The organism is Roseomonas nitratireducens (genome assembly GCF_017813355.1).
Taxonomy (GTDB): Bacteria; Pseudomonadota; Alphaproteobacteria; order Acetobacterales; family Acetobacteraceae; genus Neoroseomonas; species Neoroseomonas nitratireducens.
In genome coordinates this window covers 53,806-108,575 of record NZ_JAGIYZ010000016.1, presented here as the reverse complement: position 1 = coordinate 108,575, position 54,770 = coordinate 53,806, and the positions used below count along the sequence as shown (strand labels likewise).

The following is a 54,770-nucleotide window of genomic DNA, read 5'->3' as shown; positions in this document are numbered from 1 at the left end:
GTGGGGCCGAGCTGACGCGCCGCGCCCGCGGGTCCTGACCGATGCAGGTATGGCGCTGGGACGGCTTCTTCGATTCGCTCTTCAACGCCTACCTGTTAGAAGGCGCGCTGATCTCGGTGGGGCTGACGGCGGGCTCGCTCGTCTTCGGCCTTGTCATCGGCATCATGATCGCGCTGGCGCGGCTGTCGGAACACCGCGCGCTGTCCGCCTTCGCGGCCTTCTACTGCTGGTTCTTCCGGGGCACGCCGCTGCTGGTGCAGCTGCTGATCATCTACACCGGCCTGCCGCTGATCGGGCTGCGCTTCGACGTTTGGGAAGCGGCCCTGATCGGCATCTCGCTGAACGAGGGCGCCTACCTGTCCGAGATCGTGCGCTCGGGCATCCTTTCGGTGCAGAAGGGGCAGCGGGAAGCCGCGCTCGCGCTCGGGCTGCATCGCGGCCAGGTGTTCCGCCTGGTGACCTGGCCGCAGGCCTTCCGCGTCATGATCCCGCCGCTGGGCAATTCGGTGAACGGGCTGCTCAAGACGACGTCCATCGCCTCGGTCATCAGCGTCGACGAATTGCTGCGCCGGACCCAGCTGCTGATCCAGGAACGCTTCCTGGTGCTGGAGCTGTTCGTCGTCGCCGCGCTCTACTACCTGCTGATGACGACGCTGTGGGACGTGGTGCAGCGGCGCCTGGAACGCCGCTACGGCCGCGGCTACGGGACGGAATCCGCCGACCGGCGGTGACAAGCCCCGCGGCGCGGGATACCATTATGGTATCGCAATGGATGCCAGCGCCGCCGACTTCGTCCCGCCGATGCCGCCGCCGGTCGGGCGCGCGCTCTCGGCCTTCGCCGGCCTGCTGCAGGCGCGGCGGGACGTCCTCTCGATCTTCCCCGAGGACGCCTATCGCCGGCAGGTCTTCTCCGCCCGCCTGCCCGGGCGGCTGATCCTCGTCGCCAATACCCCCGACGTGGTGCGGGCGGTCTTCGTCACCCGTCACGAGACCTACCAGCGCAAAAGCCGCTTCCTCGAGGATGCGCTGCGCCCGGTGATCGGCGGCAGCGCCTTCATCGCATCCGGAGAGGACTGGGCGGAAAAGCGCGGCGCCATCGTCCCGCCGCTGCACCCATCCGTCGTCTCGGGCTTCGAGCCCTGCTTCGAGCAGGCAGCCGCGGAACTGGCCGAGGACTTCGCCCGCGCCGAGGGGCCGGTCGACGTCGCCGTCGCCTATGCCGCGGCGATCACGCGGGTCATGCTGCTCGCCGTCTTCGGCCCCGGCGTGGCGCGGGAGGAAGCGGCCGAGATCGCGCGCACCTTCACCGCCTACCAGGACGCGGCCGAGGTGGTGGACCTGTTCGGCCTGATCGGCCTGCCGGACGTGGCGGGCTGGCTGACCCGCGCGCGCGCCAATCGCCTCGCCGCCGAGATCCGCGCGCGCGTCGCCGCCCTGCTCGCCGCCGCGGGGCCGGAGGGCGGGACGCCGCTGCTCGCTTCCCTGCGCGCCGCGCGGCGGGAGGACGGCTCGCCCATCCTCGCCGGCGAAAGGCTGCTGGACGAGGTGGTGATGCTGCTGCTGGCCGGCAGCGAGGGTGCCGCGATCACGCTGACCTGGACGACGATGCTCGCCGCGCTGCACCCGCCTTCGGCCGACCGCATCGCGATCGAGGTGCGGGCCTCGAAGTCCCACGACTACACCCGCGCCTTCATCCAGGAGGCGATGCGGCTCTATCCGCCCGTCGCCGTGCTCGCCCGCCAGGCGACGCAGCCGGATCGCATCCGGCGCTGGCGTGTCCGCAAGGGCGATGTGGTGCTGGCCGTGCCCTGGCTGCTGCACCGGCACGAGGAATTGTGGGAGGCGCCGCACCATTTCCGCCCCGAGCGTTTCCTCGGCCCCCAGGCGCGGCCGCGGCCGCGCTACGCCTACCTGCCCTTCGGCATCGGGCCGCGCATCTGCGCCGGGGCCGCCTTCGGCATGGCGGAGGTGCGGACCTTCGTCACCACCCTGTTCCAGCGCTTCCGCTTCGCGCTGGCCCCCGGCTTCACGCCGCGGCCCAATTGCCGGCTCGCGCTGCGCCCGCGCGGGGGGATGCACCTCGTCGTCACGCCGCGCTGAGGCTTGTCCGCGCCGCCGCCGCGCCGCACCATCGCGGCGCAGCAGACGGGGGCAGACCATGGCGGAATTCGACCTGGCGGTGCGGGGCGGGCAGGTGGCGACGGGCTTCGGCACGGTGCGCTGCGACATCGGCGTCAAGGACGGGCGCATCGTGGCCCTGGCCGAGCGCATCGCGGACGCCGCCCGCGTGGTGGAGGCGGACGGGCTGCTCGTGCTGCCCGGAGGCGTCGACAGCCATTGCCATATCGAGGAACCTTCCCGCGGCGGATACGCCAGCACCGGCGCGGCCGAACCGCCCGTGACGGTGAACGAGGAGACCTTCGCCACCGCCTCGGCGGCCGCCTTCGCGGGGGGGACGACCTCGGTCGTCTGCTTCATCCCGCAATGGAAGGGCTTCGGCGTCTGGGACCGCTACGTCGACTACCGGGCGCGGGCGGCGCGCGGGATGCTCGACCATTCCTTCCACCAGATCATCTCCGACCCGACCGACGCGGTGATGGACCAGGAGGTGCCCCGCGTGGTCGCGGAGGGCGTGCGCAGCCTGAAGGTGTTCCTGACCTATGAGCCGCTGCACCTTTCGGACGCGCAGTACCTGCGCGTGCTGACCAAGGCGCGGGAACTGGGCTGCCTCGTCACCGTGCATTGCGAGAACTACGAGGCGATCAACTGGCGCACGCATGAACTGCTGAAGCACGGCATGACCGCGCCGAAATACCACGCCTGGGCGCGCCCGCCGGTCGTCGAGCGCGAGGCGACGCACCGCGCCATCGCGCTCGCCGAGCTGGTGGACCAGCCGATCCAGGTCTTCCACGTTTCCTGCGCGGAAGCGGCCGAGGAGATCGCCCGCGCCCAGGCGCGCGGCGTGAAGGTGTGGGGGGAGACCTGCCCGCAATACGTCGCACTCACCGCCGCCGACATGGATCGCCCCGGCTTCGAGGGCGCGAAGTTCATGTGCAGCCCGGCGCCGCGCACGAAGGAGGAACATGCCCGGGTGTGGGAGATGATCCGCCGCGGCACGCTCGACGTCATCTCCTCCGACCATTGCGCGTTTTCCTTCGAGGGGGATCGCGGCAAGCGGCAGAACGGGTCGGATGCGGTGTTCCGCGACATCCCGAACGGCATCCCGGGCTTCGCCGCGCGGCTGCCGATCATCTTCAGCGAGGGCGTGTCCAAGGGCCGCATCACGCTGGACGAATTCGTGCGCCTGACCTGCACCAATCCCGCGCGGCTGATGGGGCTCGCGCCCCGCAAGGGCATGATCGCGGTGGGCAGCGACGCGGACCTCGCGCTGTGGGATCCGAAGAAGAAGGTCACGATCACCAACGCGCTGATGCAGCACGCGATCGACTACACGCCCTACGAAGGCATGGAGGTCACCGGCTGGCCGGTCGCGACCATCCGCCGCGGCGAGGTGGTGATGAAGGACGGCAAGGTGCAGGCCGAACCCGGCACCGGCCGCTTCCTGCCGCGCGCGCCCTACGAGATGATCCGCCCGCGCGGCATCACCCCGGACGGCTTCGACCCGGCGCCGTCCCGCGCCTTCAGCTGACCGGCTCGGCGTAGCCCACGGCCCAGAGCCCGGCCTCGTCGTAGTCGAGCGCCGTCGCATCGGTGACCGGCGCGGCGGCGAGAAGCGCGTGGATGCGCGCCCGCGCGGCATCCACGCGGCGCTGCATCCCTCCCGCGCGCGGCGGCGTCGCCGGCGCGGCCAGCAGCCCCGCGCCGGACCAAGCGAGGCGCGTCGTCCAGGTTTCCCGCAGGTCCGGCCCGCGGCCCCGGCGCAGCACCGTCTCGTGCCGCAGCAGCAGCGCGTCGCGGGCGGCCGTCGCCTCCAGCGTGCCGGTCATGCGGCGGGACGCTGCGCTGGTCTGGGCGTCGCGGAAGGACAGCGTCTCGATGCCGAGGATGCGCAGTCCCGCCGCATCGTCCCAGCCGATCGCCGCGACCAGCCGCTGCGCGACGCCGGTCCCGCGATTGCCCTGGAATTCGGCGAGCAGCACCTCCCGCCCCGCGAGCGGCAGGGCGCGCAGCACGCGGCCATCGCCGTACCAGGTGGGCAGGCGGACCTCGCCCTGCGCCCCGAAGGCGATGGCGAAGGCCTCGCCGCGCTCGCCCCGCAGGGTGCGCGTCGCGATGCGCGTGCGCGGCGCGCCGGGGCGGAGCGCGATGGCAGTCGTGGCGGCGCGGGCCTGCCGCGAAAGAAAGGGCGCGGCAAGGGCGGCGAGGAGCAGCGGGCGGCGGGGGATGGTCATTCTGGCGCAGGATTACACCGGCACGTGCGGCGCGCGGCACCGAAGCGCTTCATGCCCGCCATGCGGCGTCCTTGCCCATCCGCGACCACACCGCGCCGATCCGGCCGGCCTCCGCGCATCGATGATGGAGGGCACAGGACACCCGATCATCCGCGTCCGGCCGGGCGTGCCCTGGCATGACGCCGTCGGCATCAGCAGGTGAGCGCCCAGAGGCGGCGAAGGTCACGCTCGACCGGCGCCGCTTCCGTGAAGCCCGCCACCCGCCGCAGCCGCGCGACATCGGCCACCATGACGGGAACCTCCCCCGGCCGGTCGGGCAGGGCGCCCAGGCGCGGCAGGTCCGGCCGGCCGGCGATGGCGGCGATGCCCCCGACCAGCGCGCGGATCGCGCGCCCCTCGCCCGAGGCGACGTTCACCGGCCCTTCCAGGCGGGAGGCCGCGACCGCGGCCAGCGCACGGCCGGCGAACCAGGTGCTGGAGAAGTCCCGCACCGGCGTGCCGGAGGCGACATCCGCCGGCCGTCCCTGTCGCAGCGCGCGCATGACGGAGGGCACGAGCCGGTCCGGATGCTCCCCGGGCCCGAACAGGTGGAACAGCCGCGCCCAGGCGACGGACACGCCGGTCCGCGCCGCCAGGCCCATCAGCCGTTCGGCGAGCGCCGCCTTGGCCTGGCCATAGGGCGTATCCGGCGCGACGGCGCGGGTCTCCGGCCAGGGCAGCGCGTCGTCCCGGTCGGCGGCGGCGTATTCCGCGCAACTCCCGATGCCGAGGATGCGCCGCCCGCCGGCGGCGGCGAAGGCCCGCGCGAGGTCGGTCGAGGCCTCGAGCCAATCGGCGTTCTCCGGCGCGGTCCAGAAGCGCCCATGGGCCACGACCCAGGCGGCATGGACCAGCACGGTGGGGCGGATGTCGCGGAGCAGGGCGGCGGCGGTGCCAGGGGCGAGCAGGTCGGCGCGATGGCCGAAGGCCGCGCCGGCCGGGGCTTCCGTCGTTATATGCAGAATTGCATGCACCTCGAACCCCGCGGCGGCGAGCGGTCCGACCACCTGCCGCCCCACGAAGCCCGCCGCGCCCGTGACGAGCGCCCGTTCAGCCATGGTCCGGCCAGGACCGGTCGCGCTCCGACATCACTGCCGGCGTCGCGGGCCAGGCGATGCCGAAGGCCGGGTCGTCCCAGCGCACCCCGCGCGCGAGCTCCGGCGCATGGGGCGCGTCGATCAGGTAGTCGAGCGCGGCATCCTCGGTCAGCGTCATGAAGCCATGCGCGCAGCCAGGGGGGATGAACAGCGCGTTGCCCTCCCGGGCGGACAGCGTGACCGCGATCCAGCGCCGATGCGCCGGGCTGTCGGGCCGCAGGTCCAGCACCACGTCATGCACCCGGCCCGAGATGCAGCGGACGAGCTTCGCCTCGGCCCGCGGCGCCGCCTGGTAGTGCATCCCGCGCAGCGTGTGCCGCCGCGCATTGTCCGACCGGCTGGCCTGGACCGGGCGGAAGCCGATGCCGGCGGCGGCGAAATCCTCGGCGCACCAGAGCCGCGTGAAGGCGCCGCGCGCATCCCGGGATGGGGCGGGCAGCACCTCCATCACGCCCGGCAGCGGGGTCGGGCGGAACATCATCGCGGAGCGACCTCCCGCATCTCCGGCACCGCGACCAGCAGCCGTCCGGCGAAGCCCGCCCCGCGCAGCTGGCCGGCGACCTCCCGCGCGATGTTCCAGGGCAGGATCAGGATGTCGTCGAGGCCGAGGGCGAGCAGCGCCTCGGGCGTCACCACCGGCACATGGCTGCCGGGCAGCAGCCGCCCCTGCTTGGCCGGGCTGCGGTCGGCGACCGCCAGGATGTCCCCCGCGCGGACGCCGGCGGCGTTCAGTAGCGTGTTGCCCTTGGCCGCCGCGCCATAGGCGCCGATGCGCCGGCCTTCCGCCCGCGCCGCCGCGAGCCAGGCGCGGAAGCCCGCCACCACGCGCTGCGCGCGCGCATCGAAGCCACGGTAGAATTCATCGCGCGCGACGCCGCGCGCGGCTTCCTCGGCGCGCACATCGGCCAGCCGCGCGCTGCCCCGGCGCGGCGCGGCGGAGGAGAAGACGCGCAGCGACCCGCCATGCGTCGGCAGGCGCTCCACGTCGAACACGACCAGCCCGTGCCGCGCGAGCAGCCCTTCCATCGCGTGCAGCGACCAGTAGGCGTAGTGCTCGTGGTAGATCGTGTCGAACTGCACGCCATCGACCATGGCGATCAGGTGCGGCGCCTCGATCGAGACGATCCCGGCTTCGCCCGCCAGCACCGCGAGGCCGGCGGCGAAGTCGTTCACGTCCGGCACGTGGGCGAGCACGTTGTTGGCGACGACGAGATCGGCCGCGCGGCCGCGCGCTGCGACGATCTCGGCGGCCGTCGCGCGGCCGAGGAAGCGGGCTTCCGTCGGCACGCCGGCGGCGCGCGCGACCTCCGCCACGTTGCGCGCCGGCTCGATGCCGAGGCAGGGGATGCCGGCCGCGAGGAAGTGACGCAGCAGGTAGCCGTCGTTGCTCGCCGCCTCGATCACGAGGCTGCCGGGTCCGAGGCCGAGCCGCAGCGCCATCTCCGCCGCGAAGCGCCCGGCATGGGCGACCCAGCCATCGGACATGGAGGAGAAATAGGCGTAGTCCTCGAAGATCCCGACCTCGTCCACCACCGTGTCCAACTGCACCAGCCGGCAGCCGGTGCAGACCAGGGCGCGCAGCGGGAAGGCGGGCTCGCGCCGCGCCGCTTCGGCGTTCGGCACGTAGGAATTGGCGACCGGCATGCGGCCGAGGTCGCAGAAGACCGGCCCGAGCGGCGCGCCACAGGCGCGGCATTCCGTGACTTCCAGCGCGCCGAGGACGGTCATGCGCGCACCACCTCCTCGACCTTCGCGTAGAAATGCCTGGTGAAGCGGCCGGGCTGGCCGAGCGGCCGGGCGCGGATCAGGTCGCGCAGCGAATGGCGCAGCCGCAGCCGCAGCGCCCGGTCGCAGGCGAGGTCGGCGGCGCGCGCGACATAGTCCGCGACACTGTTCGTCGAGAGATCCGGCAGCCCGGTATTGATGAGGTTGGAATGCGACAGCCGCTCGGGGAAGCCGGGGCCGGCCAGCGTGACCACGGGCACGCCCATCCACAGCGTCTCGCAGGTGGTGGTGCCGCCGACATGGGGCAGGCTGTCGAGCGCGATGTCGATCTCGTTGTAGTGCTGCAGGTGCCGCCCGCGCACGCCGACGAAGGCGATGCGGTCGGGGTCCACGTCGCGCGCGGCGAAGGCGGCGCGCGCATTGGCCTGGAAGGGCGCGGCATTGCCCTCGGGGCGGACGAAGAGGAAGCGCGAGGACGACACCTCCCGCAGCACCGCGGCCCAGGCGTCGAGGCAGGCCGCCGTGACCTTGTAGGGGTTGTTCATGGTGCCGAAGGTGACGCGCCCCGCGCGGTCCTCCGGCAGGCCGGGCAGGATGGGTTCCGGCCCGAAGCCGAGCGGGCCGAGCGCCACCCAGGATTCCGGCATCTCGAAGGGGCGCTCGATCAGCAGCCGCGGATCGGTCGGCGCGAGATGCGGGTCGACGAGGATGTAGTCGATCGCCTCCAGCCCCGCCGAATGCGGGTAGCCGAGCCAGGAGGCGCCGATCCGCGCCGGGCGGCGGGCCATCACCTCCAGCTTGTTCATCGCGGTGCTGCCGCCGAGTTCGAACAGGATGTCGAGCCCGTCCGCGGCGATGCCTTCCGCCACCTGCTGGTCCGGCCGGCGCGGCCACCAGCGGAAGGCGTGGACCGATGGCTCGATGCGCGCCTGCACCGCGTCGCGCTCGCCCTCGTAGAAGGAATAGCAGAAGACCTCGAAGCGATCCCGGTCGTGCTCCATCAGCAGCGGCAGCGCGAAGTAGGAGACGGGGTGGTTGCGCAGGTCGCTCGACATGAAGCCGATGCGGATTTTCCGCCCTGTCGCCAGCGCGGGCATCGCAAGCGGTGCGACCGGCACCACGCCGCGTGCGGCGCGCACGCCCCAGGCGCGGTGCCATTCGAGGATGCGGATGCGGTCCTCGATCGTCGCGACCTGGCCGAGCTCGTAGTGCAGCGGGGCGATGCGCCCATCGGCGAGCCAGCGGCGCGCGAGGTCCGGCAGCGCGCCGGTCGCGGCGAGCCGCGCCTCGTCCAGGCAGCGCTGGAAGATGGTGCGCAGCGGGCGGGCATCCTCGGCGATGCGGTCGCGATGCCGGTCCATATGCGCGACGGCCAGCGCGTAGGCTTCCTCGATATGCGCGGTCTCGGAGCCGTATCGGCTGCGCGCGAGGCTGTCGATGAGTTCGGCCGAGAGCTCGGCATCCGCCGGCCGGTGCGCCAGCGCGTCCCGCAGCACCTGGTTCGCCGCCGCGCGCTCGCCGTCGCCATGCAGGCGGGAGAGCAGGATGGCGGCCTGCGCATGGCCCGGCGCCGCGGCGAGCACCGCGGCGAAGCCCGATCTTGCGGCCTCGATCTCGCCCGCCCGCCAGGCGAGGCGCGCGCGCATCACGCCGATGCCGGGATGGCCGGGATGCATCGATGCGAGCCGGTCGAGCAACGCGCGCGCCTGGTCGTTGTCCCCCGCCTGGAGCAGCAGGCCGGAGAGCTGCAAGCCGGCCTCGAGGTTGCGCGGGTCGACCAGCAATGCGCGGTCGAGGCAGCGCCGCGCGGCATCGGCCTCCCCCGCCGCGGCCAGCGACCTTCCCTGCAGCCGCCAGAATTCCGCGTTGCGCGGTTCGATGCGCGCCGCCCCGGCATAGGCGGCCGCAGCACCCGCGAAGTCGCCCGCGAGGTGCAGCGTGTTGCCGAGGTTGTTCCAGGGGGAGGCGTTGCGCGGTTCGAGCCGCTTCGCCGCCTCGAACGCCGTGGCCGCTTCCGCCAGCCGCCCGGCGCGCTTGAGCAGCACGCCGAGCAGGTTGGTGAGCGGAAAATCCTTGGGACGCCTGTCGAGCGTGGCGCGGGCGGTGGCGATCGCGTCCTCCCGCCGCCCGGCCGCTTCCAGGGCGAGCGCATGGGGCAGCGCGATGGCGGCGGCGGAAGCGCCCAGGCGCACGGCCTCGGCGAAGGCGTCCGCCGCCTCGGCCGGGCGGCCGGTTTCGGCCAGCAGCAGGGCGAGCTGCTGCCAGGGCTGCGGCTGCGTCGGCGCTTGCCCGATCCGGGCGCGCAGCGCGGCTTCCGCGGCGGCGCGGGCGGCCGGGTCAGGCGGGGCGGGGCGGGGGAGTTGGCGGCGATGAGGCGCGGGCATGGCGGGTCAGCGCCTGCCGGGCAGCGCCGGGGGGATGATCATATCGAAAATGTATCGTTTGGCATCGCGCGCAGGCAAGCGTGACCGATCGCCTCCGCCGTGCGGCGTGGCGGAGGCGCCTATCGGGCGCGCTGGCGTCGGGGCGCGTGCCGCCGCGCCGTGCGGCGGTGGATCAGAGCCGCGCGGGGACCTCGGCGATCACCGCTTCCTCGGCATTGGCGAAGGCGAGGCGCAGGTGCCTCTCCTGCCCCGGGCCGAAGAAGGGGCCTGGCAGGCCGAGCAGGCCGCGCTCGACGGCCAGAGTCTCGGCCATCGCGACGGCGTCCGGCGCGTCCTCGGGCAGGCGGAGATAGGCGAAGTACGCGCCGAGCGCGTCGAGGCGCCAGCCAGGCAATTGCCCCGCGGCGCGGCGGAAGGTTTCGGCGCGCGCGGCCATGATGGCGCGGTTGCCGTCGCGCCATGCGGCCAGAGCCGGCACCGCCCAGGACAGCGCCGCCTGCGCGGCGCGCGGCGCGCAGATCTGCATGGTGTCGAGCGCCTTCATCAGCGCCGCGCGGAAGGCCGGCCCGGCCGCGATCGCGGCGACGCGGTGCCCGGGCACGCAATAGGCCTTCGAGAAGGAGTAGAGGTGGATGACGTTGTCCCGCCAGGCCGGGTCGGCGAACAGCGCGTGCGGCGGGGATTGCGCGGGGTCGAGGAAGTCGCGGTAGGTCTCGTCCAGCACCAGCCAGGCGCCGTGGCGGCGGGCGAGCTCGGCGAAGGCGGCGATGACCGCGGGCGGATAGACCGCGCCGGTGGGGTTGTTCGGGCTGACGAGGACGATGGCGCGCACGCCCTGCATCATCCGCGCCGCGCGGTCCGGGTCGGGGACGAAGCCGTCCTCCGCGCGGCATTCGAGCGGCACGCAGGGGATGCCCAGGGCCGAGAGCGCCATGCGGTGGTTGAAGTACCAGGGTGCGGGCAGCATCACCGCTTCCCCCGCGCCGGCGAGCACCGTCATCGCCATGGTGAAGGCGAGGTTGCCGCCGGAGGTGATGGCGATGTCGTCGGTGGCGATGCGCGCGCCGTAGACGCGCGACATGTCCTCCGCCAGGGCGGATCGCAGTGCCGGTTCGCCGTCGATCGGCCCGTAGGAGGATGTGGCCGTGCTGCCTGCGCAGGCGGCGAGTTTCGCCAGCAGGTCGTCATGCGGCGGGTATCCCGGCACGGCCTGGGTGAGGTCGAGCACGCGCCCCGCGCGGCCGTCGTAGCGGGAGGCCCAGGCGCGGACGGAGGGGATGGGTGGTTCTGACGTGGCGCCGATGCGCGGCGAGAGCGGGAAGTGCATGTGCTTCAGGGAACCATCCCTGCCAGGCGCCGTCCATCTGCGAGGGCGGGTGAGGGGTACCGAGGGCCTTTCGGCCCTCGGCGGGGAGGTTCGGAGGGGCGGCGCCCCTCCGGTCACGCATGTTCGGGCCTTTCGGCCCTCGGCGGGGAGGTACGGAGGGGCGGCGCCCCTCCGGTCGCTTACCTTCGGGCCTTTCGCCCCTCGGCGGGGAGGTTCGGAGGGGCGGCGCCCCTCCGATGTTCCTACGCCGCCTCGCCCGCCGGTCGGCCCGTCGCGTGCCGCCAATGGTGCCAGAGCAGCCGTGCGGCCAGCGATCGCCAGGGCGACCAGGCGGTCGCGATCTCCACCAGCGCCTTCGGCTTCGGCCGTTCAGGAAGGTTCTTCAGGTGCGCCAGCCCCGCCGCGAGCGCGACGTCGCCGGGCGGAAAGACGTCGGGCCGTTCGAAGCCGAACAGCAGGTGGACCTGCGCCGTCCAGGGCCCGAGGCCGGGGATGGCGGCGATGGCGGCGATGGCCTGTGCATCGGGCGCGGCGCGCAGTGCGGGCAGGTCGAGCCGCCCTTCCACCACGGCCGAGGCGAGCGCGCGCACATGCGACACCTTGGGGCGGGACAGGCCCGCCCCGCGCAGCGCGTCGTCATCGAGCGCGAGCAGCCCCGCCGGGTCGAGCGCGCCCGGCAGGGCGGAGAGCCGCCCCCAGATCGCGGCCGCGGCCTGGTTGCTGATCATCTGCCCGCAGATCGTCCGCAGCAGGCCGGGGAAGCCGGGGTCGCGCCGCCGCCAGGGAAGGGGGCCGGCGCGGGGCTCGATGCCGGCGAAGTCGGGGTCCATGCGGCCGAGTTCGGCGATGCCCTCGCGCGCCCAGTCGGGAGCGGGGGGTGAGGCGGCGGGCGCCGTGGGAAGCGCGCCCGCCGCCTCGGGGAAGCCGTGCCCGCGGGGGAGGCGGCGGGCATCGGTCCGTGATCGGGAAGGTAGGGTGCGCATGCGGCGAACGAAGCCCGCAAAGGGCCGGGATTGCAACGCTCGGCAACAGCGGCGGCGGCGGTTACGGAAAGATACGCGTTGCCCCCGATGAACGGCGGCGGAACGGGCCCATTGTAACAGGCATGGAGCCAGCCCCGCACATCCTGGTCGTGGACGACGACCGCGAGATCCGCGACCTTCTCTCCCGCTTCCTGGAAAAGCAGGGCATGCGCGTGACCGCCGCGCGCGACGCGCGCGAAGCGCGCAAGGCCTGGCCGCTCGGGCGGTACCACCTCGTGGTGCTGGACCTGATGATGCCGGGGGAACCGGGGCTCGACTTCGCGCGCTGGCTGCGGTCGCAATCGGACGTGCCCATCGTGATCCTGACCGCGATGGGGGAGGAGACGGACCGCATCGTGGGGCTCGAACTGGGCGCGGACGACTATGTCGCGAAGCCGTTCAACCCGCGCGAGCTGCTCGCCCGCATCCGCGCCGTGCTGCGCCGCGCGAGCGGGGAGGGCCCGGCCAAGGAACCGCCGGCCAAGATCATCCGCTTCGCCGGCTGGACGCTGGAACCGGCGCGGCGGCGCCTGCTGAACCCGGACGGGGCCGAGGTGTCGCTGACGGGGGGCGAGTACGAATTGCTGCTGGTGCTGGTCGAACGCCCGAACCGCGTGCTGACGCGCGACATGCTGATGGACCTGCTGCGCGGCCGGCAGGCGGGGCCCTTCGACCGGGCGATCGATGTCGCCGTCTCCCGCCTGCGGCGCAAGCTGGAGGATGACGGGCGCAACCCCAGCCTGATCAAGACGGTGCGCGGCGGCGGCTACGTGCTTGCGGCGACCGTCGAGCGTGGCTGAGCCCCGCCGCCGGATCCGGCTGCCCGCGAGCCTGGGCGGGCGAACCGCCTTCTGGCTGATCCTCGCGCTGATGCTGGTGCAGGCTGCGGGGCTGACGATCCATGCGCTGGACCGCGTGGACCTGCAGCGCTTCATCCATGCGCGGGAGATCGCCGGGCGTGCCTTCGGCGCCTGGCGCACGGCGCTGCTCTCCCCGCCCGACCGGCGGGCGCAGATGCTGGGCGATCTCGACCTGCCGGACGGGCTGACGGTGGATCTCGACCGGGACCCGGCGGTGCGGCTGGGCGCGCCGCTGCCGCCGCCGGAGGTGATGCGGCTGTTCCGGCTCGATTTGGTGAACAGCGGCCCGCCGCGGCTACGGCCGCGGGAAGCGCGGATCGGCGCGCTGCCGCCGGGCGGCTTCGCGGCGGCGCTGCGCCTGCCCGATGGGGAATGGGTCAATATCCGCGTCAGCATGCCGCCGCCGCGGCCATGGCATTCGGGGACCTTCCTCGCCGCCTTCGCGGTGATGACGATCGCGGCCGTGCTGCTGATCATCTGGGCGGTGACGCGGCTGATGCGCCCGGTACGCCTGCTGGCCGAAGCCGCCGACCGGCTGGGGCGCGACGTGAACGCGACGCCTCTGCCCGAAAGCGGGCCGTCGGAGGTCGCGACCGCCGCGCGCGCCTTCAACCTGATGGCCGAGCGCATCCGCCGCTTCGTCGCCGACCGGACGCAGATGCTGGCCGCGATCGGGCACGACCTGCGCACGCCGATCACGCGGCTGCGGCTGCGCGCCGAGTTCATGGACGACGACGAGCAGCGGCGGAAGATGCTGGCCGACCTCGACGAGATGGAGCGGATGATCGCGGCGACGCTCGCCTTCGCGCGCGACGACGCGGCGGCGGAACCGGCCTCGCCGATCGACCTCGCCGCGCTGTGCCGCACGGTGGCGGACGAGGCGACGGATGCCGAGCCCGACAAGGCGGACAGCATCTCCTATGCCGGGCCGGACCGGCTGGTGGTCCGCGCGCGGCCGGTCGCGCTGAAGCGCGCGCTGGCGAACCTGGTGGGCAATGCGCTGGCCTATGGTGGTGCGGCGCGGCTGGTGCTGGCGCCGCCCGAGGCCGGGATCGTGCGCCTGACGGTGGAGGATGACGGGCCGGGCATCCCCGAGGGCGAGCTGGAGGCGGTCTTCGCGCCCTTCCGGCGGCTGGAAGGCAGCCGCAACCGGGAGACGGGCGGCACGGGGCTCGGCCTGACCATCACGCGCAACATCCTGCGCGCGCATGGCGGGGACGTGGTGCTGCGCAACCGGCCGGGCGGCGGGCTCGCGGCGATGGCGAGCCTGCCGGTCTAGAGCGATCTCCGATCGGCCGGGAATGGGCCGGCCGGATGTCCTGCGCCAGTCCGCGGCGCGACATCCGATCACGCTGATCCGGCGTGATCGGATGGTCGCGCGGGGCTACTGCACCAGCCGCAGGCTCGCGAGCTGTCCCGCGATGGTGCGGAAGGCAAGGTTGAGAGCGTCGCGGGTGGGGCTGCGGAAGTAGCCGAAGTTCTCGCGCGGGTCGGTCGCGCAGTTGCGATACAGGTCCTGCGTCGCCGTCGGGAGGTTGTTGTTCGGGTCGAAGACGATCGTATAGATCGTGATCCCCCGGGCGCGGATCGCCGTGCACAAGCGCGCCATGCGCGCGTTGATCTCGGCAGTTCCCTGGGCGTTGTTGTTGATGTTCGTGCCGAGCCGCTCCTCGGACAGGCGCCCGTAGGCTGTGCGGTCGGCATCGTCGTTCGTGATGTGCGCGCCGCCGCCGCCGACGGTGCGCCAGGGCCAGTCCGCGGGGGTGGGCAGGGTGGCGACGGCAGGGTTGTTGGTCACGCAGCGCGGCGTGCCGCCCGTCGTGTTGCAGCGGCCGGGCGCGCCGTCCGGGAAGTCGAACCAGTTGTTCTCGCCATCCGTCATCAGCACGATCGCCTTGGTCATGGCGCGCGTGCCGTAGTCGAGCGGCAGCTGCTGGCCCTCGCGCTGCTCGGTCAGCGCCCAGTCGGCGCGCCAGAGCGGGGAGAGCGTCCCCCAGCCGAGCTGCAGGCCGAGATTGGCCATGGTGCCGCCGCGATGGGTGTGCCGCAGCGCGTCGATCTGGGCGAGGATCGGCGTGCGGTCGCGCGTCAGCGGCAGGACCGCGCGCGGGCAGCCGAGGTTGGGGCCGCGCGCCTCGTTGCCGCGCGCGGCGTCCTCGTTGTCCGTCCCCGGGGCCTCGGGGTTCGGTTCCCACACCGCGTCGTTCCAGGCCGCGGTCGCGTTCGAGACGACGTTGCCGCCGGGACCGGGGATCCAGGGGTTGTCGCCGCGGTTGACCGGCACGTCGGTGGCGAGCGGCGTCGCGGTCCTGATGATGTTGTTGCCGCGCCGGACCCAGAAACTGCCCGTCGGGTTTCCGTTCACGACCTCCCGGCTGTACTCGTAGCGGTTGGACGCCCAGAAATGCGGCCGGAAGCGCACCGTGCTCGGCGACGTCTCGGTCTCGTCGAAGGCGCCGCCGTAGTTGTTGCCGACGCGCGCCTCGACGCAGCCGCGCCAGACGGTGGGCTGGTAGTCGGTGGTGTTGAGGCTGCCGGGCTGGAGCCAGGAGTCGCGTCCGCGGCCGATGTTCACCACCGCCGTATAGGGCACGACCGACACCCACAGGTTCGGCTGGCGCTCCTCCCCGGCGTAGAGGATGTCGATCAGGTCGCGCGCGGCGGTGCGCAGCGCCTGGATGTTGGCCACGCCCATCGAGCCCGTGACGTCGAGCACGAGCGAGAGCTCGAGCCCGGTGCCCTGGCGCTCGGCCACGGCGCTGTCGACGATCGGCGTGTTGCCGCGGTTGATGATGCTGAAAAGCGTGGTCGGCACGGTCGCGCTGCCGGTGACCTGGACGCGGTTGGTGCCGACCAGCGCGACCACCGGGTCGCCGATGGTCGCGCCCATGTAGTTGAAGTTGCGCCCGTTCTGCGAAATGTTGGCCCAGTAGATGGCCTGGACCTGGGCGTTGCGCTCGGCCTCGGGCAAGGCGAGCTGCCGGGCGGCGACGAGGCTCGCGGCGTCGATCGCGGTCTTGAGCCGCGCATTCACCATCCAGATGCGCGTGAGGTCGACGGCCAGGCCGGCGAAGCCGATCACCGCGACAGCGACCACGGCGCTGATCGCGGCGATGGCGCCACGGCGGTTCGGCAGGCGCATCATGTGCAGTCCCTCGCGTTCGAATTGGTCGGGCGCTGCTGCAGGCGCCCCGGCTCCGGGGAGCGGGAGAGGAACATCGTCACGCCGGTAAGCGTGTTCGGCAGGGCGGTGCCGATCAGCCCGGCGCTGATCCGCCAGGGCACGACGATCGCGTAGACCTCGGTCGTGAACAGGGTCTGGTTCTCGGGGATGGTGAAGGCCTGGTTGTTGCGGCCGCGGATGGTGGGGGTGGGCGCGGCCTCGGTGCCGAACAGGCTGTTCGTGCTGCTGTTGCCGGTGCGGATCTGCCAGTTCAGGCGGTTGCTGGTGGCGTTGTTGCGGCTCATCGCCGTGATGATCATGGCGCCGCCGGTCGCCGAATTGACGTCGACGACGCCGCCCGCGATCCGCTCGGCATGGCCCCAGAACTGCGAGGTGTCGCCGGGCGCGTTGATACGGGAGCATTGCGACACGATCTGGCCGATCTGGACCGCGATCATCTCCATGCGGATCTGCGCGCGGAAGACGCGCACGAGGTCCGCCGTCGCCAGCAGGATGAGGAAGAAGACGGGCGCCATGAGCACGAGCTCCGACCCCGCGACGCCGCGGCGGCCGGCGATCGCCCGGGCAAGGCTGCGCCTAGCAGGTGGTGTTTTCGAAGGGCTCATTCTTGATCACGATCGTTGTCTGGTGCGTGAAGCCGTTCGTTCCCCAGAAGCTCGCGGCGACCGGACCGGTGATGAAGGGCTGCCGGTAGCGGATGTTGTAGGAGGTGATCTGCCCGCCGGTGCCCGCCCCCGCCGTGCCGTTGCCCGTCACGCTGCCGACATTGCCCCAGGTCGCGGTGGTGACGGTGAGGTTCGCCCCGGCGCGGATCAGGCCGCCGGTTGAGGAGGAGACGAGCCAGGCGATGCCGGTCGAGCGGCAGCTCGGCAGTTCGGCCGGGGCGGTGCCGGCGCGCTGCCAGTCCGGGATGCTGTTGGTGCCGGTCGCGCCGAAGCGGCTGGCCTTGAGCGCGGCATGGTCGAGCGCGGCGCTGGTGGCCAGCTGCCAGGCGGCTTCCATGGTGCCGATGATGAGGACGAAGAAGGGGCCGCCGACGAGGGCGAGCTCGACCGCCGTGGCGCCGCGGCGGCGGCGGGCGGCGCGGGGCAGCAGGGGCTGCTGCACGGTGGCCTGGGTCGCGGCGTCGGGGGCGGGACGGCGCCGCAGGCGGGCCATCAGGGTGCGAGACGCCGTCATCGCGAAAGAGCGCAGCCGCATCGGAGACTTCTCAAAATTACGACAATCACGAAGGATTGACATGACCTCTCTTAGAAATGAATGGACCGTAAATGTCAAAGCCAATGGGGGTTACGAAATTCACGAAAGAGTGAGGCGTAGGGCGGGGTGTGACCTGACGCCTCTCGCGCGCGCCGAAAAGCCCGTTACAGTCCCGCCCCGTCGCTCAAAAAAGGTCGCAGCACCATGGAATGGGTCATCCTCGGCATCCTCGCGGTGCTCATCATCTGGCTGGTGGTGGTCTACAATCGGCTCGTCGCGCTGCGGCAGGCGACCGGCCAGTCCTGGTCCGATGTCGATGTGCAGCTGAACCAGCGCCACGACCTGATCCCCAACCTCGTCGAGACGGTGAAGGGCTACGCGGCGCACGAGAAATCGACGCTCGATGCCGTGATCCAGGCGCGCAACGCCGCCGTCACCGCCCAGGCGCAGGGGCCTGCCGCCGCGGGCCCCGCGGAAGGCCAGCTGGGTGCGGCGCTCGGCCGGCTTTTCGCCCTGTCGGAGGCCTATCCGGACCTCAAGGCGAACCAAAACTTCCTCGGCCTGCAGTCCGAATTGTCGGACATCGAGAACAAGCTCGCCGCGGCGCGGCGCTTCTACAATGCGTCGGTCGCCGAATACAACGCGATGACGGAAAGCATCCCGGCCGTCTTCTTCGCGAAGTCCATGGGCTTCCAGCAGCGCGGCTTCTTCGAGATCCCCGAAGCCGATCGGGCCGCGGTGCAGGCGACGCCGCAGGTCCGCTTCTAGCGGGCGGGGGGGCGCCGCCATGCAGGCCTTCGGCCTGCGCACCCATGCCTGGAACACCGCCTGGCGGTCGATGCTGCTGCTGGCGGGCTTCCCGCTGCTGCTCGCGGTCATGGCGCTCGGCCTCGGCCTGGTGTTCGGGTCCGAGCAGCGCGACCTCGGCCGCGCCTTCGGCAATGCCCTGCGCAACCTGCCGGGCCTGTATGTCATGGCCTGGGGGGCGGCGATCATCTGGTTCGCCATCGCCTATGCCGCGCACAACAAGATCCTGGACTGGGCGACCGGCGCGCGGCCGGTGACGCGGGCGGAGGAACCGCGGCTGTGGAACCTGCTCGAGAACCTCGCCATCTCCCGCGGCATGCGCATGCCGCGGCTGGCCGTCATCGAGACGCCGGCGCTGAATGCCTATGCGGCGGGGCTGACGCGCGACAGCGGGTCCGTGACGGTCACGCGCGGGCTGATGGACGGGCTCGACGACCGCGAACTGCAGGCGGTGCTCGCGCATGAACTCGCCCATATCCGCAACGGCGATGCCCGGCTGGGGCTGATCGCGGCGGTCTTCGTCGGGGTCATCTCGCTCGGCTTCGACATGATGACGCGCACGCGGCGCGTCGCGCGCGCGGGCTCATCCTCCTCCGACAGCGGCTGGCGGGTGAACGGCAACTCCCGGAACGCGGGGGCGGCGGCGCTGATCGGCGTGCTGATGATCGCGCTGGCCTGGGGGCTGGCCGCGGTGCTGCGGATGATGCTCTCGCGCAACCGGGAATTCCTCGCCGATGCGGGGGCGGTCGAGCTCACCTCGGACCCGGATGCGATGATCTCGGCGCTGCGCAAGGTGGAAGGCCGCGCCGACATGCCGGACGTGTCGCCGCAGGTGCGCGCGCTGTTCCTCGAGGATGCGACGGATTCCGCGCTCTCCTCCCTCATGGCGACGCATCCGCCGATCCCCGATCGCGTCGCGGCGCTGGTGCGCTTCGCCGGCGGCCGCGACCCCGGGCCGATCGAGACGCCGGCGATCGCGGAGGACCAGACCCCGCCCTGGGCGCAGCAATCGGTGTCGGAGGACGAGACGGTGCGCATCGGCCCCGCCGCCGCCCCGCCGGCGCCCGGCGGCCCCTGGTGGCAGGGGCCGGCGCAGCCGGGCAGCGGGAAATCGCCCTGGGGGCCGCGCGGGTAGAGCACTATCCGACCAGCCGGAAACGGCTGATCGGATAGTGCTGTAGCGCGGCCTCAGCCGCCCAGCAGGCGCTTCATCTTCAGCACGGCGCTGTCGGGCGTGGTCAGCACGGGCTTGCCCGTCACCTGCTCGACCAGCCCCTTCGCGCGCGCCAGGCTGAACTGGCCGAGTGCGATGGCGTCGCAATCGGCAAGGTCGCGCGCCGCTTCCATCGCCAGACGGTCATGCGTGGCGAGGTCGCCGGCATCGAGTGCCGCGAGCCCGCCCTCGGCGACCTTCGGCACCACGGTGATGCCGGAGGGGAATTCCGGCGTCATGGACGGGATGGTGCCCTGGAAGGTGACGAGCAGGCCGATGCGCGTGCCCTTGGTCACCGCTTCCTCGATCATCGCCTCGTTCGGCTTGAGCACGGGCATGGGTGCGAGGTCGCGCGCGCAGGCCTCGATGCAGGGGCCGAAGGCCGAGCAGGTGAACAGGATCCCGTCCGCCCCCGTGCCGGCGGCGTAGCGCGCGAGCGTCAGGAAGCGTTCCGTCATGCGCGGCGTCAGCGCGCCTTCGCGCGCGAGGTCCGCCGAGAGGCTGTCGTCCAGCAGGTTCATCAGCACCTGGCCGGGCCACAGCCGCGCGAAGGCAGCCTCGATCGGCGGCGGGGAGTGGCGCAGCGCGTGGATCAGGGCGATCCGCTTCGGACGGCTCATCGGTTGGGGCTCCCGCAACGGCGGAGGGTGGAGGGGAAGTCCCGGCAGTTCGGGAACTCGATCTCATCCGGGCCGAGGCGCCGGACCTCGAGCACATCCGTCCCGCCCTGGCAGCCGAAGGCGGCATCGGGCGGCAGGCGGCCGCCGGGCGTGGGGACGAAGCGGAAGGTCGCGCCGTCCGGGCGCCCGGCGACGGTCTCGATCAGCCGCTGGCGATAGGCGGGGTCGAGGATGCCGCTGCGCAGCACGACCTCCCGCGTGAAGATGACGCTGGGCTGGGCGGTGCAGCGCGCGCCCTCCGTCTCCCCCGCGGGAAACAGGCCGCCGGTCCAGGACCCGAACAGCCATTCATGCGGCATGGGCTGCTGCGCCGCGGCGGGGGCGGCGGCCAGCGCCAGGGCAAGCGCGCAGGCAAGGCGTCGCATCGGCGTGTCTCCTTCCCGTCGTTCAGGCGGCGGCGAGCGCGGGGCGCGGGCCGTCGCGCACCGGCAGGTGCACGATCGCCGCGAAGGCCGCCGCCAGGATCCCGAAGACCCACATCAGGTCGTAGGACCCGGTGCGGTCGAACACCAGCCCGCCCAGGAAGGCGCCGGTGAAGCCGCCGATCTGGTGGCCCAGGAAGACCAGTCCGAAGATGGTCGCGAGCCAGCGCGTGCCCCAGTTGCGCGCGCACAGCGCGACGGTCGGCGGCACGGTCGACAGCCACAGGATGCCCATCAGCGCGGCGAAGATCATGACGCTGGTCGTGGTCTTCTCCATCAGCAGGAAGGCGGTCATCAGCACGCCGCGCGCGGCGTAGATGCCCACCAGCAATTCCCGCCGCTTCCACTTCTGCGTCAGCTCGCCCGAGATCAGCGAGCCCGCGATGTTGAACAGCCCGATCAGCGAGATGGCGCCGGCGCCGACATAGAGCGGCAGCCCGCAGGAATGCACGAAGCCCGGCAGGTGCACGGTCAGGAACGACACATGCACGCCGCAGACGAAGAAGCCGAAGAACAGGCACCAGAAGGACGGGTCGCGGAAGGCGCGGGAGAGCGCGGCGCGCGCCGTCTCGTTGTCCGCCGCGGCTGCGTTGGCGGCCGGGGTCGCCGGCCTGTCGTTGAGCGGCATGGCGAGCGGGATCATCAGCAGCGCCGCCAACGCCATCGCCACCAGCGCCCATTGCCAGCCGAAGCCGGCGATGCCGAGCCCAGCCAACGGCACGATCAGGAACTGCCCGGCCGAGGATCCCGCGGTGCCGAGGCCGACCGCGCGGCCGCGCTTCTCCTCCGGCAGCATGCGGGTGAGGCTCGCGATGATGGTGGGCATGCCGGCCGCCGAGACCGCGACGCCCATCACCACGCCGGCGAAGAAGGTGAAGAGCGGCAGCCCGGCCGAGAAGGCCATGCCGAGGATGCCCGTCGCGTAGAGCAGCGCGCCGCCGATGATCACCTTCCGCCCGCCGAAGCGGTCGGCCAATTGCCCGGTCAGCGGCTGGGAGACGCCGTTGAGCAGCACCTGCAGCGCGATCGCCAACGCGAAGCCCGAGGCGGTCCATCCGTTTTCGGCCGTCATCGGCGCGAGGAAAAGGCCGAAGGATTGCCGCAGCCCCATGGCCAGAATTGCACAGCCTACCGCGCATGCGATGAGCAGGCCGGCGGGTAGCGCGAGGCTGCGGGTCTGGCTGGGTGCGCTCATGAGGGGCTCCTGTCGCGCTGCACCATGTCAGACCGGCGCGGCGGGGCACAACCGGGGCGGCCGCGCGGGTCTGCCATGCGCCCCGCCCCCGCGGTTGACGGGACAGGGGTCGCGGCCTTATTCCCCGCCCCCTCGGTGGCGGCCATAGCTCAGTTGGTAGAGCGCCAGGTTGTGGTCCTGGATGTCACGGGTTCGAGTCCCGTTGGTCGCCCCATACCCCCCCTTCCTTGCGGTGCGCTGGCCTTCGGGCAGGATGAGCGGGCTTCTTCCAGGGGGAACGGTTCCATGCACATCACGCTCAACGGCCGCGGCGCGCTGATCACCGGCGGGTCGAAGGGGCTCGGCCTCGCCATGGCCAAGGCCTTCGCGCAGGCCGGCGGCAATGTCGCGGTCGTCGCACGCGGGGCGGAAGCGCTGGCGCAGGCCGAGGCCGAGCTGCGCGACGCGGCGCCCACCGCCAAGGTCGTGGCGATCGCCGCGGACATCCGCACGCCGGAAGGCTGCGCCCAGGCCCATGCGGGGGCGGTGCGCGCGATCGGCCAGGTGGACATCCTGGTGAACAATGCCGGCACCTCCCAGCGCGGGCCGTTCCTCGAGGTGTCGGACGCGCTGTGGCAGGACGACCTCGACCTGAAGCTGTTCGCGGCGGTGCGGCTGTCGCGCCTGGTGCTGCCGGGGATGCGGGACAGGAAGTGGGGCCGGATCATCAACGTGCTCAACATCGGTGCGAAGGCGCCCAAGGCGACGAGCACGCCGACCTCCGTCTCCCGCGCCGCGGGCATGGCCCTGACCAAGGCGCTGGCGAACGAGTTCGCGCCCGACAACGTGCTGGTGAACGCGATGCTGGTCGGCATCATCGAGAGCGACCAGTGGGTGCGCCGCCACGCCCAGGACAAGCGCAACATCACCTGGGAGGAGTGGAAGGCCGAGCAGGGCAAGCCCGTCCCGCTCGGGCGGATCGGCAAGGCCGAGGAATTCGCGGCGATGGCGCTGCTGCTGGCGAGCGAGCAGGGCGGCTACGTGACCGGCGCGGCGATCAACGTGGATGGCGGGGCGAGCCCGGTGGTCTGACCCGGAGGTCGGCGGCGGGGCGCTGCGAAGCGCTTCGTCGCGCCCCGGGCCCGTGCGGGTGCTCGATGCTGCCGGGCCCCCCTGGCCCGGAGACAGGCCATGATCCCGATCCCGCAGCCCGCACTTGCGCTCAACTCGACCGATTTCGGCGTCTCGGACCACTACACGATGCGGTTCAACGAGACGGTGCACCGCACGCTCCGCCCCGACAACGTCGTCGCCATGGTGTCCCATGGGGTTCGCCTGGCGGGCGAGGGCGGCCTCGCGGCAATCGTCATCAACGCCCATGGCATGTGGGGCCCGGACGGGGTCGCGCTCGGCACGGGGCTTCATCTGGGCAACACGCATCTCTGGTCGCGGGTGAACGGGCAGATCCGCCGGATCTGGATCTGCGCCTGCCAGGTGGCCGATACCCGCGCCGGCTGGCAGTTCTGCCAGGCACTCGCCGTCGCCAGCGGGGCGGAGGTGGTCGGAGCCGTCCTGCCGCAGGTGGCCGCGACCTCGGATCGCGAATTCGCCCTCGACCTCGCGCATGGGCGGCTGGCGCGGATCCCGCCGATGCATGTCGACGAGTATGAGGGGCCGGTCACGATCTGGCTGCCCGATGGACGCACCACGCCCTTCATGCGGGGGCGGTGAGCGTAACGCCGACCGATTTGATGAGGGCGTGGGCAGAAAGTTCATATCTTCGGCAGTGATCCGGCCTGCTGCGCGATTCCGATGCGCATAATGATACGGCACGCGGCTTGCTGACCCCGGCGCGCCGGCCATCTCTCGCCGGCAAGCGGGAGGCAGCCATGGCGCGGATGTTCGACAACCCTTTCTCGGCGGACAGCCGGCTCGATTCCTGTGGCTGCGGCCGCGCGCACGCGCCGGGCCTGGCCTGCGAGCCCGCCGCCGCGGCGGCGCCGGCCGACGGGACGGGCGTGCTCGGCGAAGCGGCCGAGGTCGCGGTCATGAAGGCCGTCTTCCCCGATGATTCGACGCGCCGGTCCCTGCTGCGCATCTTCGGCGCCGGCACCGTCATGGCCGCGATCGAGAGCGTCTTCCCGCTCGCCTCCGCGCGCGAGGCCATGGCCCAGGGGGCGTCAGGGTCGGCCGGCGCGCCGGAGAAGCGCGACCTCAAGATCGGCTTCATCCCCATCACCTGCGCCACGCCGATCATCATGGCGCATCCGATGAACTTCTATTCCCGCCACGGGCTGAACGTGGAGGTGATCCGCACCGCGGGCTGGGCGGTGATCCGCGACCGCGCCATCGCGCGCGAATACGATGCCGCCCACATGCTGGCCCCCATGCCGGTCGCGATGAGCCTCGGCGTCGGCGTCGCGCAGCCGCAGCCCTTCGCCGTCGCGGCGATCGAGAACATCAACGGCCAGGCGATCACGCTCGCGACCAAGCACCGGGAAAAGCGCAACCCGCGCGACTGGCGCGGCTTCCGCTTCGCCGTGCCCTTCGACTTCTCCATCCACAATTACCTGCTGCGGCACTACCTGGCCGAGCACGGGCTCGACCCGGACCGCGACGTGCAGATCCGCGCCGTGCCGCCGCCCGAGATGGTCGCCAACCTGCGCGCGGACAACATCGACGGCTTCCTGGGGCCGGATCCCTTCAACCAGCGCGCGGTCTTCGACGGCGTCGGCTTCATCCACATCCTGACGAAGGAGCTGTGGGACGGGCATCCGTGCTGCGCCTTCGCCGTGCCGCGCAGCATGATCACGGAAACGCCCAACACCTTCGCCGCGCTGATGCGCGCGATCGTGGAAGCAACCGCGTACTCCCAGAAGGCCGAGAACCGGCGGGAGGTGGCGCAGGCGATCGCCGGGCAGAACTACCTCAACCAGCCGCCCACGGTGGTCGAGCAGGTGCTGACCGGCACCTTCGCCGACGGCCTCGGCCGCGTGCAGCGCGTGCCCGACCGCATCGGCTTCGACCCCTTCCCGTGGCATTCCATGGCCATCTGGATCATGACGCAGATGCGCCGCTGGGGGCAGCTGCAGCGCGATGTTGACTACGCGCAGGTCGCCTCCCAGGTCTTCCTGGCACTCGATGCCGGGCGCGCGATGCGTGACCTCGGCCTGCCGGTGCCGGCGAGCCCGCTGCGCGTCGAGACGATCATGGGCCGTCCCTTCGACCCGGCGAATCCCGGCGCCTGGACCGAGCGCGCGATCCGCGCCTGACCGATGACGGCACAGGTTCCCTTCTGGCGGGCGGCGGGGCTGTCGCTCGCGCTGCTCGCGGTCTTCCTCGTCGCCTGGGAAGTGGCGGTGATGCCGCGCTCCGGCAGCGGCCCCGCGATCGACCCCGAATACGCGGCCCTGCTCGGCCAGGCGGCCGCGCAGGGCGGCACCACGCCCATGCCGGGGCCGTCGGCGATCTTCGCGCGGCTGGTCGAATTGCTCTCCGACCCCTTCTACGTGCGCGGCACGAACGACCAGGGGATCGGCGTGCAGATCGCCTATTCGCTGCTGCGCGTGGGCGCGGGGTTCGGGCTCGCGGCGCTGGTCGCGATCCCGCTCGGCTTCCTGATCGGGATGTCGCCGCTGCTGAACGCCGCGCTCAACCCCTTCATCCAGGTGCTGCGGCCGGTCTCGCCGCTCGCCTGGATGCCGTTGGCGCTGTACTCGATCAAGGACAGCGCCATCTCGTCGATCTTCGTCATCTTCATCTGCTCGATCTGGCCGATGCTGCTGAACACGGCCTTCGGCGTGGCGAGCGTGCGGCGGGAATGGCTGAACGTCGCGCGCACGCTGGAAGCGGGCACCTGGAAGACGGCGATCCGCGTCATCCTGCCCGCCGCCGCACCCACCATCCTGACGGGCATGCGCATTTCCATCGGCATCGCCTGGCTGGTGATCGTGGCCGCCGAGATGCTCGTGGGCGGCACGGGCATCGGCTACTGGGTGTGGAACCAGTGGAACAACCTGTCCATCGCGGACATCGTCATCGCCATCCTGATGATCGGTCTGGTGGGCCTGGCGCTCGACCGGCTGCTGGGCCTCGTGGCCCAGGCCGTGGCCTGGCGGGAGTGACGCCATGAGCAATGCCTACGTCTCGGTGGAAGCCATCGCGCGCCGCTACGGCCCGACCACCATCTTCGAGGATGTCTGGTTCGGCATCGACCGCGGCGAATTCGTCTGCCTGGTCGGCCATTCGGGCTGCGGCAAGACGACGATCCTCAACATCCTCGCCGGCCTGGAAGGCCCGACCGAGGGTGCGGTGATCGTGGACGGGACGGAGATCTCCGGCCCCTCGCTCGACCGCGCCGTGATCTTCCAGGGCCATGCGCTGATGCCCTGGATGACCGCGACGGGGAACGTCGCCTTCGCGCTGTCCTGCCGCCATCGCGGCTGGTCGCGGGCACAATGCGATGCCGCGGCGCGGGAGGCGCTGAAGCGCGTCGGCCTCGGCCATGCGCTGGACCGCAAGCCGGCGGAGCTTTCGGGCGGGATGAAGCAGCGCGTCGGCATCGCCCGCGCGCTCGCGCTCAACCCCAAGATGCTGCTGATGGACGAACCCTTCAGCGCGCTGGACGCGCTGACGCGCGGGTCGCTGCAGGACGAGGTCGCACGGCTCGTGACCGAGACCCAGCAGACCGCCTTCATGATCACGCACGACGTGGACGAGGCGATCCTGCTCGCAGACCGTATCCTGCTGATGTCGAACGGCCCCGGCGCGCGCATCGCGGAGGTGGTGGTCAACACCCTGCCCAAGCCGCGCACGCGGGCGAACCTGCATCACATGCCGGGCTACCACGCGCTGCGCGACCACGTGCTCGACTTCCTGATCAGCCGCTCCGCCGCCTTCGACGCCAAGGCGCCGCCGGCGGGCTGGGCGCCGCGCGCCGTGCCGGAAGTGCGCCCCGCGATCGAGACCCCGCCGCCCCTCGCGGCGGAATAGCCACCCCGACCACAGGAGAGAACGCCATGACCCGTGCGCAACTCACGGAGAAGATCCTCGACATCAAGCGCGAGAAGAACTGGACCTGGAAGTACATCTGCGAGGAGATCGGCGGCGTCGCGCCGACCATGATCGTGGGCGCGCTGCTGGGGCAGATGAAGCTGGTGAAGCCGCTGGCGAAGAAGGCCGCGACGCTGTTCGGCCTGTCCGAGGTCGAGGAGCGGATGCTGAACGAGGTGCCCTATCGCGGCACCGCCATGCCGCCGACCGACCCGCTGATCTACCGCTTCTACGAGATGGTGATGGTCAACGGCCCTGCCTGGAAGGCGCTGATCGAGGAGGAGTTCGGCGACGGCATCATGTCCGCCATCGACTTCGACTTCCATTTCGAGCGCATGGCCCATGAGAAGGGCGACCGCGTGAAGATCGAAATGACCGGCAAGTTCCTCCCCTACAAGTACTACGGCGCGGAGCAGGGCATCCCGGCCTACGGCTTCAAGGAGGAGTGACCCTTCTGCCCCGCCGCCGGCCGTGGTAACGCGCGGCCCTCTTTGTTGGGAGGGACGCATGGCGAAGGAACTCACGGTCGGCATCGCGGGGCTCGGCGCGATCGGGCTGCATCTGGCCCGCGCGCTGGATGCCGGCGTGCAGGGCCTGCGGCTCGCCGCCGTCAGCGCGCGGGACCTCAAGAAGGCGCAGGCGAATGTGGGCGGCTTCAAGGTGCCGCCCATGGTCGTGTCCAACGCCGAGCTCGCGGCCTGCGACGTCGTCGTCGAGGCCGCCCCCGCCCTGGCCTTCGAGGAGATCGCGACCGCCGCGATCGAGGCCGGGCGCATCTTCGTCCCGTCTTCCGTCGGCGCGCTGCTGCCGCGCATGCACCTGGTGGAGCGCGCGAAGCAGACCGGCGCGCGCATCATCGTGCCCACCGGCGCGCTGCTCGGCCTCGATGCCGTGCGCGCCGCGGCCGAGGGCGAGGTCGAGAGCGTGACGATCGAGACGCGCAAGCCGCCGCGCGGGCTGGAAGGCGCGCCCTACCTCAAGCAGAACGCCATCGACGTGCTCGCCATCACTACGCCGACCCGCATCTTCAAGGGCAATGCCTTCGACGCGGCGCAGGGCTTCCCGGCGAACGTCAACGTCGCCGCGGCACTCGCGCTGGCCGGCATCGGCCCCGAGCGCACCATGGTCGAGATCTGGGCCGACCCGGCGCAGACGCGCAACCAGCACACGATCCGCGTCGAGGCCGCTTCGGCGCGCCTGACCATGACGATCGAGAACGTGCCGAGCGAGGAAAACCCGCGGACGGGGAAGATCACGCCGCTGTCGATCCTGGCGTGCCTGCGGGGGCTGACCAGCACCTTGAAGGTGGGATCCTGAAGGGCGGGGGGAGAAGGGAACTTCTCCCCCCGCGGGTCCCATCGACGTTGCTGCGCAACGCCGATGGGCGCCCGCTCCCCCCCCCTCAACCTTCTTTGAAACCTGGGAACTGACCTCCGCTGTCAGTCCCCAGAAGACAAAGAAGGGAGGGGGTGCGGGGGAGGGTCATCCTCCCCCGCCCTTCACCTCCACCCGCCCATCCTCCACCACGAACCTCCCCGCGATCTCCCGCGGCGCGCCGGGGCGCGTGACGAAGGGCAGGCTGACGAATTCGGTCGTCAGCTGCGTCGCCGTCGCCTCCGCCACGCAGTAGCCGCGCTGCGCGTGGAAGAAGCCGATGTCGCCGTTGCGCCGCAGCATCTCCTCGCCCGCCGGCGTCATGGCCACGCCATCGCCGGCGCTGCTGATCGACGTCGCCGTGAACTCCGTCGCGACCGCCGCCGCGCCCGGGCCGGCGCGGACCGTTGATGCCATCGCGACATGCACGTCGCCCGAAAGCACGACGGGGTTGCGCGTGCGGCGTTCCGCGATGCCGTCGAGCAGCCGCTGCCGCGCGGCGGGGTAGGCGTCCCACTTGTCCATGGAGATCGCGCCGCCGCGCAGCTCCCGCCGCATCATCGGCACCTGCTGGGCGAGGATGTTCCAGCGCGCCGGGCTGTCCGCCATGCCACCGAGCAGCCAGGCTTCCTGCGCCGCGCCGAGCATCTGCGCGTCGGGCCGCGCGACCTCCGCGCAGGCCGGGCCGGTGCGGTCGCCGCAGGGCTGGTCGTCGCGGAACTGCCGCGTGTCCAGCACGTGCACGCGCGCCATGCCGCCGAAATCCAGCCGCCGATAGGCGGTGATGTCCGGCCCGCGCGGAAGGGCGGCGCGGCGGACCGGCATGTGCTCGTACCAGGCCTGGAAGGCCGCGGCCTTGCGCAGGGCGAAGATCTCCGGCGGCACGGCGATGGGAAAGCGCGTGCTGCCGTCCTCCTCGCTGATCGTGCCGGCCCAGTTGTTGTCGACCTCGTGGTCGTCGTAGCTCGGCAGGAAAGGGTGCGCCGCGTGCGCCGCCTGCAGGTCGGGGTCGAGCCGGTATTGCGCGTAGCGCTGCCGGTAGTCGGGCAGGGCGATGATCTCCTCCCCCAGATGCGGCCGCACCAGCGGCCCCCAGCCCGGCTGCCCCGGCGCGCGGCCGCGGTACTCGTAGATGTAGTCGCCATAGTGGAAGACGAAGTCGAGATCCGCCTCGGCCGCGATGTGCCGCCAGGCGGTGAAGTGGCCGTGCTCGTAGTGCTGGCAGCCGGCGAAGGCGAAGCGCAGCCGCGCGGGTGCCGCGCCGGCTGCCGGGGCGGTGCGGCAGCGGCCGGTCGCGCTCGTCTCCCGCCCCGCGCGGAAGCGGTAGAAGTATGGCCGGCCGGGCGCCAGGCCCGCGACCTCCACATGGATGGCGTGGGCGAGTTCGGGGCGCGCGATCGCGTTGCCGGTCGCGACGCGGCGGATGAAGCGGTCATCCTCCGCCACGTCCCAGGCCACCTCGATCGCCGCGCGCACCATGCCGCCATCCGGCGCGAGCGGTTCGGGCGCGAGCCGCGTCCAGATCACGAAGCCGTCCGGCGCGGGTTCGCCGCTGGCGACGCCGAGGGTGAAGGGGAAGCTGCGGAACACCGCCTGCGCGCGTGCCTGCCGCGTCGGCGGCGCGACGGCGCCGAGGGCGGCGAGCCCCGTCGCGCCGCGCAGCAGGCCGCGGCGCGACAGGTCGAGGATGTGGCGGCGGATGCTGTCCATGCGGCGGCCTTCTGAATTGGGGCCCCCAGGCTGCACCGCGCCGTTCCGCCCCGGGATGAATCCTGCGTGACCCGTCGCCGTGCCGCCAGCCTTCATTCCGGCCCCTGACAGCGCCGCGCGCGGCTGGCATCCTTGCGCCCGCACCGGCGCAGGGCCGGGCAGGGAGGAAGAACCGCATGACCCCCATCGCGCGTCGCGGCGTGCTCGCCGCCCCGGCTGCCCTCGGCCTCGCCTCGGCCGCCGGGCGCCCCGCCGCGGCCGCGGCGCCGCCGGTCGGCCGGCAGGTCGCCGGCCTGTACCGGACCCGTGTCGGGGACATCGAGGTCACCTGCGTCGCCGACGGCACCATCGCCCTGCCGGCCGCCCTGTTCGGGGAGGCGAACCAGGCCGATGCGCGCCGCGTGCTGGCGGAGAACTTCATCGACGCGGCCACCCCCGTGCCCTGCGCGGTCAACACCTTCCTGGTCAATTCGGGCGGGCGGCTCGCGCTGATCGATGCCGGGTCCGGCGCCTGGCTCGGCCCGACCATGGGGCAGCTCGCGCCGAACCTCGCCGCGATGGGCGTGACGCCGGCGGAGATCGACGTGGTGATCCTGACGCATCTGCACCGCGACCATGCGGGCGGGCTGCTCGACCGGGAGAACCGCCCACTGTTTCCACGCGCCGAGATCGTGGTGCCTGAGGCCGAGGCCGCCTTCTGGATGGATGAGGGCAACAGCGGGCGCGTGCCGCAGGGCTCGCGCGGCGGCTTTCCGTATGCCGCGCAGGTCGCCGCGGCCTATCGCGACCGGCTGCGCCGCGTCCCCGGCGGGCGGGAGGTGGCGCCCGGCGTGACGTCCATCGACGCCTTCGGCCACACGCCGGGGCACACGATCTACCGAATCGCGTCGGGCAACGCGCAGCTGCTGGTGTTCGGGGACATGGTGCACGTCCCGGTCCTCCAATCGCGCTTCCCCGGCTGGGGCATCGCCTTCGACGTCGATGCGGCGACGGCGGCGGCGACGCGGCGGCGGGTCTTCGACATGGCGGTGGCCGACCGGCTGCTGGTCGCGGGGATGCACCTGGATTTCCCGGGCCTCGCGCGCATGCGGCGCGCGGGGGAGGGCTTCGAGTTCGTCGCCGCGCCCTGGCAGGCCGTGCTGTGAGGGCGCCCCGCCGGGCGCTGCTCGCCGCCCCCGCCCTGCTGCTCCTCCCGCGCGGGGCGCGGGCGGCCTTTCCGGACCGTCCGGTGCGCATCGTGGTGCCCTTCGCGGCGGGCACCTCCTCCGACCTCCAGGCGCGGATGATCGGCGAACGGATGGCCACGGCCCTCGGCCAGCCGGTGATCGTCGAGAACCGCGCGGGCGGCGGCGGGACTGTCGGCGCGGACGCGGTCGCCAAGGCGGCGCCGGACGGGCACACGCTGCTGCTCGGCTCGAACGGGCCGCTGACCAATGCGCCGGTGCTGCAGGCGCGGCTGTCCTACGACCCGGCGAAGGATTTTTCCGCCATCGCCATGATCAGCCGCAGCCCGGTGACGCTCGCGGTGCGCGCCGACAGCCCGTACCGCAGTGTGGCCGACGTGCTCGCCGCGGCCCGCGCCCGGCCGGGCACGCTCGCGATCGGTTCCTCCGGCCAGGGGAGTGCGACGCATTTCCTGATCGAGCAGGTGATGGCCACCGCGAATGTGCGCCTGACCCATGTGCCCTATCGCGGGTCCTCCATGTCGGTGCCGGACGTGATCGCCGGGAACATCCCGCTGGTGATGGCCGAGATCTCGACGGTGCTGCCCACCTGGCGGGGCGGGCAGTTGCGCATCCTGGCCATGGCCTCCGCCGGGCGGATGCCGATCGCGCCGGAGGTGCCGACGCTGATCGAGAGCGGGCTCGACCTGACGGGCGGGTCCTGGGCGGGGCTGGTCTCGGCGGCGGGCACGCCGGCGCCGGTGGTGGCCACGCTCGCCGCCGCCGTGCGGCGGGGGCTGGCCGACCCGGCCTACCGGGCGCGGCAGGCGGAACTCGGCGCCGAGATCGTGGCCGAGCGGGAACAGGCCCCCGACGGCTTCGCCGCCTGGCTGGAGCGGGAGAGGGCGGCGATCCGCGCGACCGCCGACCGGGCGGGCATCCGGCCGGAATAGCCGCCGGGGGCTTGCCCGCGCGGCGCCTTTCGGCCATACCCCGCGCGCCGGTCGGGGGCAGCCCCGCCCGGTAATCCGCACGCGGTGCGCCCTTCCTCGACCAAGGCAGGGTCCGGTCCCCGGGAGACATCCGGGGCATGCGCCGCGGAGGCCCAACCGGACTAACAGGAAGGAGGATCGCCCCATGGCGATGCGCGAAGTCACCCTGCGTGCCCTGCTCGAGGCGGGCGTGCATTTCGGCCACCATACGCGGCGCTGGAACCCGCGCATGGCCCCCTACATCTTCGGCGTGCGCAACCAGGTCCACATCCTGGACCTGCAGCAGACCGTGCCGATGATGGACCGCGCCCTGCGCGCGGTGCGCGACGTGGTGGCGGCCGGCGGCCGCGTGCTGTTCGTCGGCACCAAGAAGGCGGCGGCCGACTACGTGGCGGAAGCCGCGACCCGCTGCGGCCAGTACTACGTCAACCATCGCTGGCTCGGCGGCATGCTGACCAACTGGAAGACGATCACGGGCTCCATCAAGCGCCTGAAGCAGATGGAAGAACGTCTTGGCACCGACACGAGCGGCCTGACCAAGAAGGAAGTCCTGATGCTGACGCGGGAGAAGGAGAAGCTCGACCGCGCCCTTGGCGGCATCAAGGAGATGGGCGGCCTGCCGGACATCATCTTCGTCATCGACACGGTGAAGGAGAAGCTGGCGATCGAGGAAGCCAACAAGCTCGGCATCCCCGTCGTCGCGGTGGTGGATTCCAACGCCGATCCGGAAGGCGTGACCTACCCGATCCCGGGCAATGACGACGCGATCCGCGCCATCACCCTGTATTGCGACAGCATCGCCTCCGCCGTGCTGGACGGCATCTCGGCCGAGATGCAGGCGTCGGGCGTCGATCTCGGCGCCGCCGAGGACCTCGCGCCGGAGGCCCTGCCCGAAGTGGCCGCGGAAGCGCCGGCCCAGGCCGAGCCCGCCGCGCCGCAGGCCTGACACCCGCTCCGCCGGGGCCGTGCGGCCCCGGCGATCCCCCTTTTCAACTGGCAACCACGGAGCATTCCGATGGCCGAGATCACCGCCTCGATGGTCCGCGACCTGCGCGAGAAGACCGGCGCGGGCATGATGGACTGCAAGAAGGCGCTTGTCGAAGCGAACGGCGACATGGAGGCCGCGATCGACTGGCTGCGCAAGAAGGGCCTGTCGGCCGCGGCCAAGAAGTCCGGCCGCGTCGCCGCCGAGGGCCTGATCGGCGTCGCCTCCGCCCCGCGGCGCGCTGCGATGGTCGAGGTCAATGCCGAGACCGACTTCGTCGCCCGCAACGAGCTGTTCCAGAACTTCGTCGCGACGGTGGCCGAGCTGGCCCTGACCGTGGGCGAGGATGTCGAGGCGCTGAAGAACGCCCGCTGGCCCGGTTCGGTCGACCTGGTGGAGGGCGGTTCCGCCCACCGCACGGTGGCCGAGCAACTGACGCACCTGATCGCGACGATCGGCGAGAACATGTCGATCCGCCGCGCGCGGCTGCTGCATGTGAACGAGGGCGCGGTCGCGACCTACGTCCACTCCGCCGTGAAGCCGGGCCTGGGCAAGATCGGCGTGCTGGTGGCGCTCGAAGGCGCTTCCGAGGCGGCGGTCATGGAGACGCTCGGCCGGCAGATCGGCATGCATGTCGCCGCCGCGCGGCCCGAGGCGCTCGACGTGTCCTTCGTCGAGCCCGCGGCGCTGGAGCGCGAGAAGGCGGTGCTGACCGAGCAGGCCAAGGCCTCCGGCAAGCCCGACGCCGTCATCCAGAAGATGGTCGAGGGGCGCATCCGCAAGTACTACGAGGAGGTCGTCCTCCTCGAGCAGGTCTGGGTGCACGATGGCGAGAGCCGGGTGAAGGAAGTGGTGAAGAAGGCGGGTGCCACGCTCACCGGCTTCGCCCGCTACCAGCTCGGCGAGGGCATCGAGAAGCAGCAGTCCGACTTCGCCGCCGAGGTCGCCGCGGCCGCCGGCCAGGGGTGAGCCCGGCGCGGGCGGGGCAGGTCCCCGCCCGCCTTATTGTCGCCGCCGGGGGACGGCACCTATGGTGCCTCCCCGCCTCTCCATACCGGATGCCCGATTCCCGCCCATGAGCGCCATGCCCGCCTACAAGCGCGTCCTGCTCAAGGTGTCCGGGGAAGCCCTCATGGGCAGCCGCGACTACGGGCTCGACACCGCCGTCTGCCGCCGGATCGCGGAGGATGTCCGCGGCGTGGTGGAACTCGGCGTCCAGGTCTGCCTCGTCATCGGCGGGGGCAACATCTTCCGCGGAGTCTCGGGCGCCGCCTCCGGCATGGACCGGGCGCAGGCCGATTCGATCGGCATGCTGGCCACGGTGATGAACGCACTCGCCATGCAGGCCGCGCTCGAGAAGGTGGGCGTGCCGACGCGCGTGCAGTCCGCCATCCCGATGTCGAGCGTCTGCGAGCCCTTCATCCGCCGCCGCGCGACGCGGCACATGGAGAAGGGCCGGGTCGTCATCTTCGCCGCGGGCACGGGCAACCCCTTCTTCACCACCGACACGGCGGCGGCGCTGCGCGCGGCCGAGATGGGCTGCGACGCGCTGCTGAAGGGCACGCAGGTCGATGGCGTCTATTCCGCCGACCCGCGCAAGAACCCGAGCGCCGAGCGCTACGTCTCGCTGACCTACCTCGACATGCTGGCGCGCGACCTCGCGGTGATGGACGCGGCGGCGATCAGCCTGGCGCGCGAGAACCACCTGCCGATCATCGTCTTCAACATCCACGAGCCTGGCGCCTTCACCGCGGTGATGAAGGGCGAAGGCCTCTTCACCACCGTCCACGAGGACCAGCACTGAGGGAGAGCGGGCCATGGCCGCCGACTTCAAGGCCCTGAAGCAGGACCTGACGCGCCGGATGGACGGCGCGATGGAAACGCTGAAGAAGGAATTCGCCGGCCTGCGCACCGGCCGGGCGAGCCCCGCGCTGCTCGAGCCCATCCGCGTCGAGGCCTATGGCTCCGTCACGCCGCTCAACCAGGTGGCCAACATCTCGGTCGCGGGCCCCGGCCTGCTGTCCGTGCAGGTGTGGGACAAGGGCCTGGCCAAGGCCGTGGAAAGCGCGATCCGCGAGGCCAATCTCGGGCTCAACCCGCAGGCCGAGGGCCAGGTGATCCGCGTGCCCCTGCCGCCGCTGACGCAGGAACGGCGCAACGAACTCGCCAAGGCCGCCGCCCGCTACGCCGAGAGCACCCGCGTGTCCATCCGCGGCGTGCGCCGCGACGGGATGGAGCAGGTCAAGGGCTGGGACAAGAAGCACGAGATCAGCGAGGACGAGGCCAAGCAGGCCGAGGTCGAGATCCAGAAGCTCACGGACCAGTACGTGAAGCAGGTGGATAGCGTGCTCGCCGACAAGGAGAAGGACATCCGCACGGTCTGATCCGCGCGGGTGGGAATCGCAGGAGGGGGTTCTTTGCCGCAGGGCCGCGCCGGGCAGGATCGCCGACGGGGGAGGGGCGCGTGAGCGCCGCGACCGATCCCGTCCGCATGCCCGCGGCGCCGTCCGCGCCGCCCCGGCATGTCGCCATCATCATGGACGGCAACCGGCGCTGGGCGCAGGCGCGCGGCCTGCCCGTCGCGCTCGGCCACAAGGCCGGCGCCGAGGCCGCGCGGCGGACCATCGAGGCCGCGGCCGACCAGGGCATCGGCTGGCTGACCCTGTTCGCCTTTTCCTCCGAGAACTGGCGCCGTCCGCTGGATGAGGTCTCGGCCCTGACCGGCCTGCTGCGGCTTTACCTGCGCGCCGAGGTCGCGAGCCTGGTCAAGGAAGGCGTGCGGCTGCGCGTCATCGGCGACCATACGCGCTTCGGCCCCGAGCTCGCCCGGTCGGTCGAGGCGGCCGAGAAGGCGACCGCGGGCGGGACGCGGCTGAACCTGACCGTCGCGCTGTCCTACGGCTCGCGCGACGAGATCCTGGGCGCGGTGCGCCGCGCGGCCCAGGCGGTGGCGGAAGGGCGGCTCGACCCGGCGGCGCTCGACGAGGCGGCCTTCGGCGGCTTCCTCCAGACCGCCGGCATGCCGGACCCGGACCTCATCATCCGCACATCCGGCGAACAGCGCCTGTCGAACTTCCTGCTCTGGCAGGCGGCCTATGCCGAGTTCGTCTTCCAGGACACGCTCTGGCCGGACTACGGCGCCGCGCCGCTGGCCGAGGCGGTCGCCGCCTTCGCTGCGCGGGAACGGCGCTACGGGGCCCGGCCCTGAGCGAGGCGATTGCCCCTGCGGCGGAGGCGAAGCGCTGGAAGGATCTGCGCAAGCGGTTCCTCTCCGCCCTCGTGCTCGGGCCGGTCGCGCTCGCCTGCATCTGGCTGGGGGCGGAGCCTTGGACGGCGCTGATCGCGGCCGGCGGCGCGCTGCTCGCCTGGGAATGGGTGCATCTGTGCGGGCTCAGCACGCGGCGGCTGCCGGGCCTGGCCGTGCCGGTCGCGGTGCTGGCGGCGGGCACGCTGGCGGTCGCCGAGCATGCCCGTGCCTCGCTCGCGCTGCTGGTCGTGCTCTGGGCCGTGACCTGGTGGCAGGCCGCGCGGCTGCGCGGCCCGGACCGGCCGGGGCAGCCGGCGGGGTGGCTGGCTGCGGGCGTGCTCTACATCGGCGTCGCCGGCATCTCGCTGATCGAATTGCGGCACGACAACGAGGCCGGGCGGGCGAATGTCCTGTTCCTGTTCCTGGTCGTCTGGGCGTCCGACATCGGCGCCTACATGGCCGGGCGCTTCTTCGGCGGGCCGAAGCTCGCGCCCGCCATCTCGCCCAACAAGACCTGGTCGGGCGCGCTGGGCGGGCTGGCCTCGGCCATGCTGGTCGGACTTGCGGTCGCGGCCATCGTCGCGCCGGGGGGGGCTTCCCGCGCGGCGGCCGTCGCGGCCATGCTGGCGGTGATGGCACAGGCGGGCGACTTGCTGGAAAGCTGGATCAAGCGGCGCTTCGACGTGAAGGACAGCTCCGCGCTGATCCCCGGGCATGGCGGGCTGCTCGACCGGCTGGACGGGGTGATCGCCGCCGCCCCGGTCGCGGCGCTGCTCGCCTTCCTGCTGGGCCAGGGCCAGCCGCTCTGGCGATGACCCGCAGCGTCACGATCCTCGGCGCGACCGGCTCGGTCGGGCGCAGCACCGTCGCCTTGCTGGAGGAAGCGCCGGCCGGCGCCTTCCGGGTGGAGGCGCTGGTCGCGAACCGCGATGCCGCGGGGCTGGCCGCGCAGGCGCGCAGGCTCGGCGCGCGGCTGGCCGTGGTGGCCGACCCGGGCTGCTACGCGGCGCTGCGGGACGCGCTGTCGGGCTCGGGCATCGAGGCCGCCGCGGGGGGCGAGGCGGTCATCGCCGCCGCCGCCCGCCCGGCGGACTGGACCATGGCCGCGATCGTCGGCTCGGCCGGGCTGCCGGCGACGCTCGCGGCGCTGCGGCGCGGCGGGGTGCTGGCGATCGCCAACAAGGAAAGCCTCGTCTGCGCGGGGGAGATCGTGCTGGCGACCGCGCGCGCGGCGGGCGCGACGCTGCTGCCGGTCGATTCCGAGCACAACGCCATCTTCCAGGCGCTGGAAGCGCGCGGCGGCGCGGCCGATCCCTACGCGACGGTCGAGAAGATCGTCCTGACCGCCTCGGGCGGGCCGTTCCGGACCATGCCGATGGCCGAGATGGCGCAGGTCACGCCGGAAGCGGCCGTGAAGCATCCCATCTGGTCCATGGGGGCGAAGATCTCGATCGATTCCGCCACCATGATGAACAAGGGGCTGGAGCTGATCGAGGCGGTGCGCCTGTTCCCGGTGCCCGAGGAACGGGTGGAGGTGCTGGTCCACCCGCAATCCACCGTGCATGGCCTGGTGCAGTATTCGGACGGGTCGGTGCTGGCGCAGCTCGGCACGCCGGACATGCGCACGCCGATCGCGCACGCCCTGGCCTGGCCGGCGCGCATGGCGGCCTCGGTGCCGCGGCTCGACCTCGCCGCGCTGGGGCGGCTGGAATTCTTCGCCCCGGACCCCGAACGCTTCCCGGCGCTGCGCCTGGCGCGGGAGGCCTTGCGGGCGGGGGGCGGGGCAACCACCATATTGAATGCCGCGAATGAGACGGCGGTCGGGCTCTTCCTCGACCGCCGGCTCGGCTTCCTCGACATCGCCGCGGTGGTGGAGGAGACGCTCATCGCCCTCGGCGCGCCCGACGCGGCGGACCTTCCCGCCATCCTGGCGCTGGACGGCGTGGCACGCGAGACCGCGGCGAGGATCGCCGCGGAACGGGCGGCGGCCTGAGCGGCCGGCGCGCAACCGGGATCGGAACCGATGGATTTCCTGCCTGACCCTTTCCGCAGCATCGCGGCCTTCATCGTGGTGCTCGGCGTTCTGATCTTCGTGCACGAGCTCGGCCACTACCTCGCGGCGCGCTGGCGCGGCGTGCATGTGGAACGCTTCTCGATCGGCTTCGGCCGCGCCATCGCCGCCTGGTCGGACCGGCGCGGCTGCGAATGGCGGATCGGCTGGATCCCGCTGGGCGGCTACGTGAAGATGCATGGGATGGAATTCGCCCATGACACGCCGCCCGAGGCCGGCACCTTCCGGGCGGGCGAGAGCTTCCACGAGAAGAGCGTGGGCGACCGGGCGATCGTCGTCTTCGCCGGGCCGGCCTTCAACTTCCTGCTCGCCGCCATCCTGTTCGCCGGCATCTTCGCCACCGTCGGCCGCCCCGTCGGCTCGACCGCGATCCAGACCGTGGTCGCCGGCTCTGCCGCCGAGCGCGCGGGCCTCGTCCCCGGCGACCGGGTGCTGGCGCTCGATGGCGAGCGGGTGACGCGCTTCGACCAGCTGCAGCGCCACATCCAGCCGCGCGGCGGCCAGCCCGTGGAGATCCTCGTCCGCCGTGGCGAGACCGAGGTGAAGGTCATCGCGACCCCGGCCGCGCGGCCCGAGGATGGGCGCGGCATGCTGGGCGTGACCGGCGGCGCGCCGGAGCGCGAGCGGCTCGATCCCTTCTCGGCCGTCGCCGCGGGCACGTGGCACATGGTGGTCATCTCCGGCCAGACGCTGGCCGGGGTGTGGAAGATGATCAGCGGCCAGACCGGGACCGAGGAGATCGGCGGGCCGCTGCGCATCGCGCAATTGTCCGGTGAGGTGGCGGAGATGGGGATCCTGTCCCTGCTCTCCTTCATCGCGCTGCTGTCGATCAACCTTGCGTTGATCAACCTGTTCCCGATTCCCATCCTGGATGGCGGGCACCTGGTCTTCTATGCCGCCGAGGCGATTCGCGGCCGGCCGCTGACGGCGCGGGCGCAGGAATACGCGTTCCGCGGCGGCTTCGCCCTGCTGGTCACGCTGATGATCCTCGCGACCTGGAACGACCTGACGCAGCTGGGGGTCGTGCGCTGGGTCTCCGGCCTGCTGGGCTGAGCGCGCCGCCCGGCCCCGGGCGGCGGCAGGGGTGGCGGTGGGGGGGCACCTCGGCTAGTGTGCGCCGCCTTTCCAGACCCCCAAGATCAGGTGGCGATTCGTTGTCCAGGCTGCGCACCCTCGCCCTCGTCCTCGTCGCCTTCGTGCTGGCGGTCCCGTCCCTCGCGCAGGCGCCCGGGCGCGTCGCCGCCATCGAGGTGCAGGGCAACCAGCGGATTGAGGCTGACACGATCCGCTCCTACATGCTGGTCCAGCCCGGCGAGCCGGCGGACCCCGACCGGCTCGACCGCAGCCTGCGCGCGCTGTTCGCGACCGGCCTGTTCCGCGACGTCGAGATCCGGCCCGAGGGCAACCGCGTCATCGTGCGCGTGGCCGAGAACCCGATCGTCAACCGCGTCGGATTCGAGGGCAACCGCCGCGTCACCTCCGACTCGCTGCGCGGCGAGGTGCAGCTGCGCCCGCGCTCGGTCTTCACCCCCGCGGCTGCGCAGGCCGACCGGCAGCGGATCCTCGAGATCTACGCGCGGCGCGGCCGCTTCGGCGCGACGGTCGAACCCAAGATCATCGAGCTCGACCAGAACCGCGTCGACGTGGTGTTCGAGATCACCGAGGGCGAGGTCGCGCTCGTCGCGCGCATCAACTTCGTCGGCAACGAGAACTACTCCGACGGCCGACTGAAGGAGATCGTCTCGACGCGCGAGCAGGCCTGGTACCGGCTGCTCTCCACCTCCGACACCTACGATCCCGACCGGCTCGCCTTCGACCGTGAGCTGCTGCGTCGCTTCTACCTGCGCCAGGGCTATGCCGACGTGCAGATCACGGGTGCTACGGCGGAACTGGCCCCGGACCGCAGCGGCTTCTTCGTGACCTACACGATCAACGAGGGGCCGCGGTACCGGGTGCGCAACCTGTCCGTGACCAGCTCGGTGCGCGGGCTCGACCCCGCGGGGCTCGAGCGGGAAGTGCCGCTGTCGGTGGGCGACTGGTACGACGGCGACGCGGTGGAGCGCGCCGACAACCTGCTGACGGACATCCTCGCCACGCGGGGCTTTCCCTTCGCCGCCGTGGAGCCGCGCGTGGTGCGCGACCGCGACAGCCAGAGCGTGGACCTGACCTTCGAGATCGCCGACGGCCCCCGCGCCTTCGTCGAGCGGATCGAGATCACCGGCAACACGCGCACCCAGGACCGCGTCATCCGCCGCGAGTTCCGCGTCGCGGAAGGCGACCCGCTGGTGGCGCAGCAGGTGCGCCGCTCGCGCGAGCGCATCCGGAGCCTCGGCTTCTTCAGCGACGTCCAGATCAACAGCGCCCCGGGCTCCGCGCCCGACCGCGTGATCCTGAACACGCAGGTGACGGAACGCGCGACCGGCGAATTCACGCTCGGCGGCGGCTTCTCGACGGATGCCGGCTTCCTGGCCGATATCGGCCTGCGCGAGCGCAACATCCTCGGCACCGGCATCGACGCGCGCGCCAACCTGACCCTCGCCCAGCGGCGCAGCCAGGTCGACATCTCGGTGACCGACCCGCAATTCCTCGAGCGGAACCTCGCCGCGGGCGCCGACGTCTTCCTCGTGAACCGCGACCTTCGCGACACCTCGGGCTACCAGGAGCGCCGCGCCGGCTTCGTGCTGCGCGTCGGCTACGAGATCAACGAACGGCTGCGCCAGTCCTGGGCCTATTCGCTCGTCGACCGCGAGATCTTCGACGTCGATCCCAACGTCTCGCGCTTCATCCGCGAGCAGGAAGGCCGGACGCTGCTGAGCCAAGCCTCCACGACCATCACCTATGACCGCCGCGACAGCCGCATCGAGCCGCGCGACGGCTACGTGATCCGCGTCGGCGCCGACCTCGCCGGCCTCGGCGGCGACGTGTCCTATGTGCGGGCCCGCGCCGACGCCCAGTACTACATCCCCTTCGAGCGCCTGCTCGGCGATCCGGACTTCGTGCTCGTGCTCGCGGCCGGCGGCGGCTACCTCGCGCCCTATGGGGACCGCGAAACGCGCATCGTCGACCGCTTCTTCCTCGGCGGCGAGAACCTGCGCGGCTTCGCCCTGGGCGGCGCCGGCCCGCGCGACGTCTCGACCAATGACAGCCTCGGCGGCGAGGTGCTGTGGACGACCTCCGCTGAGTTCCGCTTCCCGCTGCCCGTGCCGTCCGAACTCGGCTTCGTCGGCCGCGCCTTCGTCGATGTCGGCTCGCTGTCCGGCCTGCCGTCGAGCGTGAACAGCACGGGCTGCCCGACCACCTTCCCGAACTGCGTGCGCGACGACGCTTCCCCGCGCGTGGGCGTGGGCGTCGGCGTGTCCTGGCGGAGCCCGATCGGCCTGATCAACATCGATCTCGCCCAGGCCGTCGTGAAGAAGGACTACGACGAGACCCAGGTCTTCCGCCTCGGCTTCGGCACCCGTTTCTGATCCAGGATACCGCCTGACATGTCCCGTATCGTATCCGCGGCCCTCGCTGGGCTGCTCGTTGCCCTTCCCGCCGCCGCCCAGCAGGGCGGGCAGCAGTGGTTCGTCCCCGGCCAGGGCCAGCAGCCGGGCCAGCAGGGGCAGGGCCAGCAGCGTCCGCCCCAGCAGGGGCAGCAGGGCCAGCGGCCCCCCGCGCAGCCGCAGCAGCCCGCGCAGCGCCCGGTGCAGGCGCCGCCTCCGCTCGCGCCCGGGCAGCCGCCGCCGACCGCCGTCATCGGCATCGTCGATGTCCCCGAGATCCAGCGCGTCTCGAGCGCCTTCACCCAGGTGCGGGAGGAGATCGAGCGTCGCCGCGCCTCGCTGAACGACGACCTCCAGCGCGAGCAGCTGCGCTGGCGGGAGGAGCAGCAGCGCCTCGCCACCGAGCGCGGGGCGATGACGCCCGAGCAGCTGCGCGTGCGTGAGCGCGAGCTGCAGGACCGCATCACCGACAGCCAGCGGGCGCTGCGCGACCGCGCGGCCTCGATCGAACAGGTGGCCCAGGGCGCGCTGCGGGAGATCGAGCAGGCGCTCGGCACCGTCATCCGCCAGGTCGCGAGCAGCCGCAGCGTGAACATCGTGCTGCCGCGCCCGCTCGTGATCTTCAACGAGCCGCCCTTCGACCTGACGACGGAGGTCGCGGCGCAGCTCAACCGGATGATCCCGAGCGTGACGCTGCCCGCCGAGGCCGCGCCGGCACCCGCCCAGGCCGCCCAGCCCCAGCCCGCGCGCCCGGCCGGCGGCCAGGGCCAGCAGCCGCGGCGGAACTGACGGGGTGGGCGCGGATCCGCGCTTCTTTCCCGCGCGCGGGCCGATCAGCCTCGCCGCGATCGCCACGGCGGCGGGCGCGCGGCTGACCGGCGATGGGGCGCGCGAATTCCTCGACGTCGCGCCCCTGGCGCTCGCGGGGCCGGGCGAGGTCGCCTTCCATGAGGGCCGCCGCAACACCGCCGCGCTGCGCCAGACGCGCGCCGGCGCGGTGCTGGTCGCGCCGTCGGCGGAAGCCGAGGTGCCCGACGGCTGCGTCGCGCTGGTCTGCGACGCGCCGCAGCTGGCCTATACCCGCGTCGCCGCCCTGTTCCACCCGCGCCCCGTGCCGGTGCCCGGCATCCACCCCACCGCCTGGGTCGCGCCCGATGCGCGGATCGGCGAGGGGACGCAGATCGGCGCCTTCGCCTTCGTCGGCCCGGCGGCGGAGGTCGGCGCGGGCTGCATCCTCGGCGCGCATGCCAGCATCGGGGCGGGCTGCGTGCTCGGCGCCGGGTCGATCGTGCATGCGCATGCGTCGATGGCGCATTGCATCGCCGGCGCGCGGGTCGTGCTCCACCAGGGCGCGCGCATCGGCAACGAGGGCTTCGGCTTCGTCACCACGCCGATGGGCGAGCACGTCACGGTGCCGCAGATCGGCCGCGTCATCCTCGGCGACGGGGTCGAGGTCGGCGCCAATTCCTGCGTCGATCGCGGCGCGGGCGGCGACACGGTGCTGGGCCCGGGCACGCGCCTCGACAACCTGGTGCAGATCGGACACAACGTGAAGACCGGCCGGGGCTGCGTCATCGTCGCGCAGGTCGGCATCGCCGGGTCCACCGAACTCGAGGACTACGTCGTGGTCGCGGCGCAGGCTGGCCTGACGGGCCACATCAGGGTCGGCGCCAAGTCGCGGATCGGCGCGCAGTCGGGCGTGATGAACGACGTGCCGCCGGGCACGGACGTGGTCGGCAGCCCGGCCTGGCCGGCGCGCGAGACGTTGAAGGCCTTCGCCTGGCTGCGCCGCCAGGTGGCGGCCAAGGGGAACGACAGGACGGGCGGGACGCCATGAGCAGCGACACGACGGCCGGCGAGGTCGGCACCTACGACATCGCGCAGATCATGACGGCGATCCCGCATCGCTACCCCTTCCTGCTCGTCGACCGCGTCGTCGAGCTGGTGAAGGACGTCTCCTGCGTCGGCATCAAGAACGTCACGATCAACGAGAACTTCTTCCAGGGCCACTTCCCGACCATGCCGGTGATGCCCGGCGTGCTGATCATCGAATGCATGGCGCAGACGGCGGCCGTGCTGGTGGTGGAAACCCTCGGCCCGGAATGGGCTGGCAAGCTCGTCTACTTCATGACCGTGGACAATGCGAAGTTCCGCAAGCCCGTCGTGCCCGGCGACCAGATGCGCGTGCACGTGAAGAAGGAACGCCAGCGCGGCAACATCTGGAAGTTCAGCGCGGAAGCGAAGGTGGACGGCAAGGTCGTCGCGGAAGCGACCTACGCCGCGATGATCCTGGACAGGTGAGCATGGCGGAGATCCACCCCACCGCGGCGGTCGCAGCCGGCGCGGTCATCGGCGAGGGCTGCCGCATCGGCCCCGGTTGCGTCGTGGGGCCCGACGTGGTGCTCGGCGCGGGCGTCGAGTTGCTGTCGCATGTCGTGGTCGACGGCCACACGCGGCTGGGCGACGGCGTGCGCGTCTTCCCCTTCGCGACCATCGGCATGGCGCCGCAGGACCTGAAGTACAAGGACGAGCCGACGCGCTGCGAGATCGGCGCGCGCACCCTGATCCGCGAGCATGTGACGGTCCACCGCGCGAGCGTCGGCGGCTCGGGCGTCACCTCGGTCGGCGCCAACTGCATGCTCATGGCCACCTCGCATGTCGCGCATGACTGCGTGGTCAGCGACGGCGTGATCCTCGCCAACAACGTCATGCTCGGCGGGCATGTGCATGTCGACACCGGCGCCTTCATCGGCGGCGGCGCCGCGGTGCACCAGACCGTGCGGGTCGGCCGGCTGGCGATGATCTCCGGCATGGCCGGCGTGACCAACGACATCCCGCCCTTCGGCTTCGTCTTCGGCGTGCCGGCGCGCCTGGTCGGCTTCAACCGGATCGGCCTGATCCGCCGCGGCGCGACCCGCGACCAGCTGCGCACGCTGCGCGCGGCCAACAACCTCCTGTTCAAGGAGCCCGGCGAATTCGCCGCCCGGCTTCTCGAGGCCGAGCAGCGCTTCGCCGGCGAACCGCTGGTCATGGAAGTGATCGCGTTCGTGCGCGACCGCACGCGGCGGCGCCAGCTCGTGCGTCCGGGCCGCATGGCCGCCCCCGAGCTCGGCGGCTCCGACGAGGAGAACGGGGAGGGCGCGTGACCCTTCCGGAAGGCCCGCTCGGCATCATCGCCGGCGGCGGCGGCCTGCCGGTGCGGGTCGCCGAGGCCGTCGCCGCCGCCGGCCGCCCCGTGGTCGTGGCCGTGCTCGACGGCCATGGCGATGCGGCGGCCTTCGCCGCGCACGCTTCACGCTCCTTCCGCTGGGGCATGGCGGCGACGATGCTGGAATGGCTGAAGGGCCATGGCGTCCGGCAGGTCGTGCTGGCCGGCACCGTGGCGCGGCCCTCCCTGCTGTCCCTGCGGCCGGATGCGGCGGGGATGAAGCTGCTCGCGCGCATCGGCAAGGCGGCCTTCTCGGGCGATGATTCGATCCTGCGCGCGGCCATGAAGGTGCTGGCCGAGGACGGGTTCGAGGTGGTCGGCGCGCACCAAGTCCTCGCCGGGCTGCTGCCGCCGGCCGCACTGCTGGCGGGGCCGGCGCCGGACGATCTCGCGCGCGCCGATATCGCGCGCGGCCTTGCGGTGTGCCGGGCGCTGGGCGCCGTCGATGTCGGTCAGGGCTGCGTCGTGCAGCAGGGGCTGGTGCTGGCGGTCGAGGCGATCGAGGGCACCGACGCCATGCTCGCCCGCGCCGGCACGCTCGGCCGCGAGGGCCCCGGCGGCGTGCTGGTCAAGGCGCTGAAGCCTGGCCAATCGAAGCTGGCCGACCTGCCCACGGTCGGGCCGCGCACGGTCGAGAACGCGGCCGCGGCCGGGCTGCGCGGCTTGGCCTTCGAGGCCGGCGCCACCATTCTCCTGGAACGCGAGGCCACCATCGCGCGGGCGGAGGCGGCGGGCATCTTCCTGCTCGCCTTCGATCCCGGCCAGTTCACGGAAGGAACACCGCAATGACCCAAGGCCGCTTCCTGCACACCATGATCCGCGTGGGGAACCTCGACCGCTCCATCGCCTTCTACACCAAGCTGCTCGGCATGAAGGAACTTCGCCGGCGCGACGTGCCGGACGGCAAGTACACGCTCGCCTTCCTCGGCTACGGCACGGGCAACGCCGAAGGCCAGGGCGAGATCGAGCTGACCTACAACTACGGCGTCGAGAAGTACGAGCAGGGCAACGCCTTCGGCCACCTCGCGGTCGGCGTGCCGGACGTGGCCGCGGCCTGCGAGGCGGTGCGCGCCGGCGGCGGGAAGGTCACGCGCGAAGCGGGGCCGGTGAAGTTCGGCACCACCATCATCGCCTTCGTGGAAGACCCGGACGGCTACAAGATCGAGCTGATCCAGCGCATGTCCTGACCGCGCGCGGGGCGATGGACCCGCTCGCGCTGCTGCGCGGCCTTCTCGACACCACCGAGGATGCCGCGCGCGCCCTGGTCGGCCGCGAGCGCATCCGCCTCGCGGTCACCGGGCTTTCGCGCGCGGGCAAGACGGTCTTCCTCACCTCGCTCGTCGCCAACCTGCTCGCCGCCGGGCGCGGCGCGCGCACGCTGCCCGCGCTGTCGGAAGCCGCCGGCGGGCGCATCCGCCGCGTCTTCATCGAGCCCGCGGGGACGGAGACGGTGCCGCGCTTCGACCCCGAGGCGCATCTCGCCGCCCTTGCCGCCGACCCGCCGCGTTGGCCGGAGCGGACCGAGGATTTCTCGACGCTGTCCATCGCGATCGACGTGGAGCGACGCACCTCCCTCGGCGGGTTGCTGCCGGAACGGCGCGTCACGCTCGACCTGATCGACTATCCCGGCGAATGGCTGCTCGACCTGCCGCTGCTGCGCCAGGATTTCGCGACGTGGTCGGCCGCGACGCTGGCGCGGCTCCGCGCCTGGCCGGCTGCCGCGACTACTGAGTTCCTCGCCTTCCTCGACGCGCTGCCGGCGGGCGCGCCGGCCGAGGATGCGCTGGCCAAGCGCGGGCACACGCTCTACCGCGACATGCTGCGCGCCTGCCGGGACACGCATGGGCTGCGCTTCCTCCAGCCCGGGCGCTTCCTCAACCCGGGGCCGCGCGGGGATGCGCCGCTGCTGTGGTTCTTCCCGCTGCCGGCGGGGGCGCGCGGCGGGCTCGCGGATCTCTGCGCGCGGCGCTACGCGGCCTATCTGGACGACCAGCGCGCGACCTTCCTCGACCCCTTCTTCTCGCGCTTCCACCGCCAGGTGGTGCTCGTCGACGTGCTTGGCGCGCTGCATGCCGGCGAAGCCGCCTTCCGCGACACCGCCGAGGCGCTCGCCGCCGTGGCCGAGGTGATCTCCGGCGCCTCCTGGCTCGAACGGCTGCTCGGCGCCGCACCGGGGCGCGTCGCCTTCGCCGCGACCAAGGCGGACCACGTGCCGACGCGCGCGCGGGATGCGCTGGCGGCGCTGCTCGACCACATCGCGCTCGGCGCGCGGGGGCGGGCGGAAGCCTCGGGCGCGGTCACGACCTGCCACGCCGTCGCCGCCATCCGCTGCACCGAGGACGCGGTCGCGACGCTGGAAGGCCAGGCGCTCGCCGCCGTGCGCGGCCTGCTTTTGAACGGCGGGCAGGGCGCCACCATCTATCCGGGGGAGGTGCCCATGAAGCCGCCCGAACCCGCCTTCTGGGATGCAGGATTCTTCCGCATGCCGGACTTCCAGCCGCCGCGGCTCGACCCCGCCGGAGGGTCGGGCGTGCCGCATCTGGGGCTCGACGCGCTGCTGGCCTGGCTGATCGGGGACGCGCTGTGACCGCGCCCGCCCCGCAGCCGAGGATCATCCTGGACGAAGCCGCCACCCCGCCGGCGCGGCTCGATTTCGGCTGGGAGAAGGCGGTCGCCGCCGTCGCGCCGCCGCGGGGCGGCTGGTCCGGCGCGGCGCTCGTCGCGGCGGGCATCGCGGTGCTGGCGTTGGGCCTGGCCGCGCTGGACGCCGGCAACTTCGTCGCTGCGCAATTCGCCCGCGCCGCGTGGCTCGGCTGGCTGACGCTGGTCGTGGCGCTTGCCGGCTTCGGCCTGATCGGCGCCGCGATCTGGCGGGAGGCATCGGGCTACGTCGCATTGTCGCGCGTCGATCGCGCGCGCGCCGCGGCCGCGCGGGGGGACGCCGCTGCACTCGCGGCGGAACTGCAGCGCTGGCAGAGCCGCCTGCCGCCCGGCCGCCCGCGCATCGAGGGGCTCGCGGACATGCCGCCCGATGCCGCGCGCGCGCTGGTGGAGGCGCGGCTGCTCGCGCCGCTGGCCGAGGAAGCGGCCGGGCTCGGGCGCGCGGCGGCGATGCAGGCCTTCGCGGTCACCGCGGTCAGCCCCTCGCCGGGGCTCGACGCGGTGATCTTCGCCTGGCGCGGGGTGCGGCTCGTGCGGCAGGTGGCGATGCTGCACGGGCTGCGGCCGGGGCTCGCGGGCACCGTCGCGCTGCTGCGCCGGATCGCGACGGATGCGGCGATGGTCGCGGCGACCGACATCGCGGTCGATGCGATGGTGCGCGCGGTGCTGAGCAGCCGCCTCGCCGAGCATGTGGCGGGCGAAGCGGCGGCCGGCGCGGTCGCGGCGCGGCGGATGATCCTGCTCGCCCGCGCGGCGGACGAGGCGTGCCGGATCCTGCCCAGGGCGGTTTCCAGGTGAGGGGAGACCGCTCCGGCAAGTCTTCGCGCCTGCGGCCGGGTCCAGCCGAATCTAGGCCGCGATGACGTCATCCAGCCGGTAGAAGCGCGCCGCGCTGCGCCAGAACAGGTCGGCCTTCTCCTCGGCCGTGGCGCCCGCGGCGACGCGCTTGAAGGCGTTCCAGCCGACCGCGTAGCCGTAGCCGCCCTTGTCGACCGGGAAGTTGCTCTCGAACATGCAGCGCTTGCTGCCGAACAGCTCGATGCAGCGTTCCATCCAGGGCCGCCACGCCTCGGCCAGCATGGCGGAGGAGGGCGCGACCTCCGCTTCCTCCAGCCCGAAGCCCGGCAGCCGCATGCCGAGCCCGCCGCACTTGACCATCACGTTCGGGCAGCGCGCGAGGTCGGCCATATGCGCCGACCATTGCGCGAAGACGGCATCGCGCCGGCCCGCATAGCGCCCGATGCCGAGGATGCCGCCGCAATGGTCGAGCACCATCGGCACGTCCGGGCAGGCGCGGGCGAGTGCCGCGAGGCGCGGGATCTGGTGGAAATAGATCCAGGCATCGAAGGACAGGCGCCGCCGGCCCAGTTCCGCGATGCCGGCGCGGAAGCCCTCGCTGTCCATCATGTCCTCCGCCGGGGTGTAGGCGGGGTTCAGCATCTCCGGGTCCGGGTCCCAGGTCGCGATGTGGCGGATGCCGCGGAAGCGGCCATTGCCGGCGGCGATGTGGGCGTCCAGCACCTCGCCCGCCGCCGCGCCGCGCGTCAGGTCGGCGAAGCCGACGATGCCGGCGCAGATGCGCGGCGCGCCGTAGATGCCGCTTTCGCACATCGCCGCGACGCCGGCGGCGAACTGCGTCTCGCCCACCGGGCGGAAGGCTTCCGGCCCGTCGGCGCGGTGGAAGGCGCGCGCCTGCACCAGCACCGTCGCGCGCACGTCGTGGCCGGTCCGCAGGTCGGCCAGCATGTCGTCGAGGAGGTAGCGCCAGCCCGGCCGGTCCCACAGGTGGTGGTGCGGGTCGATGATGGGCTGGGCGGGGTCGAGGATCTCCTCCTGCCGCGCGGCGAGCCATTCCTCACGGACGGCGATGTAGTGCGTGCTCATGCCGCGCGCCTCGGCGGGGCGAGGCTCGGCCGCGCGTTCAGCGTCGTCGGCTCGAATCCCGCGAGCCGCTTGTAGTGCGCGGCGATCTCGGCGCGCTCGGCCTGCGGCATGATGGCCTCGATGTCGGCGAAGCCGTCGGGCGCGCGCGCCTCGGCGATGTCGAGCACGATGTCCGGGCCGTCGCCGCGCGTGGCTTCCAGCAATGCGGCCGTCGCCGGGCGGCGGATCGCCTCATAGGCTTCGAGCGCCGCGACCGGGTCGGCGATGGTGGCGAGCTTCAGCGCGAGCGTCCGCGCATCGAGGATGCCCTGGGAGGAGCCGTTGGATCCGATCGGGTAGAGCGGATGCGCCGCATCGCCGAGCAGCGTGACGCGCCCATGCGTCCAGCGCGGCAGCGGGTCGCGGTCCACCATCGGGAATTCGAACACGGATTGCGCGCTGCGGATCAGCGCGGGGACGTCCAGCCAGTCGAAGCGCCAGTCGCGGAAGGCCTCCTGGAAATCCTCGACGCGGCCGGGGCGGTTCCAGTCCTCCCGCTTCCATTCCTGGTTCGGGTCGACGCGGCGCTCGGCGATCCAGTTGGTCAGCTTGCGGCCGTCCGGCAGGTCGGCGATCGGGTAGACGACGAATTTCTCGTCGCGGTTTCCCGCGACCGCCATGGTGGCGCCGGTCAGGAAGGGCTCGGCGATGCTCGTCGCGCGCCACAGGATGGCGCCGTTCCACTTGGGCGGGCCCTCGTTCGGATAGAGCAGCGCGCGCGCGACGGAATGGATGCCGTCGGCGGCCACCAGCACGTCGCCCCGCGCCGTCGCCCCGCCGGCGAAGCGCGCCGTCACGCCCAGGTCGTCCTGCGCGAAGCCTTCCAGCCGGGCGCCGAGATGGATGCGCGCATCGCCGAGCCTTTCCCGCGCGGCCTCCAGCAGCACCAGGTGCAGCCGGCCGCGATGGATCGAGACCTGCGGCCAGGTGTAGCCGGCATGGCGGCCGCGCGGCTCGGACCAGATCATCTGCCCGAAGCGGTTGGCATAGGCGAGTTCGCGCGTGACGATGCCCGCCCCCGCGACGCGGTCCTGCAGGCCGAGTTCCGTCAACTCCCGCATGGCGTGCGGCAGGACGTTGATGCCGACGCCGAGCGGCCTGATCTCGGCCGCGGCCTCGAACACCTCGACCTCGATCCCGGCCTCGTGCAGCGCGAGCGCCGCCGCCAGCCCGCCGATCCCCCCGCCCGCGATGATGACGCGCATGCCGGCTCCTCCCTCGTCGGGGCGGAAGATAGCGTCCCGCGCCGGAAGGGCCAGGGCTTCGCGCGGCGCCGCCGAGGGTCCAGGCTGGTGGGGCCAGACAAGGGAGAAGCGCCATGGCCCGTACCGTCCTGATCACCGGGGCCGCCGGCGGCATCGGCCGCGCGATGGTGGCATCGACGCTCGCGGCGGGTCACCGCGTGGCGGCGTTGGATCGCGACGAGGCCGGGCTGGCCGCGCTGGCGGCCGCGCATCCGGGGACGGCGCTCGCGCCGATCGCGGCCGATCTCTCGACCGTGGAGGGCTGCGCCGCCGGCATCGACGCCGCCGTCGCGCGCTTCGGCACGGTGGAGGCGGTGGTGAACAATGCCGGCATCGGCGTCTCGAGCCTGCGGCCGGACGCGGAGACGCGCATCCCCCCGATCGAGGAACTGGACGCCGCCACCTGGGACCGCTTCTTCGCCATCAATGTCCGCGCGCCGATGCTGCTGGTCCGCGCCGCGCTGCCGATGATGCGCGCGGCGGGGTGGGGCAGGGTGGTGAACAACACCACGTCGTTCCGGACCATGCTGCGCGTGCTGCCCTATGGCGCGACCAAGGCGGCGCTCGAAGCCGCCTCCGGCGTCTGGGCGGAGGAGCTGAAGGACAGCGGCATCACCGTGAACGTGCTGATTCCGGGCGGGCCGACCGACACGCCCTTCATCGGGCCGGGTGCGTCCTGGCCGCGCGAGCAGATGCTGCGCCCGGCCGTGATGGGCCCGCCGCTCGCCTGGCTGCTGTCGGAGGACGCGGCGGGCATCACCGGCCAGCGCATCACCGCCGGCCGCTGGGATGCGGCGGCGCCGGACGCGCCGGCGGCGATGCGCGCGATCGGCTGGCCGGAACTCGCCGCCGACGCGGTCTGGCTACAGCACTATCCGATCACACCGAATTAGTGTGATCGGATTTCGTGCTGTAGATTCAATGGCTTCTAGAGCACGTAATCCGTCCGAAAGGACGGATAGTGCTCTAGCCGCCCGCTGATCCGATCCGCGCCGCGATCGCCCGCGCCGCCGCCGCCGTGCCGTCCGCGCCGCCGATGTCGGGCGTGCGCAGCCCACCGGCGAAGGCGGCATCGACCGCGGCGTCGAGTTCCGCCGCCGCATCGGCGAAGCCCTGCCCCGCACCCTTGCCCGCCAGCCAATCGAGCATCATCGCCGCCGAGAGGATCGTCGCCGTGGGGTTGGCGAGCCCCTTGCCGGCGATGTCCGGCGCCGTGCCGTGCGCCGGCTGGAAGACGGCGTGCGTGTCGCCGATATCGGCACTCGGCGCGAAGCCCATGCCGCCGACGAGCCCGGCGCCGAGGTCGGACAGGATGTCGCCGAACATGTTCTCCGTCGGCAGCACGTCGAAGGCCCAGGGGCGGCGCACCAGGTCGAGCGCCATCGCGTCCACGTAGTGCGCGCCATGCGCCACATCCGGATACTCCGCCGCGATGTCGGCGAATATGCCGCGCATGAAGGCGAAGGCGCGGAAGACGTTGGCCTTGTCCACCAGCGTCACCGTGCCCTGCCGGCCGCGCCGCGCCGCGCGCTGGCGCGCGAGGCCGAAGGAGAAGCGGGCGAGCTTCTCCGTCACCGTCCGCGTGATGCGCAGCGTCTCCTCCGCCATGTCGTGCGTGACGGTGCCGCGGTCGCGGGAGAAGAACAGGCCCTCGGTGCTTTCGCGCACGATCACCAGGTCGATGTCGCGCGCGCGCGGGTCGGCGAGGGCGACGGGCACGCCCGGCAGCGCGCGGAAGGGCCGCACCCCGGCATAGAGGTTGAGCCGGAAGCGCAGGTCGAGCTGCGGGGCGATCTCGGTCCCGTCGGCGGCGCGGATCTCCGGCCAGCCCATCGCACCCAGCAGGATCGCATCGGCCTTCGCGGCACGGGCGAAGGTCTCCTCGCTCATCGCCGTGCCGGTGTCGCGGTAGCAGAAGGCGCCGGCGCGCAGCGTCTCGAAGGCCAGGCCGATGCCGTGCCGCTTCGCCAGCGGCTCCAGCACGGCGAGCGTCGCCTCGGTCACCTCCGTGCCGATGCCGTCGCCCGGCAGCACGGCGATGCTGAGCGTGTTCGATGGCAGGGGCATGGCGCTTCCTCTCGGCCTGTCTTTGCCTGCTTTTCCCATGCGTTCGGGATGGGCGCCAGGGTGCGCCTTAACGCTTGGGCAACGTTCGCGCGCCAAGGTGAGGCTGCCGTACCCTGGACAGCCGCCATGAAGCGCGATCCGCTCGCCACGCTCGAAAAGCTCCGCCGCCTTGAAGTCACGACCGCCCAGCGGAGGCTCGCGGAGGCGCGCACGCGGCTCGCCGCCGAGGAAGCCGCGGCGGCGGCCGTGGAGGACGCGCTGCGGGGCGAATCCGCGGATGCGGCGCCCTTCACCTATGGCGCCTTCCTCGCCCGCCTGCTGGCCGCCAAGCAGGCCCAGGCGGCGGCGACCGCCCGGGCCGAGGCCGCGATGGAGGCCGAGCGCGTGTCGGTCGCGCAGGCCCGTGGCGCCGAGAAGGTGGTCGGCATGCTGCGCGAGCGCCGCGCCGCCGCCGAGCGCCGCGAGGCGCTGCGCACCGGGCAGACCCGGCTCGACGAGATGTCGCAGGCGATGCGGGGGGCCTGACGCGGCCCGCGCCAGGCGGTAGCCTCCCGCCAGTCGAACCGGGAGGAAACCCATGGCCCACACGCTCCGCCGCCGCGCGCTGCTCGGCGCGGCCACGATGCCGCTGCTGCCCGCCGTCGCGCATGCGCAATCCGACTGGCCGAACCGGCCGGTGCGGATCATCGTTCCCTTCCCGCCGGGCCAGGCGAGCGACATCATCACGCGCCTCGTTGCCGACGAGCTTTCCAAGCGCTGGCCGCAGCGCGTTGTGGTGGAGAACCGCGCCGGCGGCGCCGGTGCCCCCGCGCTGGAAGCGGGCGCGCGCGCCGCGCCGGATGGCTACACGCTGACGGCCGGCACATCCGGCACGCTCGGCGTCAATCCGTCCGTGCTGCCGCGCGTGCCCTATGACGCGGAACGCGACTTCGCGGCGATCACCAACGTCGCGATGGTGCCGCTGCTGGTCATCGCGCACCCTTCGCTGCCGGCGAACACGATGCCGGAACTGGCCGCTGCCGCGCGCGCCAATCCGGGCGGGCTCGACATGGCCTCGGCGGGGCCGGCGACGAGCCAGCACATGGCCGCCGAACTGCTGATGCTGCGCGCCAATATCCGCTTCAACATCGTGCACTACCGCGGCAGCGGCCCGGCGATCGCCGACGTCATCGCTGGCAATGTCCGGCTGATGACGGATTCCGTCGCCTCCGCCCTGCCGCACATCCGCGAGGGGCGGGTGAAGGCGATCGCGCTGTGCTCGGCCCGCCGCGTGCCGCAGCTGCCTGACGTGCCGACCATCGCCGAGACGCTGGTGCCCGGCTACCAGGCCGCGGGCTGGTCGGGCCTGGTCGCGCCCGCTGGCACGCCGGCCGAGATCATCCGCCGCATCAACGCCGATGTCGTCGCCATCCTGCGCGACCCCGCGATCGCCGCGCGCATCCTGCAGATGGGCGCGGTGCCCGATCCGCTGACGCCGGAGGAATACGCGACCTTCATCCGGACGGAGATCGCGACCTTCCGCGAGGTGGCGCGCGCCGCCAACGTGCGGCTGGAAGGCTGACCGGTCAGCCCGGCTCGGGTTCCCAGCCCAGGCCGGGCGCCTGCGGCAGCGCGATGGCCCCGCCGCGCGGCAGCAGCGCGGCGCCATAGGGCGCGCGATCCAGGTCGGCGAAGTAGATCTCGATCGGCTCCGCTTCCTCGAGCGCGGCGAGCAGGTGCAGCGTCGCGAGCAGCCCCGGGCCGAAATAGGGGCAATGCGGCACCATCCGCACGCCCGCTTCCCGCGCGAGCTCCGCGATCTCCAGCATCGCCGACAGGCCGCCGATCTTGGTGACCGAGGGCTGCGCGACATCGACCGCACGCAGCTCGAACATGCGGCAGAAATCCTCGACCGTGCCGTTGCATTCCCCGGCGGCGATCGGCACGGGGGATGCGGCGCGGATGCGCGCGATGGCGGGGATGTCCTCGGGCGGCCAGACCGGTTCCTCGACCCAGGCGGCGCCGAGCGTGGCGACGGACTCGCAGAATTCGATCGCCTCGCCTTCCGTGTCCCAGGCGCAGTTGATGTCGAGCATGAGCGGCACGTCAGGCGCCGCGGCATG

General features: G+C 72.5%; 55 protein-coding genes and 1 tRNA gene (2 of these 56 only partly in view). 38 read left to right on the top strand and 18 right to left on the bottom strand.

Features of this window, described 5'->3' with window-relative positions; all coding sequences use genetic code 11:
* The 4 genes in view from J5Y09_RS16650 to hydA are tightly spaced (at most 58 nt apart) and all read left to right on the top strand, a layout consistent with a single transcriptional unit that may run on beyond the window.
* Positions 1-15 carry the final stretch of an ABC transporter substrate-binding protein gene (locus J5Y09_RS16650; RefSeq protein WP_245217185.1) on the top strand. Its footprint begins 813 nt before the window's first position, so the window shows 15 of its 828 coding nt (coding positions 814-828); the start codon falls outside the window, past its left edge; the stop codon is at positions 13-15.
* 26 nt (positions 16-41) lie between these two features.
* Positions 42-731, top strand: a complete 690-nt coding sequence (locus J5Y09_RS16645) for an amino acid ABC transporter permease (RefSeq protein ID WP_209352936.1) — start codon at positions 42-44, stop codon at positions 729-731.
* 37 nt (positions 732-768) lie between these two features.
* On the top strand, positions 769-2,100 hold the full coding sequence (locus J5Y09_RS16640) for a cytochrome P450 (RefSeq protein WP_209352935.1): 1,332 nt from the start codon (positions 769-771) through the stop codon (positions 2,098-2,100).
* Positions 2,101-2,158: 58 nt separating this feature from the next.
* Entirely contained in the window at positions 2,159-3,649 is a 1,491-nt protein-coding gene (gene hydA, locus J5Y09_RS16635) for a dihydropyrimidinase (RefSeq protein ID WP_209352934.1), read from the top strand.
* Here hydA and J5Y09_RS16630 read toward each other — a convergent pair.
* The 7 genes from J5Y09_RS16630 to J5Y09_RS16600 all read right to left on the bottom strand — a co-directional run bounded on the left by J5Y09_RS16630 (position 3,642) and on the right by J5Y09_RS16600 (position 11,754).
* Positions 3,642-4,352 carry a hypothetical protein gene (locus J5Y09_RS16630; RefSeq protein WP_209352933.1) on the bottom strand — a complete coding sequence of 237 codons (711 nt, stop codon included), beginning with the start codon at positions 4,350-4,352 and terminating at the stop codon, positions 3,642-3,644. The genes hydA and J5Y09_RS16630 overlap by 8 nt on opposite strands.
* A gap of 191 nt (positions 4,353-4,543) precedes the next feature.
* A complete protein-coding gene (locus J5Y09_RS16625) occupies positions 4,544-5,449 on the bottom strand; it encodes an NAD-dependent epimerase/dehydratase family protein (protein ID WP_209352932.1) in 906 nt (301 codons plus the stop codon).
* Complete coding sequence (locus J5Y09_RS16620) at positions 5,442-5,969, bottom strand: dTDP-4-dehydrorhamnose 3,5-epimerase family protein (protein ID WP_209352931.1); 528 nt, start codon at positions 5,967-5,969, stop codon at positions 5,442-5,444. The genes J5Y09_RS16625 and J5Y09_RS16620 overlap by 8 nt, the downstream gene beginning before the upstream one ends.
* Entirely contained in the window at positions 5,966-7,216 is a 1,251-nt protein-coding gene (locus J5Y09_RS16615; RefSeq protein ID WP_209352930.1) for a class I SAM-dependent methyltransferase, read from the bottom strand. The genes J5Y09_RS16620 and J5Y09_RS16615 overlap by 4 nt, the downstream gene beginning before the upstream one ends.
* A complete protein-coding gene (locus tag J5Y09_RS16610; RefSeq protein WP_209352929.1) occupies positions 7,213-9,597 on the bottom strand; it encodes a tetratricopeptide repeat protein in 2,385 nt (794 codons plus the stop codon). The genes J5Y09_RS16615 and J5Y09_RS16610 overlap by 4 nt, the downstream gene beginning before the upstream one ends.
* A gap of 172 nt (positions 9,598-9,769) precedes the next feature.
* Positions 9,770-10,924, bottom strand: a complete 1,155-nt coding sequence (locus J5Y09_RS16605; RefSeq protein WP_209352928.1) for an aminotransferase — start codon at positions 10,922-10,924, stop codon at positions 9,770-9,772.
* Positions 10,925-11,166: 242 nt separating this feature from the next.
* Positions 11,167-11,754 carry a DNA-3-methyladenine glycosylase family protein gene (locus tag J5Y09_RS16600; RefSeq protein WP_209352927.1) on the bottom strand — a complete coding sequence of 196 codons (588 nt, stop codon included), beginning with the start codon at positions 11,752-11,754 and terminating at the stop codon, positions 11,167-11,169.
* Positions 11,755-12,029: 275 nt separating this feature from the next.
* On the opposite strand from J5Y09_RS16600, the gene J5Y09_RS16595 reads away from it, so the two are divergent.
* Positions 12,030-12,746: a response regulator gene (locus tag J5Y09_RS16595; protein ID WP_209352926.1), complete on the top strand. Its 717-nt coding sequence runs from the start codon at positions 12,030-12,032 to the stop codon at positions 12,744-12,746.
* The gene (locus tag J5Y09_RS16590; RefSeq protein WP_342451494.1) at positions 12,739-14,085 is read left to right on the top strand and encodes an ATP-binding protein; all 1,347 of its coding nucleotides are present in this window, start codon (positions 12,739-12,741) and stop codon (positions 14,083-14,085) included. The genes J5Y09_RS16595 and J5Y09_RS16590 overlap by 8 nt, the downstream gene beginning before the upstream one ends.
* 105 nt (positions 14,086-14,190) lie before the next feature.
* Here the strand turns inward: J5Y09_RS16590 and J5Y09_RS16585 are convergent, their stop codons facing one another.
* Genes J5Y09_RS16585 through J5Y09_RS16575 form a run of 3 tightly spaced genes read right to left on the bottom strand, consistent with a single transcriptional unit; the run spans position 14,191 to position 17,190 of the window.
* Positions 14,191-15,951: a pilus assembly protein TadG-related protein gene (locus tag J5Y09_RS16585; RefSeq protein ID WP_209352925.1), complete on the bottom strand. Its 1,761-nt coding sequence runs from the start codon at positions 15,949-15,951 to the stop codon at positions 14,191-14,193.
* The gene (locus J5Y09_RS16580) at positions 15,948-16,595 is read right to left on the bottom strand and encodes a TadE/TadG family type IV pilus assembly protein (RefSeq protein ID WP_209352924.1); all 648 of its coding nucleotides are present in this window, start codon (positions 16,593-16,595) and stop codon (positions 15,948-15,950) included. Before J5Y09_RS16580 ends, J5Y09_RS16585 begins: the two co-directional genes overlap by 4 nt.
* Positions 16,567-17,190 (bottom strand): TadE family protein, encoded by a 624-nt coding sequence (locus J5Y09_RS16575; protein WP_209352923.1) that lies wholly within the window; start codon positions 17,188-17,190, stop codon positions 16,567-16,569. Before J5Y09_RS16575 ends, J5Y09_RS16580 begins: the two co-directional genes overlap by 29 nt.
* A 204-nt stretch (positions 17,191-17,394) precedes the next feature.
* Here J5Y09_RS16575 and J5Y09_RS16570 point away from each other — a divergent pair, with 204 nt between their 5' ends.
* Both J5Y09_RS16570 and J5Y09_RS16565 read left to right on the top strand, forming a co-directional pair.
* Entirely contained in the window at positions 17,395-17,958 is a 564-nt protein-coding gene (locus J5Y09_RS16570) for a LemA family protein (protein WP_209352922.1), read from the top strand.
* Positions 17,959-17,977: 19 nt separating this feature from the next.
* Positions 17,978-19,132, top strand: coding sequence for a M48 family metallopeptidase (locus J5Y09_RS16565; RefSeq protein WP_209352921.1), 1,155 nt, complete (start codon positions 17,978-17,980; stop codon positions 19,130-19,132).
* A gap of 53 nt (positions 19,133-19,185) precedes the next feature.
* Here the strand turns inward: J5Y09_RS16565 and J5Y09_RS16560 are convergent, their stop codons facing one another.
* The 3 genes from J5Y09_RS16560 to J5Y09_RS16550 are packed head-to-tail and all read right to left on the bottom strand — an operon-like array spanning position 19,186 to position 21,507.
* Positions 19,186-19,830 (bottom strand): aspartate/glutamate racemase family protein, encoded by a 645-nt coding sequence (locus J5Y09_RS16560; protein ID WP_209352920.1) that lies wholly within the window; start codon positions 19,828-19,830, stop codon positions 19,186-19,188.
* A complete protein-coding gene (locus J5Y09_RS16555) occupies positions 19,827-20,255 on the bottom strand; it encodes a hypothetical protein (protein WP_209352919.1) in 429 nt (142 codons plus the stop codon). Before J5Y09_RS16555 ends, J5Y09_RS16560 begins: the two co-directional genes overlap by 4 nt.
* 22 nt (positions 20,256-20,277) lie before the next feature.
* Entirely contained in the window at positions 20,278-21,507 is a 1,230-nt protein-coding gene (locus J5Y09_RS16550) for an MFS transporter (protein WP_209352918.1), read from the bottom strand.
* A gap of 138 nt (positions 21,508-21,645) precedes the next feature.
* On the opposite strand from J5Y09_RS16550, the gene J5Y09_RS16545 reads away from it, so the two are divergent.
* From J5Y09_RS16545 to J5Y09_RS16510, 8 genes are all read left to right on the top strand, one after another.
* Positions 21,646-21,721 (top strand) — tRNA-His (locus tag J5Y09_RS16545).
* Between the two features lie 71 nt (positions 21,722-21,792).
* Complete coding sequence (locus J5Y09_RS16540) at positions 21,793-22,578, top strand: SDR family NAD(P)-dependent oxidoreductase (RefSeq protein WP_209352917.1); 786 nt, start codon at positions 21,793-21,795, stop codon at positions 22,576-22,578.
* A 99-nt stretch (positions 22,579-22,677) separates the two neighbouring features.
* A complete protein-coding gene (locus J5Y09_RS16535; RefSeq protein ID WP_209352916.1) occupies positions 22,678-23,217 on the top strand; it encodes a hypothetical protein in 540 nt (179 codons plus the stop codon).
* A gap of 158 nt (positions 23,218-23,375) precedes the next feature.
* On the top strand, positions 23,376-24,758 hold the full coding sequence (locus J5Y09_RS16530; RefSeq protein ID WP_245217184.1) for a CmpA/NrtA family ABC transporter substrate-binding protein: 1,383 nt from the start codon (positions 23,376-23,378) through the stop codon (positions 24,756-24,758).
* A gap of 3 nt (positions 24,759-24,761) precedes the next feature.
* The gene (gene ntrB / locus J5Y09_RS16525) at positions 24,762-25,610 is read left to right on the top strand and encodes a nitrate ABC transporter permease (RefSeq protein WP_209352915.1); all 849 of its coding nucleotides are present in this window, start codon (positions 24,762-24,764) and stop codon (positions 25,608-25,610) included.
* Positions 25,611-25,614: 4 nt separating this feature from the next.
* Positions 25,615-26,478, top strand: coding sequence for an ABC transporter ATP-binding protein (locus J5Y09_RS16520; protein ID WP_209352914.1), 864 nt, complete (start codon positions 25,615-25,617; stop codon positions 26,476-26,478).
* A gap of 26 nt (positions 26,479-26,504) precedes the next feature.
* Complete coding sequence (gene cynS, locus J5Y09_RS16515) at positions 26,505-26,987, top strand: cyanase (RefSeq protein WP_198375309.1); 483 nt, start codon at positions 26,505-26,507, stop codon at positions 26,985-26,987.
* Between the two features lie 58 nt (positions 26,988-27,045).
* Positions 27,046-27,855 carry an aspartate dehydrogenase gene (locus J5Y09_RS16510; RefSeq protein ID WP_209352913.1) on the top strand — a complete coding sequence of 270 codons (810 nt, stop codon included), beginning with the start codon at positions 27,046-27,048 and terminating at the stop codon, positions 27,853-27,855.
* A gap of 165 nt (positions 27,856-28,020) precedes the next feature.
* On the opposite strand, the gene J5Y09_RS16505 is transcribed toward J5Y09_RS16510, so the two are convergent.
* Positions 28,021-29,622 carry an alkaline phosphatase D family protein gene (locus J5Y09_RS16505; RefSeq protein ID WP_209352912.1) on the bottom strand — a complete coding sequence of 534 codons (1,602 nt, stop codon included), beginning with the start codon at positions 29,620-29,622 and terminating at the stop codon, positions 28,021-28,023.
* A gap of 176 nt (positions 29,623-29,798) precedes the next feature.
* Between J5Y09_RS16505 and J5Y09_RS16500 the strand changes: the two genes are divergently transcribed.
* From J5Y09_RS16500 to J5Y09_RS24810, 19 genes are all read left to right on the top strand, one after another.
* A complete protein-coding gene (locus J5Y09_RS16500; protein WP_209352911.1) occupies positions 29,799-30,767 on the top strand; it encodes an MBL fold metallo-hydrolase in 969 nt (322 codons plus the stop codon).
* Positions 30,764-31,738, top strand: coding sequence for a Bug family tripartite tricarboxylate transporter substrate binding protein (locus tag J5Y09_RS16495; RefSeq protein ID WP_209352910.1), 975 nt, complete (start codon positions 30,764-30,766; stop codon positions 31,736-31,738). The genes J5Y09_RS16500 and J5Y09_RS16495 overlap by 4 nt, the downstream gene beginning before the upstream one ends.
* Positions 31,739-31,922: 184 nt before the next feature.
* Complete coding sequence (gene rpsB / locus J5Y09_RS16490; protein ID WP_209352909.1) at positions 31,923-32,723, top strand: 30S ribosomal protein S2; 801 nt, start codon at positions 31,923-31,925, stop codon at positions 32,721-32,723.
* 69 nt (positions 32,724-32,792) lie between these two features.
* On the top strand, positions 32,793-33,731 hold the full coding sequence (gene tsf / locus J5Y09_RS16485; RefSeq protein WP_209352908.1) for a translation elongation factor Ts: 939 nt from the start codon (positions 32,793-32,795) through the stop codon (positions 33,729-33,731).
* Positions 33,732-33,837: 106 nt separating this feature from the next.
* A complete protein-coding gene (pyrH, locus tag J5Y09_RS16480; protein WP_209352907.1) occupies positions 33,838-34,566 on the top strand; it encodes a UMP kinase in 729 nt (242 codons plus the stop codon).
* A 13-nt stretch (positions 34,567-34,579) separates the two neighbouring features.
* The gene (gene frr, locus J5Y09_RS16475) at positions 34,580-35,146 is read left to right on the top strand and encodes a ribosome recycling factor (RefSeq protein ID WP_209352906.1); all 567 of its coding nucleotides are present in this window, start codon (positions 34,580-34,582) and stop codon (positions 35,144-35,146) included.
* A 107-nt stretch (positions 35,147-35,253) separates the two neighbouring features.
* Positions 35,254-35,970, top strand: coding sequence for a polyprenyl diphosphate synthase (gene uppS / locus J5Y09_RS16470; protein ID WP_209352949.1), 717 nt, complete (start codon positions 35,254-35,256; stop codon positions 35,968-35,970).
* The gene (locus tag J5Y09_RS16465) at positions 35,967-36,824 is read left to right on the top strand and encodes a phosphatidate cytidylyltransferase (RefSeq protein ID WP_209352950.1); all 858 of its coding nucleotides are present in this window, start codon (positions 35,967-35,969) and stop codon (positions 36,822-36,824) included. The genes uppS and J5Y09_RS16465 overlap by 4 nt, the downstream gene beginning before the upstream one ends.
* A complete protein-coding gene (gene dxr / locus J5Y09_RS16460) occupies positions 36,821-38,002 on the top strand; it encodes a 1-deoxy-D-xylulose-5-phosphate reductoisomerase (protein WP_209352905.1) in 1,182 nt (393 codons plus the stop codon). Before J5Y09_RS16465 ends, dxr begins: the two co-directional genes overlap by 4 nt.
* A 30-nt stretch (positions 38,003-38,032) precedes the next feature.
* Positions 38,033-39,133 (top strand): RIP metalloprotease RseP, encoded by a 1,101-nt coding sequence (rseP, locus tag J5Y09_RS16455; protein ID WP_209352904.1) that lies wholly within the window; start codon positions 38,033-38,035, stop codon positions 39,131-39,133.
* Between the two features lie 101 nt (positions 39,134-39,234).
* Complete coding sequence (bamA, locus tag J5Y09_RS16450) at positions 39,235-41,547, top strand: outer membrane protein assembly factor BamA (protein ID WP_245217183.1); 2,313 nt, start codon at positions 39,235-39,237, stop codon at positions 41,545-41,547.
* Positions 41,548-41,565: 18 nt separating this feature from the next.
* On the top strand, positions 41,566-42,354 hold the full coding sequence (locus tag J5Y09_RS16445; RefSeq protein ID WP_209352903.1) for an OmpH/Skp family outer membrane protein: 789 nt from the start codon (positions 41,566-41,568) through the stop codon (positions 42,352-42,354).
* A gap of 4 nt (positions 42,355-42,358) precedes the next feature.
* Positions 42,359-43,402 (top strand): UDP-3-O-(3-hydroxymyristoyl)glucosamine N-acyltransferase, encoded by a 1,044-nt coding sequence (gene lpxD, locus J5Y09_RS16440; protein ID WP_209352902.1) that lies wholly within the window; start codon positions 42,359-42,361, stop codon positions 43,400-43,402.
* Entirely contained in the window at positions 43,399-43,866 is a 468-nt protein-coding gene (fabZ, locus tag J5Y09_RS16435; protein WP_209352901.1) for a 3-hydroxyacyl-ACP dehydratase FabZ, read from the top strand. The genes lpxD and fabZ overlap by 4 nt, the downstream gene beginning before the upstream one ends.
* A 2-nt stretch (positions 43,867-43,868) precedes the next feature.
* Positions 43,869-44,711, top strand: a complete 843-nt coding sequence (lpxA, locus tag J5Y09_RS16430) for an acyl-ACP--UDP-N-acetylglucosamine O-acyltransferase (protein WP_209352900.1) — start codon at positions 43,869-43,871, stop codon at positions 44,709-44,711.
* Positions 44,708-45,562, top strand: coding sequence for an LpxI family protein (locus J5Y09_RS16425; protein WP_209352899.1), 855 nt, complete (start codon positions 44,708-44,710; stop codon positions 45,560-45,562). Before lpxA ends, J5Y09_RS16425 begins: the two co-directional genes overlap by 4 nt.
* Positions 45,559-45,960: a lactoylglutathione lyase gene (gene gloA, locus J5Y09_RS16420; protein WP_209352898.1), complete on the top strand. Its 402-nt coding sequence runs from the start codon at positions 45,559-45,561 to the stop codon at positions 45,958-45,960. Before J5Y09_RS16425 ends, gloA begins: the two co-directional genes overlap by 4 nt.
* 14 nt (positions 45,961-45,974) lie before the next feature.
* On the top strand, positions 45,975-47,360 hold the full coding sequence (locus J5Y09_RS16415) for a YcjX family protein (RefSeq protein ID WP_209352897.1): 1,386 nt from the start codon (positions 45,975-45,977) through the stop codon (positions 47,358-47,360).
* Positions 47,357-48,232, top strand: a complete 876-nt coding sequence (locus J5Y09_RS24810; protein ID WP_209352896.1) for a DUF697 domain-containing protein — start codon at positions 47,357-47,359, stop codon at positions 48,230-48,232. Before J5Y09_RS16415 ends, J5Y09_RS24810 begins: the two co-directional genes overlap by 4 nt.
* Positions 48,233-48,283: 51 nt before the next feature.
* Here J5Y09_RS24810 and J5Y09_RS16405 read toward each other — a convergent pair whose 3' ends face one another.
* A complete protein-coding gene (locus tag J5Y09_RS16405; protein WP_245217182.1) occupies positions 48,284-49,318 on the bottom strand; it encodes an amidohydrolase family protein in 1,035 nt (344 codons plus the stop codon).
* Positions 49,315-50,562, bottom strand: a complete 1,248-nt coding sequence (locus J5Y09_RS16400; protein ID WP_209352895.1) for a flavin-dependent oxidoreductase — start codon at positions 50,560-50,562, stop codon at positions 49,315-49,317. Before J5Y09_RS16400 ends, J5Y09_RS16405 begins: the two co-directional genes overlap by 4 nt.
* A gap of 113 nt (positions 50,563-50,675) precedes the next feature.
* On the opposite strand from J5Y09_RS16400, the gene J5Y09_RS16395 reads away from it, so the two are divergent.
* Positions 50,676-51,494, top strand: coding sequence for an SDR family NAD(P)-dependent oxidoreductase (locus J5Y09_RS16395; RefSeq protein WP_209352894.1), 819 nt, complete (start codon positions 50,676-50,678; stop codon positions 51,492-51,494).
* Between the two features lie 73 nt (positions 51,495-51,567).
* Here J5Y09_RS16395 and J5Y09_RS16390 read toward each other — a convergent pair whose 3' ends face one another.
* Positions 51,568-52,668, bottom strand: coding sequence for an isocitrate/isopropylmalate dehydrogenase family protein (locus J5Y09_RS16390; RefSeq protein ID WP_209352893.1), 1,101 nt, complete (start codon positions 52,666-52,668; stop codon positions 51,568-51,570).
* A gap of 126 nt (positions 52,669-52,794) precedes the next feature.
* Between J5Y09_RS16390 and J5Y09_RS16385 the strand changes: the two genes are divergently transcribed.
* Together J5Y09_RS16385 and J5Y09_RS16380 are read left to right on the top strand one after the other, a co-directional pair.
* Positions 52,795-53,193 carry a flagellar FliJ family protein gene (locus tag J5Y09_RS16385; protein ID WP_209352892.1) on the top strand — a complete coding sequence of 133 codons (399 nt, stop codon included), beginning with the start codon at positions 52,795-52,797 and terminating at the stop codon, positions 53,191-53,193.
* A 52-nt stretch (positions 53,194-53,245) separates the two neighbouring features.
* Positions 53,246-54,229, top strand: a complete 984-nt coding sequence (locus J5Y09_RS16380) for a Bug family tripartite tricarboxylate transporter substrate binding protein (RefSeq protein ID WP_209352891.1) — start codon at positions 53,246-53,248, stop codon at positions 54,227-54,229.
* Between the two features lie 4 nt (positions 54,230-54,233).
* Here the strand turns inward: J5Y09_RS16380 and J5Y09_RS16375 are convergent, their stop codons facing one another.
* Positions 54,234-54,770 carry the end of a mandelate racemase/muconate lactonizing enzyme family protein gene (locus J5Y09_RS16375; protein ID WP_209352890.1) on the bottom strand. The gene runs 537 nt beyond the window's last position, so the window shows 537 of its 1,074 coding nt (coding positions 538-1,074); its start codon lies beyond the right edge, outside the window; it ends in the stop codon at positions 54,234-54,236.

Excerpts from the sequence above, each read along its gene's own strand:
- J5Y09_RS16645 (WP_209352936.1), top strand. The coding sequence starts at position 42 with ATGCAGGTATGGCGCTGGGACGGCTTCTTCGATTCGCTCTTCAACGCC.
- J5Y09_RS16640 (WP_209352935.1), top strand. The coding sequence starts at position 769 with ATGGATGCCAGCGCCGCCGACTTCGTCCCGCCGATGCCGCCGCCGGTC.
- hydA (WP_209352934.1), top strand. The coding sequence starts at position 2,159 with ATGGCGGAATTCGACCTGGCGGTGCGGGGCGGGCAGGTGGCGACGGGC.
- J5Y09_RS16630 (WP_209352933.1), bottom strand. The coding sequence starts at position 4,352 with ATGACCATCCCCCGCCGCCCGCTGCTCCTCGCCGCCCTTGCCGCGCCC.
- J5Y09_RS16625 (WP_209352932.1), bottom strand. The coding sequence starts at position 5,449 with ATGGCTGAACGGGCGCTCGTCACGGGCGCGGCGGGCTTCGTGGGGCGG.
- J5Y09_RS16620 (WP_209352931.1), bottom strand. The coding sequence starts at position 5,969 with ATGATGTTCCGCCCGACCCCGCTGCCGGGCGTGATGGAGGTGCTGCCC.
- J5Y09_RS16615 (WP_209352930.1), bottom strand. The coding sequence starts at position 7,216 with ATGACCGTCCTCGGCGCGCTGGAAGTCACGGAATGCCGCGCCTGTGGC.
- J5Y09_RS16610 (WP_209352929.1), bottom strand. The coding sequence starts at position 9,597 with ATGCCCGCGCCTCATCGCCGCCAACTCCCCCGCCCCGCCCCGCCTGAC.
- J5Y09_RS16605 (WP_209352928.1), bottom strand. The coding sequence starts at position 10,924 with ATGCACTTCCCGCTCTCGCCGCGCATCGGCGCCACGTCAGAACCACCC.
- J5Y09_RS16600 (WP_209352927.1), bottom strand. The coding sequence starts at position 11,754 with ATGGACCCCGACTTCGCCGGCATCGAGCCCCGCGCCGGCCCCCTTCCC.
- J5Y09_RS16595 (WP_209352926.1), top strand. The coding sequence starts at position 12,030 with ATGGAGCCAGCCCCGCACATCCTGGTCGTGGACGACGACCGCGAGATC.
- J5Y09_RS16585 (WP_209352925.1), bottom strand. The coding sequence starts at position 15,951 with ATGATGCGCCTGCCGAACCGCCGTGGCGCCATCGCCGCGATCAGCGCC.
- J5Y09_RS16580 (WP_209352924.1), bottom strand. The coding sequence starts at position 16,595 with ATGAGCCCTTCGAAAACACCACCTGCTAGGCGCAGCCTTGCCCGGGCG.
- J5Y09_RS16575 (WP_209352923.1), bottom strand. The coding sequence starts at position 17,190 with ATGCGGCTGCGCTCTTTCGCGATGACGGCGTCTCGCACCCTGATGGCC.
- J5Y09_RS16570 (WP_209352922.1), top strand. The coding sequence starts at position 17,395 with ATGGAATGGGTCATCCTCGGCATCCTCGCGGTGCTCATCATCTGGCTG.
- J5Y09_RS16565 (WP_209352921.1), top strand. The coding sequence starts at position 17,978 with ATGCAGGCCTTCGGCCTGCGCACCCATGCCTGGAACACCGCCTGGCGG.
- J5Y09_RS16560 (WP_209352920.1), bottom strand. The coding sequence starts at position 19,830 with ATGAGCCGTCCGAAGCGGATCGCCCTGATCCACGCGCTGCGCCACTCC.
- J5Y09_RS16555 (WP_209352919.1), bottom strand. The coding sequence starts at position 20,255 with ATGCGACGCCTTGCCTGCGCGCTTGCCCTGGCGCTGGCCGCCGCCCCC.
- J5Y09_RS16550 (WP_209352918.1), bottom strand. The coding sequence starts at position 21,507 with ATGAGCGCACCCAGCCAGACCCGCAGCCTCGCGCTACCCGCCGGCCTG.
- J5Y09_RS16540 (WP_209352917.1), top strand. The coding sequence starts at position 21,793 with ATGCACATCACGCTCAACGGCCGCGGCGCGCTGATCACCGGCGGGTCG.
- J5Y09_RS16535 (WP_209352916.1), top strand. The coding sequence starts at position 22,678 with ATGATCCCGATCCCGCAGCCCGCACTTGCGCTCAACTCGACCGATTTC.
- J5Y09_RS16530 (WP_245217184.1), top strand. The coding sequence starts at position 23,376 with ATGGCGCGGATGTTCGACAACCCTTTCTCGGCGGACAGCCGGCTCGAT.
- ntrB (WP_209352915.1), top strand. The coding sequence starts at position 24,762 with ATGACGGCACAGGTTCCCTTCTGGCGGGCGGCGGGGCTGTCGCTCGCG.
- J5Y09_RS16520 (WP_209352914.1), top strand. The coding sequence starts at position 25,615 with ATGAGCAATGCCTACGTCTCGGTGGAAGCCATCGCGCGCCGCTACGGC.
- cynS (WP_198375309.1), top strand. The coding sequence starts at position 26,505 with ATGACCCGTGCGCAACTCACGGAGAAGATCCTCGACATCAAGCGCGAG.
- J5Y09_RS16510 (WP_209352913.1), top strand. The coding sequence starts at position 27,046 with ATGGCGAAGGAACTCACGGTCGGCATCGCGGGGCTCGGCGCGATCGGG.
- J5Y09_RS16505 (WP_209352912.1), bottom strand. The coding sequence starts at position 29,622 with ATGGACAGCATCCGCCGCCACATCCTCGACCTGTCGCGCCGCGGCCTG.
- J5Y09_RS16500 (WP_209352911.1), top strand. The coding sequence starts at position 29,799 with ATGACCCCCATCGCGCGTCGCGGCGTGCTCGCCGCCCCGGCTGCCCTC.
- rpsB (WP_209352909.1), top strand. The coding sequence starts at position 31,923 with ATGGCGATGCGCGAAGTCACCCTGCGTGCCCTGCTCGAGGCGGGCGTG.
- tsf (WP_209352908.1), top strand. The coding sequence starts at position 32,793 with ATGGCCGAGATCACCGCCTCGATGGTCCGCGACCTGCGCGAGAAGACC.
- pyrH (WP_209352907.1), top strand. The coding sequence starts at position 33,838 with ATGAGCGCCATGCCCGCCTACAAGCGCGTCCTGCTCAAGGTGTCCGGG.
- frr (WP_209352906.1), top strand. The coding sequence starts at position 34,580 with ATGGCCGCCGACTTCAAGGCCCTGAAGCAGGACCTGACGCGCCGGATG.
- uppS (WP_209352949.1), top strand. The coding sequence starts at position 35,254 with ATGCCCGCGGCGCCGTCCGCGCCGCCCCGGCATGTCGCCATCATCATG.
- dxr (WP_209352905.1), top strand. The coding sequence starts at position 36,821 with ATGACCCGCAGCGTCACGATCCTCGGCGCGACCGGCTCGGTCGGGCGC.
- rseP (WP_209352904.1), top strand. The coding sequence starts at position 38,033 with ATGGATTTCCTGCCTGACCCTTTCCGCAGCATCGCGGCCTTCATCGTG.
- J5Y09_RS16445 (WP_209352903.1), top strand. The coding sequence starts at position 41,566 with ATGTCCCGTATCGTATCCGCGGCCCTCGCTGGGCTGCTCGTTGCCCTT.
- fabZ (WP_209352901.1), top strand. The coding sequence starts at position 43,399 with ATGAGCAGCGACACGACGGCCGGCGAGGTCGGCACCTACGACATCGCG.
- lpxA (WP_209352900.1), top strand. The coding sequence starts at position 43,869 with ATGGCGGAGATCCACCCCACCGCGGCGGTCGCAGCCGGCGCGGTCATC.
- gloA (WP_209352898.1), top strand. The coding sequence starts at position 45,559 with ATGACCCAAGGCCGCTTCCTGCACACCATGATCCGCGTGGGGAACCTC.
- J5Y09_RS16415 (WP_209352897.1), top strand. The coding sequence starts at position 45,975 with ATGGACCCGCTCGCGCTGCTGCGCGGCCTTCTCGACACCACCGAGGAT.
- J5Y09_RS16405 (WP_245217182.1), bottom strand. The coding sequence starts at position 49,318 with ATGAGCACGCACTACATCGCCGTCCGTGAGGAATGGCTCGCCGCGCGG.
- J5Y09_RS16400 (WP_209352895.1), bottom strand. The coding sequence starts at position 50,562 with ATGCGCGTCATCATCGCGGGCGGGGGGATCGGCGGGCTGGCGGCGGCG.
- J5Y09_RS16395 (WP_209352894.1), top strand. The coding sequence starts at position 50,676 with ATGGCCCGTACCGTCCTGATCACCGGGGCCGCCGGCGGCATCGGCCGC.
- J5Y09_RS16390 (WP_209352893.1), bottom strand. The coding sequence starts at position 52,668 with ATGCCCCTGCCATCGAACACGCTCAGCATCGCCGTGCTGCCGGGCGAC.
- J5Y09_RS16385 (WP_209352892.1), top strand. The coding sequence starts at position 52,795 with ATGAAGCGCGATCCGCTCGCCACGCTCGAAAAGCTCCGCCGCCTTGAA.
- J5Y09_RS16380 (WP_209352891.1), top strand. The coding sequence starts at position 53,246 with ATGGCCCACACGCTCCGCCGCCGCGCGCTGCTCGGCGCGGCCACGATG.